Here is a 43,803-nt window from a genome sequence, read left to right as displayed (position 1 = left end):
TGTATTTACCGTATTCAAAAGATATTATGCTGTGCTAATATTTTATTGAAGTTTTCTCGCTTATCTAAAAGAACACATTTAACAATATAACATATTTATTTAAATTTCTCAACAATATTTCTGCCAAGTTTTTTTCACTAATTTTTTCTTTTTTTAGGTCATGCATGATCATAGTTTAAACAAGTACATAGCCACAATCCCACTTCCATTTTCATTAAATCGATTCCAAAAGAATTGAAAAACATTCATTGTCTGTAAGACTTTCCATAACCCCTATAATTTGCAGCCTTATCTCTGCCATGACTTCTCATTCCCTTGGCACGGTTCCGCTTGATCCTGAAGCAGCATTTTCTCTTGTAAGATGCAAAAAAGAATATCTTGACTTTTACTACTTCAAATATAAAGCGGTAAACAGGCATTAACACAAACATGTACTCATAGTAACTGCCCGTAAATTTGTGCGATTGGTTTTTGCACTGCTCAAATACAATCGTCTATATTGTCCGGCAAGATAAATTCGTCTACTTGCTGATCAGCTACGCCCTGCTTATTTTAAAAAAACATGGTCGACAGAGCTTAGGCAGGTACTTTTTATTTTCGTGAAACATAGCAGAAAATATGTGTTTTTATTATCCATTTTCATTTTACATCACACCACTGGACTATGATTATTCAACAAAATTCTATACTATTTTCATTATTATACATTTACAAATTGTTAAATACAAGAAAATATGATACTATGCAGACAAATAAACAGATGTTTTCAATCACGGAAATGCTATTTTATAGTTAAAAATAGAGTATTCTTTAAAAACATAAAGGAGATGAAAGACATATCATGAAAGATCCTATAACAATCTCTGACGCAAAACAAGAATTAAAAATAGCTGAAAGGCAAAATCCCGGACTATGGATTGCCCATTCTTATCATGTAGGAGCGGCAGCAAAGTATATTGCCGAAGCGTGCAAAACGCTAGATGTGGAAAAAGCTTATATTTGCGGCATTTTGCATGATATAGGACGAAGAAATGGCAAATCTGCTTTAAAGCATGCCATAGACGGATATGAATATGCTATGTCCAAAGGATGGAATAGTGTGGCAAGGATATGTCTTACTCACTCATTTCCGGTCAAAGACATCACAACAGATATATCGAAAGCAGATATCAATGAAAAACAATACCAATTTATGAAGCGCTATTTAGAAGAAACAGAGTATGACGATTATGACAAATTGATCATACTTTGTGATTCTCTTGCTGATGCACAAGGTTTTTGTATTTTGGAAAAAAGATTTGTAGATACGACATGTCGATATGGTATATATCCATTTACGATAGACCGTTGGAAGCAGACATACCAATATAAAGAATATTTTGAAAAAATGCTAGGAGCGTCTGTATATACACTTTTACCGGATATAGACAAATGTATTTATAGCTAAGATACCTTTAAGATGTATACCCATCCGTATATCTCGTGATACATTCCTTTCAGGCAGTGTAGCACGTCAAGGTATATTTTATAAAAAAAGAGGCACAAGCGATTGGGAAATACTTCCTCTGCATTCTCGTCTGTACCTCTTTTATCAAAATTATTTACTTAATAAAAAACTGAAGTTTATCTTTCAAAATTTCTGCCATTATGTCATACCCAAATACATTAGGATGAAGACCTTCCAAACTCAATTCTTTTCTTAGAGAATATCCATCTTCATTTAAAAAGGCCGGATAATAGTCTGCAAAAACAACACCATATTTCTGCGCCTTTTTTTTCAGTTCCTGGTTATACAAATATGCATATTTTTGTCTGTCACGTTCGTGGTTTGTCCATTCCATACAAGTAGGCAAAATAGAGCAAAGCACTGCAGATATTTGTTCTTCTACAGAAATCTTTAATATTTTTTCTATATTTATCAAAGCTTCTTGTAGAATATTTTCTAATCTTTTCCCTTCTTGCTGCTTCCAATAATCAAACTCCAAATCCCAAGAGTCATTAATTCCTGCCATTATAACTACTATTTTAGGTTTTAGTTGAACTACATCTGCCCTAAATCGATGAAGAAGAGATGAAGTTCTGTCGCCTCCAATTCCCCGGTTTATGATCCGAAGTGGGTACTCTTGGAAATAGGCGGATAATTCCCACATTTGTATAATAGAATCTCCAATAAACACCATGTCCACTTTACATTCTTTTTGTATAAGTGTTTGATTTTTACAATCAAATTCCATTCTTCTTTCATCAGCCCTCATAACTTGTGAAAGATACCCTGGCTTTATCCATGGTTTCATTTGTAATATATTTTTTTGAATGCTCATGCTCTATCTTTCCCATATAAACTTATTTCGGCAGATTCCCATGACAGGCATCCCATGATTTTTCTCGCATACCGTACTCATACCGCCAATTGTAAAATGTGCTTCTTCCGGAACATCCTCTGCCTGAAGTTTAATAAAAATTTGATTCCATCCTTTTACAAATTTTGTAACTTTATAATTTGACAAATCTCCCAAAGCGCCGCCATTTCCCAGATTTGCCCTAAGCGGTGTTTTCTGAGTTGTAGTGTGGATCCATTTCCCGTTTAAATATAGTTTCATATATCCATTGTTCGGAACTCCCAATACAACATCTTTCTCTTCTTCAGAGTAGATATGATGCAGGGCATAGATCACTCCCTTCTCTTTGAAGCGTGTTCCCAACTGTAAATCATTTCCTGTATTCCATTGTTCGGTAAAGCCACAAGGCGGTCTGACAAACCACTCTTCCTCATTTATACCACAATCATCTTCTATGTTTTTTCCTGGATAGAGTTCAGAAATCATCCATCGATTTCCACCTAATAAGACAATAGGAATTGCCGGGATAGCAGGTTCTTCCTCTATTTGCACTTTTAGCCAGCAAAGATTAGATTCTTGAATCTTCAAATTATCTGCCTGGATCTTACAACCGATTTCTTTTTTGCCTTCTGCTTTGATTTTAAATATTTCGTCCACCGGCTCATATAAGCTAAAACCATCTGGCACTTCTAAAGCTACATGCAATACTTTTTCAACTAAATGTGGATTTTCAAATTTTACACCTATTTCTGAAATCCGGTTTCCTAAAATTGCAGCATCATCCTTGTACTTCACTGTTATATTAATTGTTCCATATGAATAGGATATACTGTCTGCCTCGTATTCTTCCAGAAATGAAAGTTTTGGCATCGGAAGTTGTATATTAGAGCTCATATCATCATTATCCGAAAAAATAATTTTAGATCCCCAATACCGGAGCACTCGTTCTGCTTCTGCACAGACCTCTTCCGTCAGTTCATGTATATTAGTAGGGGCAGTCAAATTTCTGATTCCGCCGGTGGTCATATTTGTTGCGATATCATATCCCAATGGTTCTATCCATTTTTCTGGTAAAGAGGAGGCGCCTCCTATGATTCCAAGTATTGCTCCTAAAGTTGCAGCTGTACAATCTGTGTCCCATCCACAATTGACTGCCTTACATATAGAATCGCCAAAATCTTCTCCGTATAGCCAGCCTATAGTCTGAAATGCAAGATTTAAAGGAGAGTACTGCGCTACTGGATTATAAAATGTGTCTACCAGATTATTTCGATTATCTTCATACTTCATACCCGCATGATAATTTTCAATACATTTTTTTACACATTGATATGTTAAAGAAGAAGATGGAATTGCTGCCAATGCCATATCCAAAAGAGAAAACTTATTTCCATTTATAAAAGCATACGATTCTAACACTGCATTAAATATTTCTCCATAAACAGATTCTCCTCCTCCATGGTCTACGATGGCATCTTGATAGGCATACCACGCCGCCACTTCCGGACATCCCGGTGCAATACACGCCCACAATTCTGATCGAATAGGACTTCCCATACAATCTTTAAAGGAATTATTATGCCATCCGCATACAGGAGGCAGCAATCCTTTTTGCATATTTTCTTTACTAAGTCCATACTCATCAAAATTATAAGCAACACAGTCTTTCCAAGCTTCTGTCAAATCTATTGCTGTAATCCCCGGTCCTTTTTTCTGCAGCTGCTGCAGCCAGATTAACTGCAGCTCTAAATCGTCATTAGGGATCCCTCCTTCTGGAAGATACGGATACCAGTTTATATGAAACATCTTCTTTTCACCAAATTTTCCTTCCAAAGGTTCCCCTAATGTTCCACCTGCATTTTTGCCTAACCAGCATCCCATAACTTTATCCCGAAAACATTCCCGGTTAATTTTTATTTGTTTCATATGCCTTTCCTTCTTCCAACATTCTTTTTAATGCATTTGTATAGAATTCTACTCTTTCTGGATTTAACTGAGCATCAAAAGGATATTTTTCTATAAACGAAGTCTGTAAAAGCCCTTCCTTATATATTTCCATTTCACGTATTGTTTCACCTAAAAGTTGTGATGCTGTTTTTCCATCCAATAAAATGTCTTCTTCATTTCTTTCTGTCACGTATCTGCCAAAACAATACCCTCTTGCTGTAAGTCTAAACCCGCGTACATACCAACGCATAAATGCAAAGTGCTCTTTCATCTTCTCATAGGCGGTTTCTGTCAGCCCCATATTTTCTTTTTCAACCAGATCTGCCAACTTTTCACATGCCAGATATGCGTCTTCTTTATCAGATACAATTTTAGCAATATTTTCTTTTGTCATCTCTAATGCATCTTTTTTCTCCGGATCCCATTCACTTAAACTATGATGTGTACCTCCGATAAAGGTAAATTGCTCTGGTGTCAGATGCATACAACTATCGTTTGAAAATAAACATCCATTTACAAAATTGGTCTTTTCGACGATTGGCCATGTCTCATCCATAATTTCTTTAATTTTTTTGACACATTTCTTTACTTCTCCGGGATTTAATGTATCACTGATCAAATGCTCTCCTTGCAGCCACCGCAGATAAATTTCTTCTTCCTGAATATTTTCATTCTCCGCATATGCCGCAATTGCATACAAATTCACCATATTTAAATTATCAAAACATGTCCAGTCCTGAACACCTTCCCAGTCTGTTCTTGCCAAGAAGCCACTTACTTTATGTTCTTTTCCATATTTCAGCCTGCGTTTGATATCTGAAAGCATTGCCGATGGCTGTGCACCCCAGCCAAAAAACTGACCATTCACATCATACTCTGTAATCTGCGGATGATCACCTACCTTTCCCATTAATGGATTGTCCGGGAAAGTTGGATAAAAATCATGGGGTGTATTTTTTAAAGATAATACGATTTCTTCCGGCATATCGATAAATGCTTTCTGGAATCTGTCTTGTTCTGCCTTTGTATAGATAAAATCTCGGATAATTAATTTCTTTCCTGCTTCTTTAAAAGGTTTATACATTGCCATGATCATGTTTTTATACCATTCTACTGGATCCAGATTCCGGCATCTTTCACATCCACATGCAAACGTATTACTTATCGCAAGCCTCGCTTCACCTGTACCGATAGAACAAACGATACCCGCCAGATCCGGCAAAGCAAGAAAGAGCTCTTTATATTTATATGGTAAAAATTCTTCATACCAAAAGGGATTGCTTGGACAAATTGTTCCATCTTCTTGCATAAGTTCTTTTTTATATTTCAAAACAAAATCAGAAAACCATAACTCTTTATTTTCAAAATAAATATCCACACCTGCTTCTTTTGCTTCTCGAATTACATGATTTATATAATCTCTTCTATTTAAATTCAAATTTTCACGCAGTGCATGATTTAGAATAGGATGATCTACTTCTAAAAAAGCATCATAATAACTTTTTGGATTACCGCTTCCTCCCAAAAACTTTGCCGGAAAAACAATTTTATCTTCTATTCCAGGTTCGTGAAAAACCATTGCGTTCATATTGTTGCGCACCATAAAATCCAAGCGTTTTCTTATTTCATCTAAATTCCATATTTGTGTAAAATCATGAATCTCCATTGCGCGAAAAGTATAAGTTTCCATTTATTAATTTTCTCCTTTTTCTATATAATTTTTTTCTATATAATATACATTCAGCCTTTTAAACCAGAAGATGCAATCCCTTCTACAAAATATTTTTGCAGACAGAAGAACATGATCACCAGCGGGATGATCGAAACACATGCCATAGACATAATTTCATTCCAGTTTGTAGATGCCGCAACATCCAATCCCATTCTCAATGCCAGTGAAAGAGGATATTTTGATACACTGTTTATGTAAATCAATGGATTCATAAAATCATTCCATGTCCAGATTGTCTGAAAAATACAAATAGATATCATAGACGGCTTCAATATAGGAAGAAGGATCTTTGTCAATATTTGAAAAGAATTACATCCGTCAATCTTAGCTGCTTCATCCAACTCTTTGGGTATTCCTCTTAAAAATTGTACTTCCTGATAGATGAAAAATGGATAGCAGGCAAATAGTGCAGGCATCCAGAATGGCATATAACTGTCCAACCACCCAAAATCTCGAAACAGAAGATATCTTGGAATAATAAGAACCGCATTTGGAACCATTAAAGTGGATAACATAATTCCAAATAAAAGTTTATTTCCTTTAAAAGAGAATCTGGCAAAGCCATACGCAACCACTGTACACGAAATAACAGTAAATAAAACCGTAGGTACTACCAACAAAAATGTATTTATAAAAAAATCTGTAAATGTATATTGTCCGGAAGATTCCCAACCTTTTATAAAACCAGACCAATCAAAATGTTCCGGTAATAAATTCGTTGCAAGATTAATTTCTTCATTTGTTTTAAATGATGCGAAAAACATCCATACCAGCGGATAAATCATACATATTCCGATTACTGTTATCAGTATAAAGGAGAACCAACGCATATATTTTTTCTTTTTCATCTTATTTGCCTCCTTCATCACCATAAAATACCCAATATCTTGAAGTAAAGAAAATAAAACCACTTAAACAAAGCAGCAATATAAACAACAACCAAGATTCTGCACTTGCATATCCAAGATCTGATTTCACAAAAGCATCCTCATATATTTTCAGCGCCATAATATTTGTTGATTTCAAAGGTCCCCCACCTGTTACTACATATGCCGAGGTATAGTTTTGCAATGCATTGATTGTCTGCATCACAATATTAAACAACATGACAGGACTGATCATTGGAAGGGTTACTTTAAAAAATACTTTCACTTTTCCTGCCCCATCTATCTGTGCGGCTTCATATAATTCTCTTGGAACTTGTTTTAATGCCGCAAAGAATAAAACCATAGAAGAGCCAAACTGCCAAATATCGATCAACCCGATTGTAAATAAAGCATATTTGGGGTCTCCCAGCCAATTAATATCTGTTCCCAACAGATTATTAATAATGCCGGTTTTCATAAACATAACTCGCCACAGGGCTGAAATTGCTACGCTTCCGCCAAGTATGGAAGGAAGATAATACATAGTCCTAAAGATCCGTATTCCTTTTATCTTCATACTCAATATCATAGCTACAATCAAAGCAAATATTAATTTTGCAGGAACTACCATTAGGATATATTTAACTGTGACCCACAGAGAATTAAATAAATCTACATCTGCGGTAAACATTCTTATGTAATTTTCAATTCCTATAAATTGGTATTCCCCTCCTAATTTAATATCAGTCAGGGAATATCGAAAAGAATTTACCAGAGGAATTAATTGAAACATAAAAAAACCTATCACCCATGGACATATATACAAGTATCCTTTTACCTCTCCAAGTTTCTTTCTTTTCATATCTTCCCACTTTCCAGAGGGTTGACAAGTACGTCAACCCTCCTAGTTACTTTTATTATTTTTGTAAACGTTCTAATGTTTCTTCGAGAAGACTCATTGTATCATTTGTTATACTTTCTACGTCTCCCTGTCCATATGCAATTTTTTCTACACCATCCTGCAAAATCTCTACAACTTCTGTCGGCGTATAAAGATTCTGATGTATTGTTCCTGTTTCTCCAGCTTTTTCAATTGCTGATACTAATACCGGATCTGCATACCCTTCTTCTTCGCAAATCTGCCGTCCTTTTTCTGTAGCAGGCAGAGAACGACATGTCTTTAATGTCTTGATCGCTGTCTCATTATTATAAAAATAATTCAAAAAGTCTGCCGCTACTTCCGGATGTTCACATTTTGAAGAAATTGCTAACATCTGCGGAGGTACATATAAAATCCCAGATTCTTTAGCATCTTCAAATTCCGGCATATCTAAAGCTATTGCCGTATCCTGAAAGTCATAATACCCATCAAATATGTTAGATGTTGCACCATAAACTAATGCCAATTCGTGATTAATCCATTTTGGATTTGTATTCAATTTTAACGCATACGGAGCGCTGTCTGCCGCCGGTTCTATGACATTATTTCTATACATATCGTCGATCAATGAAAATGCCTTTTTAAGATCCTCTTTCGTAAAATTCATTTTCATTGTATCTTTATTAATTAAATCTTCTCCTGTGATCTGTGCCATGATAGAACCTAATAGTTCTTTTCCAAGTGTTTCAATATCAATATTGAATAAATAGTAGTTTTCATTTGTTTCATGAAGTGTTTTTCCCGCTTCAATAAAATCATCCCATGTTTTAATAGTTTCTGCATCCATTCCTGCTTCATCAAGAAGTTGTGTATTTGTCAGCCAGATTCCACCATTAATTCCTGTTGGAAGGGCGATCATTTTACCATCATAATAGGAAAAATTTTGGATAAACTCTTGATTAAAATCCGATGTATCCAAAATATCTGCATAATCTTCCAAGTTTACAAATACATCACCAATTTCCATTAGATCCGAAACTGTATTTGCATTATATTGAATGATATCTGCAGCAGTTTCTCCTGAAAGCTGTGTTGTCAGTTTTTCAAAATAGCCATCATATCCCCCATACTCAGCTTCAATCTTTACATTCGGATGTTCTGTTTCATATTGTTCGATCACATCCAAAGTAGCCTGATGTCTTACGTCATCTCCCCACCACATAAAACGTAAGGTGATCTGCTCGTCCGAACTTTCTGTGTTTTGTCCAGCTGTTTTATTTTCCTGCTCTGTTTTTCCGCAGCCGGTAAAAACTGCTGCCGATGTAACAAACATAGCTGCTGATAATAAAACTGCTAAATACTTCTTTTTCATAAATCTGTTCCTCCTTTTTTTTATACTTTAAAATTAGCACACTCTTATTTTTTATCCTAGATACGTTTCTTGACTTTTATTCTGACATTATGATATGATTTTTTACATAAGTATCAATTATTAATATTTTCACTCTTTTTATAACCTAAAGTGAGGAACTCTTATGTTAAATTTAGTTATAGTAGAAGACGAATCCAATATCCGCGAATGTCTTATTCATCTATTTCCATGGGATTCTCTTGGAATACAGGTAACAGCCAGTTTCTCCAATGGGCAGGATGCTTTTCATTATTTATCTGTTGAGCATGCGGATATTCTTTTAACGGATATACGGCTTCCAAATATTTCCGGTCTGGACTTGATCCGTATGCTTCGCGAAAATAAAAATCCGATCGAAATTGTCATTCTTACAGGATATAAACATTTTGACTATGCGCAACAGGCCATTCGTTATCAAGTACATGATTTTCTGCTAAAACCTATCAAATATGAAGAACTGACAACAACAATGCTGCATATTAAAGAAATGCTGGAAAAATCATCTGATGCTATTCCTCAAAGCATACAAAATAATGATGACTCTTATCATAAAAAAATCATCTCTATGGCAAAAGATTATGTCCAGAAAAATTTAAATGAAGCTTCCCTCGAAAATACGGCTCTCCATGTCCATTTGAGTCCCGGATATTTTTCAAAATTGTTTCATAAGATAACCTTAGTAACCTTTTCTGATTATTTGATTCAGTGTAAAATGGAACGTGCTGCAGAATTATTGCAGAATATTGATTTTAAGATGTATGAGATTTCTTTGATGGTAGGATATGATAATCCCAAAAATTTTACTCGTGCTTTTAAACAATATTTTAACGTGACACCACGAGAATATAGAAATCACAATATCAAAGAATAAAGAGGTTTGTACTGCTTTATGAAACAAAAATATTTCATTCATAAATTTATTCGATATTTTTTTATTTTTTCTGTGCCTGTTATTATTATGGGAATTTTTCTTACTATCTATTCTTTTTTTCAGATCCGTCAGGATTCGAATACGCAGGCACAAAGTACCTTTCGAATAAGCAGTCAGCTCATGGAAGAAATTCTTACAAAAGGGGATGATGTAGCAGATTTAATGAACACAAATAGTTCTATCTCCATGTCTATGTATCGTATTCTTAACCAAAATTCTATGGATTATAAAGAAAATATTACAAAAAATATCATGTTTTATATTTTTGAAAATTTAAAATCCAGCTCTTCCTATGTAGATTCTGTATATGTATATTTTCCAAATGAAGAAGACTACTTTTTCCAGACAAATAGAAAATTAACCTCTATCAGTCATTCTGCCGATAAACAGTGGCTGGAAGATTTTAAAACACATACAAAAGAAGAAGATAAGTGGATTACTTTACGTACCGCTCAGAATTATCATTTTGAAGACGCTCATAAGGTCGTGACTATTTATAGGAGGATTCAATATTATGACGGCGTTTTAGTCATTAATTTAAATCCAGCTGTTTTGTCAAATCTTCTGTCTTCTCTTGAAAATTATCCTAATGAATCTGTCTTTGTAACGGATTCAAATGGAATGATTTTATTTTCTAATGAAAATGCAAAACAATTAAACTTTAAAGAAGATCAAGGACTTCATGAACAATTGTCTCTATCTTTATCCAATGAGGGCCATTATCTTTCTTCCGTTAAATATGATGATCATACTTATACTGCAACTGAATTTACCTATCCGGATTATAATCTTCACTTTTTATCACTTGTTCCTTCACACGACATTTATCGTCTTATGTATAATATTTTTTATTGTGTTATGGTCGGTATTATAATCGCTGCAATACTATGTCTGATACTAAGTCTTTACCTGACTCAAAAAAATTTTCATCAAATAGAACTTCTTATGGATATTTTGTGGAAAGCTGAAAAAGGAAAACTTCCGCTTGATGACAATGGTGGACTTATTGACGCAAAAAAACTAGATGAATATAATCTGATTCTAAATCGTGTAATTCTCACTTTTGTTAAAAATAACACATTAACAATGCAAGTAAAAGAATATCAGCTAAAGAAAACACTCAGTGAACTTAAAGCTCTGCAGCTTCAGATTAATCCTCACTTTTTCTTTAATACTTTGCAGTCAATCGATATGGAAATTATAAAAAACGAAGGCTATCAGGCATCAGCCAGCAAATTAATACATGCACTTTCAGATATACTGCGCTATGCACTGGAAGATTCCAGAACTCCTGTTTCTTTGAAAGATGAAATACAGTCCTGTAAAGAATATATAGAAATACAAAAATTTCATAATCCTGGACAAATTGTACTTTTATGGGACTATGATGAATCTTTATTGCAGTATTCTGTAATCCGTCTTCTATTTCAGCCTCTCCTTGAAAACAGTATACACTATAGTCTTCAATCTCCTCATGATACTTTAGTGATACGTATTAAAATTTATGATGCCGGAGATTCTTTAAGATTTCATATCTTAGACAATGGGATAGGTATTGAAAAAGAGCGCTTGGAACAGATCCGTATTTCTCTAGAGTCTTCAGAAGAACAAGAGCACCATATAGGAATCAAAAATACACATAAACGTTTAATTCTTACGTATCCTGATAATGCAGGATTATCCATCATCAGCCATATAGGACAAGGTACTTGTATTAGCTTTTCTATTCCTAAAAAGCAGAAATAAAATAGATAAAAGGGATATAAAATTATTGCAGGGATACATTAAAAATTAATGTATCCCTGCAGCCATATTGTACCTTTAAACCTTCTTCCTATTTCCGGTTCTCCCATCACCTCTGCGGCGGGTACACAAATATCAAACTGTAATTCATTTACATCTAGTTTCATCTGATATATTCTTTCTTTTGTCAGTATATTTTCACGTTCCCTTACAGCAAGTATTTCTCCCATTATAGAATATAGATCACATTCAACTCCATAGGGCATAAAATACGTATCTACAATCGAAAAAATATCTTCGCTTATCAACCTTTTTGACACTTTAGAATAAATATCCATATCATCCAATGTCAGAGTCTCTATAGCTGTCTGATCTCCACTTCTCGCTGCATTTAATAATTTTTTTCTGTTTTGTGATGCTTCTTGCTCATTTTTTATCTGCTTTTCATCTTTTCTGACAGGAAATAATATTTTTCCGGAAAGTGCCAGCCCTGCAAATGTAACGGAAGTTTCTAGACCGGACAGAAAACCAATCTGTTTCTCTTTCATATACTCTACACCATTTTGCAGAGTAAATATCAGGCTGATCCCAACTTTTGGATCCTCACATACTCCGATGTATTGCTCTCTTTCTATTCTCTTTTCTACAGCGATTTCTGCATAAGTTGTAACTCCGCTTCCTTCAAAATATGGAAAATAATAGCTCATGTCAAAATTTTCTTGTTCATCCAATTCTCCACAAAGTGTAATTCCCATATTCTGCCCATACTCTTTCTGATATTCACAGAAATCTTCTGAAGTATGATAGGAAACAATCATCTGATGTGTAAAATTTTCTTCTGCTTGTTTTAAAATTTCTTTTAATTCTTTTCTGGTCTGAAGATTTCCAAAACCGATTGCTTTTAAATATTGGTGCATTGTGTTCTCCAATTTAGACTATTTTTTTGGCACGATTTTTTCACAGCCTCCCATATATGGGCGGAGCGCTTCTGGTATTCTCACACTGCCATCAGCTTGAAGATTATTTTCCAAAAATGCGATCAACATTCTCGGAGGTGCTACTACTGTATTATTTAATGTATGCGCAAAATATTTTCCATTTTCTCCTTTTACTCTGATTCCCAGTCTTCTTGCCTGTGCATCTCCTAAATTTGAACAGCTGCCTACTTCAAAATATTTTTTCTGTCTTGGAGACCAGGCTTCTACATCCACAGATTTCACCTTCAAATCAGCCAGATCTCCTGAACAACATTCCAGAGTACGCACAGGAATGTCTAAAGAGCGGAAAAGATCTACTGTATTTTGCCATAATTTATCATACCACTGCATACTATCTTCCGGTTTACATACTACGATCATTTCCTGTTTTTCAAATTGATGGATCCTATATACGCCTCGTTCTTCTATACCGTGCGCGCCTTTTTCTTTTCTGAAACATGGAGAATAGCTCGTCAATGTCTGCGGAAGTTCCTCTTCTGTCAGCATAGTATCAATAAATTTTCCGATCATGGAATGTTCGCTTGTTCCGATCAGATATAGATCTTCTCCTTCGATTTTATACATCATGGCATCCATTTCTGCAAAACTCATGACGCCTGTCACAACATTACTGCGGATCATGAAAGGTGGCACACAATACGTAAAACCTCTGTTTATCATAAAATCTCTCGCATATGCTATGACTGAGGAATGCAGCCTTGCAATATCCCCCATCAGATAATAGAAACCATTTCCTGCAACTCTTCTTGCACTATCTAAATCAATTCCCTGAAAAGCTTCCATGATCTCTGTATGATAAGGGATTTCAAATTCAGGAACTACCGGTTCTCCAAATCTTTCCACTTCCACATTCTCACTATCATCTTTACCAATCGGAACAGATGGATCGATAATATTTGGAATCGTCATCATAATTTTCTTAATCTTTTCTTCTACTTCTTTTTCTTCTGCAGACAATTTTTCCATTCTGTCGGCATTTTCTGTAACTTGTTTTTTAAGTTCTTCTGCTTCTTCTTTTTTTCCCTGTGCCATCATAGCGCCGATACTTTTGGAGATTTTATTCTTTTCTGCTCGCAGAGATTCTACTTCCTGCTTTATTTCTCTATTTTTTTTGTCCAATTCTAAAACTTCATCTACTAATGGAAGTTTTTCATCCTGAAACTTATTTTTGATATTTTCTTTTACTCTATCCGGATTTGTTCTTACAAATTTAATATCTAACATATTCTTCTTTTCCTCTCCCTTTTTTTATTTCTTTAATCTCATCTTGTTATTTTTTACTTTACTGCTTGATTGTTTTATTTTTCCATGTCTTTAAGATCATATGCTTCCTGATAAATTGCTTTTTCGAGTGATTCTCTTTCTTCCTCTGCAAGTTCTATATAACTTTCCCCTTTTACAATTTCTTTAATATACGTATAACAGCCTCCCCTGCTATGCATAGCATTTAAGATCCATCCATTATTATTTTGATCCAACATTGTCAATGCAAAACTCAAATCTCCCCCCATTTCATGAAATGCATCATATTTTACAATACCGATCTTTTGATAATTGTTTTCTATCTTTTTATAAATATCTTTGATGTTGTCACGGTTTTCTTTCGCCATTTTTGAAATCTCTTCTAGCATATCAAATCTTTCAAATATACTATCTTCCAGATTTTTTCCGTCTTTTCCTTTCATAAAAGATGAATAACTTGCCTTTAGTCGATTATATTTCATATTGGCACTTATCAGTAATATAAACAATATAATTTGTATAAAAAATAATATTACAAAAATATAGAATGGATCAATGCCTATATTTTCTAAAATTTTGCTTTCCATATTCATCAGGTCTCCTTATTAATTTTCAATGTACGTAAATTCTTTTTATCTTATTCTCCCCGAAATTTTTATTTATTTTGGATCGTCATAATTAAATCGTAAATTCTTTCTAATTCTTCTTCTGAATAATATTCTATCTCTATTTTTCCTTTTCCATTTGCTTTTGGAGTCACGCTTACCTTTGTACCAATGACGTTTTTCATATGTTCTTCAATATTTTCATATACAAACGTATGTTCTTTTTTTTCTTTTTTTACTTCCTTTTTTGGATTTTTTATCTCTTTGACAAGTTTTTCTGTTTCCCTTACGCTTAACTTTTCATCAAATATTTTATTTGCGAGAATAAACTGCTGTTCTTCATCATCAATAGCAAGCAGTGCTCTTGCATGACCTGTACTTATCATATCATCGACGATCATTTGCTGTACTCGACTGCTTAATTTTAAAAGTCTCATGGAATTTGTAACTGCAGTTCTGCTTTTAGAAACTCTCTCCGCAACTTCATCTTGTTTCAGATTAAATTCTTCTAGAAGTTTCTTATATGCCATTGCTTCTTCTATTGGATTTAAGTTTTCTCTCTGTATATTCTCTATCAAAGAGATTTCAACTATTTCTTGTTCTGTATATTCTTTTATCAGGACAGGGACTTCTTTTAAACCAGCTAATTTTGCTGCTCTCCATCTTCTCTCTCCTGCAATGATCTCATAATAATCTTTCTTTTTCTGAACAAGTAATGGCTGTAAAACACCAAATTGTTTTATAGAATCAGCCAATTCTAAAAGCGCGTCTTCATCAAAATCTTTTCTTGGTTGATCTCGGTTCGGTTCTACTAAATTAATTTTAACCTTTACTTCTCCACTGCTATTTTCTTCCTTTGTATCATTGTTTTTATCAATGGATACGTTAGATTTATTTTTAATTTCTGTCTTTGAAGGTATAAGACTATCTAATCCTTTCCCAAGTCCGTTTCTCTTCACTGCCATTGTTTATTCCTCCCCTTTATGAATCACTTCCTCTGCGAGCATCATATAACTTTCAGCCCCTGTCGATTTTGCATCATATAGATTTATAGGCATTCCATAACTTGGTGCTTCTGCAAGTCTAATATTTCTTGGGATAATTGTTTTATAAATATTTTGTTCTAAATTATCTTTTACATTTTCTACAACTTGCAGTGATAAATTTGTTCTGGCATCATACATTGTAAATACCACTCCTTCTATTTTCAAAGAAGGATTTAATCTTTCCTGAACCAGTTCAATAGTATGTATAAGCTGGCTAAGTCCCTCCAACGCATAGTATTCACATTGTATAGGTACTAAAACCGAATCTGCTGTTGTCATTGCATTGATTGTAAGCATGCTCAATGCCGGAGGACAATCAATAATAACAAAGTCATAATTATCTCTTATTTTATCCACTTCTTTTTTAATTATAAACTCTTTGTTTTCTACACCAATCAATTCTATTTCAGCTGCTGATAAATCAATATTTGAAGGAAGTACATCTAGATTTTCTAAAACATCTTTACATACGCAATTTTCTACTCCGACATTTCCTATAATCAAATCATATATACTATTTTCAACTTCATTTTTATCTACACTTAATCCACTTGTCATATTTCCTTGTGGATCCATATCAAGTGCTAAAACTTTTTTTCCTAAGCTTGCCAAAGAAGCGGAAAGATTAATTGCTGTTGTTGTTTTTCCTACACCGCCTTTTTGATTGGCTATTGCAATAATTCTGCTCATTTTTGTACTCCTTTCTGATGAATACTTTATTATTATATCACCTTTTAATTTTATTATCTATAATAATGTTTCACGTGAAACATCTTTTTTGAAACTATTATTAAATACGAGTTTCGATTTGCATATTTTCACTAATTATTATAACATATAAAATCATTTATTTAATGTTTCACGTGAAACATTTATTTTCAATAATTAAATACAATCAAAACCAACTATTTCTAAAAAAGTACCAAAACATATTACAATTATTTCTATTAATATATTTTCTTAATTTCAAATTTTATTTACTAATACCAGGCATAAATTTAAAATAATTTAGGGTTTATTTGCAAGAAAGAGTGTAGTATAATTAAAAATATAATTGAAAGCAGGTGATACATTGAATTTTAAAAAGAAGGTAGCTGTTTTTACAGCATTAACAGGCAGCACTTTAGGAATCATGCATATAATAAATAGACTAGTGTATTATATTTCTACTGTAGATAATTTGTTAGATTCTGATAAATACAACTATTATGATTGGCGTTTTGGAAAAATAGCTTACAAAAATCAAGGAACAGGATCTCCTATTCTATTAATACATGATTTAACCGTAGGAAGTTCTTCTTATGAATGGTCTAAAATAACAGAAACACTTTCAAAAACAAATACAGTTTATACCATTGATCTACTTGGATGTGGTTGTTCAGATAAACCAAATTTAACTTATACTAATTTTCTTTATGTACAAATGATAAATGATTTTATCAAACATGTCATTGGAGAAAAAACAGATGTAGTAGTATCTGGCCTTTCAAGTTCATTTGTAATTATGGCATGTGCAAATGATCCTACTAATATAAACCGTGTTATATCAGTAAATCCAGAAAATCTTGTCTCCCTTGCCAAAATCCCAACTAAGCGGACAAAACTTATGAAACATTTAATATCTGCTCCTATACTTGGAACTTTTATTTATAATATTGCTGTAAACAAAAAGACGATTGGACAAGATTTCTATTCTTCATACTATTATAACCAAAATTTAATTGATGAAAAAAGTATTATGACCTATTTTGAATCTTCTCATAAAAAGAATACCCATTCAAAATATCTCTATGCCAGTCAAAAAGGCAGATACACTAACTCTAATATACTTTATTGTTTACACAAACTTACTAATAGTATTTTTATTATTATAGGAAATTCTAATCCTGAATATGGATTAATAGCTAATCAATACCAGAACCAATTACCTTCCATAGAAATTATAGGAATCAACAAAACAAAACATCTTCCTCATATGGAAAGACCAGATGAATTTATAGAACAAATAAAAATATTATTTTCAGAAGAAAAGTAAAATAGAAATTTACCGAAGCAACAAGCAGTACAAAAAGAACAGTCTACACCCTGTGTCATGTTTGCATGTAAACAGGGTGTGAGCTGTTCCTTTTCATTCAGCGATAGCCGATAGCGAAATGAAGCGTAAGCAGAATTGAACTAACACTGCGGAAGAACATAAGCTTATATTCAAAACAGAAAAAACTATAGAAGGTACACAAAGAAACACTGTGTCAGAACACAGGGCAGGCCCGCTTATCTGACACAGTGTTTCTTTGTTGTCTCTTTCAATCAGAAGTTTCGCTCCACTATCAGAAGGAAATAAATACTTCTGTTTGGAAATCCGCAGCAGCGTGAAGTCATATTTACAATGGTTCTTTTGTTGGTAATCCTGCTTTTCTTGGATACTTTTTAGGTGTATTTTTATTTTTTTGTATTTTAATAAAAGATCTCCCAATTTCTGATTCCGGTATCTGAAATTTTATACTATCACATATTTTTCCGCCTAAAATGTGTACAGCCTTTTCTGCCTGTTTTATCTCTTCATCAGCAGTACTGCTTTTGTAAGAAATAAATATACCCCCCACCCGTATGAATGGTATACAATATTCACTTAATGTAGATAAATTTGCAACTGCACGTGAAACACATAGATCAAACTTCTCTCTATATACTTCCTGTTTCGCAAAGTCTTCTGCTCTGCCATGTATAGCAGTAATATTCTTTAATTCCAATTTCTTTATGACTTCATTTAAGAATTTTACTCTCTTATTTAAGGAATCCAAAAGAACCACCTGCATATCCGGAAAAGCTATTTTTAACGGAATTCCCGGAAAACCGGCGCCTGTTCCTATATCAATCAGGGATGTATATTTTGTCATGTCGAGAACCTTCACTACTGCAAGACTGTCAATAAAATGCTTTTCATACACTTCCTCATATTCTGTAATGCCTGTCAGGTTCATAATCTTATTCCATTCTACAAGCAATTCATAATAATCTCGGAACTGTTTTCTCTGCGTATCATCTAAATCTATTTTTAAATGTTTTAATTGTATATCAAATTTTTCTGCCATATAATTTATCATCCTATTTATCTGTTTTGTTATATATACCTTCCAGATATACTAAAAGAACAGAAATATCTGCCGGTGAGACACCAGATATTCTTGATGCCTGCCCTATTGATTCCGGACGAAGCTGGCTTAATTTCTGCTTTGCTTCAATACGAAGGCTCTGGATCATATCATAATTTATATCTTGCGGTATTTTCTTTTTTTCCAATTTTTTAAATTGTTCAACCTGTCTTTTTTGTCTCTTTATATATCCGTCATACTTAATATTAATTTCAACTTGCTCTGTTACATCCGCCGGAAGTTCTTTTCTTTCTTTATCTATAGGTTTAAGACTTTCATAAGATAGCTCCGGACGTCTTATCAAATCTGCCAGTGTAGTACCAGAAGTAAGAAATGTGCTTCCATAAGAAGAAAGTAAATTTTGCACCTCTCCAGATGTTCCAATATTTGTATGCTCTGCCCTTTTTATTTCTTCTTCTATCAACTGCTCTTTTTTTAATAAATTTTGATAGCGTGTTTCATCAATCAAACCTATTTCGTATCCCCTTTTTGTCAAACGAAGATCGGCATTATCTTGTCTCAACAAAAGACGGTATTCTGCCCTGGATGTCATCATCCTATAGGGTTCATGACTTTCCTTTGTAACCAAATCATCTATGAGGACTCCTATATATCCTTCTGAACGATCGATCACGATTCCTTCTTTTCCCTGCAGCTTTCTTGCCGCATTGATACCTGCGATCAGTCCCTGTGCCGCTGCCTCCTCATATCCTGAACTTCCATTAAACTGTCCGCCGCTGAAAAGACCTTCTACCTCTTTAAATTCCAGTGTACTTTTTAATTGTCTTGCATCAATACAATCATATTCTATCGCATAGGCATTTCTTACGATTTTAACATTCTCAAGCCCCGGAACACTTCTATACATAGCATATTGCACATCTTCTGGCAATGAACTAGACATTCCTCCTACGTACATTTCTGTTGTATTTAATCCCTCCGGTTCTATAAATACCTGATGTCTGTTTTTATCAGCAAATTTTACAACCTTATCTTCAATAGACGGACAGTATCTTGGTCCTGTTCCTTCTATCATTCCAGAAAATAAAGGGGATCTGTCCAGATTTTCCCTTATGATCTCATGCGTTTTTTCATTTGTATAAGTCAGCCAGCAGGAAACTTGTTCAATCTGCACATCATCTGCATTTGTTGTAAATGAAAAGGGAACAATCCTTTCGTCGCCTTTTTGTTCTTCCATTTTGCTGAAATCAATTGTATTCCTATCGATCCTTGCAGGTGTTCCTGTTTTAAAACGATACATTTTAATCCCAAGTGATTTCAAACTATCTGTCAGATAATTTGCGCTTTGCAGTCCATTTGGGCCTGTAGGAGTGCTTACCTCTCCATATATACATCTCGCTTTTAAATAAGTTCCTGTACAAAGTATTACCGCAGAACAACGGTAAATAGCTCCTGAATAGGTCTGTATCCCTGTTATTTTTCCATTCTCAGTTAAAATATCTGTTACTTCCATTTGTTTAATATCCAGATTTTTCTGATTTTGCAGAACTTTTCTCATTTCTTTTGTATATTCTGCCTTATCTGCCTGTGCACGAAGTGAATGGACTGCCGGACCCTTTGAGCGATTTAACATTTTAGACTGGATAAATGTCCGGTCGATCACCTTTCCCATTTCTCCTCCTAGTGCATCTATTTCTCTGACAAGATGTCCTTTGGAACTTCCTCCGATATTGGGATTACAAGGCATTAAGGCAATACTGTCTACACTGACAGTAAACATGATCGTCTTAAAACCAAGTCTTGCTGTGGCAAGCGCAGCTTCACATCCCGCATGTCCTGCTCCTACTACAACTACATCATACACATCTTTATTTTCCCATACAGAATTTACTGAATATTTCATTGACCAAATCTTCTCCTATTGTTTCTCCTGTAATACTTCCTAATATCTCATATGCATCCATTAAATCTATAGAATAGAAATCCTCCGGCATTTGATTATTTATACTCTCTGTCACCTTTTCCAGACTGTTTACCGCTTCTTTTAAAGCCTCCTTTTGCCTTAGATTTGTTATATAGATTTCATCATTAAAAGAAATATTTCCCCTTAAAAACATTCTTTTTAAAGTTTCTTCAAATTCTCTGATACCTTGTTCTTTTTTTGCAGATATGTCGATCATAGGAATGTTATTTTCTTTCTTTTTCTCATCTGTTTTATAAACAGATGAAACTTCTTCTATTTTTTGTTCTATATCCTCTTTTGTAATAACAGTATCTAAATCTGACTTATTTAACAAAATAATTGCTTTTTTATTATACACAAGATTTAATATCTTTTCATCATTTTCATCCAGATTTCTAGAAGCATCTACTACATAAATAATAAGATCTGCAGCTTTTATATATTCCTTTGCCTTTTCTACACCCATTTTTTCAATGATATCTTCTGTTTCTCTAATCCCTGCAGTATCGATCATATTCAAATTTAATCCCTGCAAGTGTATCTGTTCCTCTAAAATATCTCTTGTCGTACCTTCTATATCTGTTACGATAGCACGTTCTCTTCCTGACAGTACATTTAAAAGAGAGGATTTTCCTGCATTTGGTTTTCCTACAATTACAGTTTGTATTCCTTCTTTCAGGATTCTTCCATCATCTGCGGAAGAAATTAGTTTTTTTAGTTCTTTTTTTATTTTCTCTATTGTATTTTGTAATTTTTCACCATACCCATCCACGCTGATATGTTCCGGATCGTCTAAGGCGGTCTCTATAAAAGCTGTATGGTATAAGATTTCTTTCCTGATTTCTTCTATCTTTCTTCTTACACTTCCTTTTAGCTGACTAACAGAACTTTTCAGGGCATACTCATTTTGAGACTGTATCACATCGATAACTGCCTCCGCCTGGGATAGATCTATTTTTCCATTTAAAAAGGCTCTTTTTGTAAATTCTCCAGGCTCTGCTGCTCTTGCCCCATTTTCTAATACAGTTTCCAGAACTTTTTGTAGAACAAAAGTACCTCCGTGACAATTAATCTCTACTATATCTTCTCCTGTAAATGTTTTTGGAGCTTTCATAACGCTGACAAGAACTTCATCCACATTTTCATTGTCTTTTTGGATAAACCCATAGTGGATCGTATGACTGTCTGCTTCTGATAATATTTCTTTTCCTTTATAAATTCTATCTATCACTTCAAATGCTTCATTTCCACTAATCCTGACGATTCCGATTCCCGCATTCGTCATTCCTGTAGATATTGCGGCAATTGTATCTTTCTTCATCTTTCACCTCAATAACAAAAAGAGACGCTTTTTATCTTCACGAAAGTTTCCGTGAAGCGTAAAACGTCTCTTTCGCTTCTATAATCTTCCTATTTCTTTAATGTAACAACTACTTTTCTGTAAGGTTCTTCCCCTTCACTATGTGTCGTAACATATGGATCTGCCTGTAAAGCAGCGTGGATGATTCTTCTTTCATATGGATTCATAGGTTCGAGAGATACTGCTCTGCGTGTTCTTTTCACCTTATGCGCAATATTCTTTGCCAGATTCTTCAGAGTTTCTTCTCTTCTTGCACGATAATTTTCTGTATCTAATTTAACACGCACATATCCTTCCTGATGTTTATTTGCCACACGATTTGCAAGATATTGCAGCGCATCCAATGTCTGTCCTCTTTTGCCGATCAAAATTCCCATGTGTTTTCCATTCATCTCAATGCTTAAAGCACCGTCTTCATCTACTTTAGAAGTGATTTCTACTTCCATATCCATAGCAGACAAAGTATCCTTTAAGAAATCTTCTACGGCTTTGATTGCTTCATCCGTTACTTCAGCAAGATCCTCTTTTTGTTTTACAGAAGTTTCTTCCTGTTTTTCAACAACTTTTTCTTCTGTTTTTTCTGCAGGTGCAATTTTTTCAGCCTGTTTTGGCTTTTCCTTTTTTATCTCGGGTTTCTTAACAGGTTCTTCTTTTATGATCTCTGGTTTTGGTTCTGGCTTTCTTCTTGCTTCAATTACTGCCTGTTTCATTCCAATTCCCAGAAAACCGGCGCTTCCCTTTTCAATCACTTCATATTCCAGTCGGTCACTTGTTACACCCAACTGAATCAATGCTTCTGTTATTGCATCATCGACAGTCTTTGCTGATACTCTGATACTCCCGTTCATCCCTGCTCCTTCCCGCGATAACTATTTATCACTATCTTCTTTCTTCGTTTTTTCTTTGCTTATGCCGTCATTGCCATTATATCTGCTTACCAGATTTGCCTTAGCTGCAAGACTTCCCGGTTTTGCATTCTTACTATATTCTGCGGCTTTTTTTAACTTTTCTTCTTTTTCGGAATCAGACATATTTGATTTTTTCTTCGCTGTCACGTTTCTTGTACTTTGTGTTGCCATTCGATTTATTTCCTGAGCAGAAGTACCTTTTTTCTCACGCTTCTTAGCTGCCTTTTTCTGATTCTCTTCAATCAATTCTTCCACTGTTTTCTTGCTTAAATACTTATTAATCGCAAGCTGCTGTACACATCTTACCAGAGCACTTGCTGCCCAATACAAACCAAGACCTGCAGGAAGAGTAAATCCAAATACAACAGAAATCAGCGGCATTGTATAGATCATTGTTTTCATAGAACCCGCCATCGGATTATCTCCATTATCCTGCATTGCCGGCTGCGGCTGTAATTTTACACTGATAAACTGTGTAAGTCCTGCCATCAAAGGAATGATAACAGCCATAATGATCCCTATGATAGAAAAATCATGGAATGCTGACATTAACATAGTCAAAGGCTGCTCTCCAATATTGATCCCAAGGAAAGTATTTAAATGACCTACCTGACTGACCGTATCATTTACGATCTCACTTAGAGAAGGCATTTTATCAACTAATGTATTCCATGTAGAATCCTGAAATTTATAAAGCGCATTGACAATGGTATCCACTTTCGAATAATCATAAGATTTTGGACTCATAAGAACCGGACTTGCTTCTCCTATTTTTTCCATGATCTTCTGGAAACCATCTGTCGCCATAATCTGATTTACAACAGGCATATAAACATCTTTTACGCCTTGTACATATTTTGGTATATTAGAAACTACCGGGTACAAAGCAAACAAGATCGGCATCTGTATTAACATCGGAAGACATCCTCCTGTTGGAGAAGTTCCGTATTTTTCATATATGATCTGCATTTCTTCCTGCTGTTTTAACATGGAAGCCTGATCTCTTTTTCCTGCATATTTTTTTTGTATTTTTCTTATATCAGGCTGCATAACAGCAGACATCTTAGACCATTTCTGTTGTTTGATCGTAAGAGGAATCATTAATGTGTAAATAATGATCGTAAATATAATGATACAAATACCGATATTTTGAATACCAATCGCATTCATCACATTATAGATTCCATTCATCAGTTTACCCAACAGCCAGGCAATCTGCTTGATAATCGGCCAGTCTCCGTAACCGACAGCTAAAATCCCATACATCTTTTATCCTCCTTAAGGTACCGGGTCATACCCTCCTTTTGCAAATGGATTGCAGCGCAGTATTCTCCAAACAGTCAAAGCGCCCCCTTTGATTGCTCCGTATTTCTCGATTGCTTCAATCCCATACTGTGAACAAGTTGGTATATAAATACAATGATACTGCCTTTTTAATCCGGATAAATACTTTTGATAAAACCGGATCAACGCGATCAAAATCCGTTTCATCTTCTACTGCACTCCTTTATGTTTGTCCGATCAGACATATATCTCATGAAGTTTTCCAAGGTGGATCAGTGCACTCAAAATTTCCTGATATGTTCTTTCTTTTGCACTTACTCTGGCTATAATGACAATATCATATCCACTTTGGAAATGTTCTTCCGATAGTCTATAACTTTCTCTGATCAATCTTGTGATATGATGTCTTATGACACTATTTCCTACTTTCTTGCTGACAGAAATTCCTACTCTATTTTTTCCAGTTTCACTTTTTAAAATATACATAACAAGATATTTATTCGCATAAGATTTTCCTTGTCTGTAAACTGTCTGGAAATCTTTATTCTTCTTTAAAGATTCGGAAAATTTCATTTATCTCCTCATTCCATCTGCATTTTAAATAAATAGAAGAAAAGGCCACATATATGCGGCCTACGCTGACAACTGTTTTCTTCCTTTTGCTCTTCTGGCAGCTAAAACTTTTCTTCCGCCTGGTGTGCTCATTCTCGCTCTAAAACCGTGAACTTTAGCTCTTGATCTTTTCTTAGGCTGAAATGTCATTTTCATTATCCATACACCTCCCTTTACTTGATATACTTTATAATAAAGTATCAACAATATTATCTCATTATACAAAAAGACACTGCTCTTAATTATAGAAAAAAAACAGCCATAAGTCAAGCAATTCGGAATATTTTTTTATCCACTTTATCCACACAATGTGAATAACTTGTGGATAACCACAAAATAATCTGTAGATAACTTTTCTTTTTATCCCAAACATGTCTCAATTCTCTGTATATTCTATGTTCATAAACTTATACACATAGATTTTCCGTTGCTTATACCTCTTTTTTGATGTAAAATGTAATAGAGAGATTCTGCCTTTATATCTCTCTATTATATTGATTAGGAGTTATTATCCATGAATATTGTAGAAAAAAATTGGGAGCAGATCCTGAATAAAATGAAATTAGAATATTGCTCTTCAAATATTTCATATAATACCTGGATTGCCCCGCTTACTGTATATGAAGTAACAGAAGATACAGTCTACATACTGGTAAAATTAAGAGCAAGTCTGGAACATATAGAAGATAAATACAGACTTCCTTTCCGCGTGTGTATCGGTGAAGTAACAGGAATTGAATATGAAGTTGCTTTTGTCACAGAAGATGAAACTGTCATCAGAGAAAAAAAACAATCCTCTGTAAAGAAACAAAAATCAAATGCTATTTTTGAACAGGCAAATTTAAATCCCAAATACACATTCGATACGTTTGTTGTCGGAAGCAATAATAATTTTGCTCATGCAGCTTCTTTAGCTGTCGCAGAATCGCCAGGCGAAATTTACAATCCACTTTTTATATATGGAGGAGTAGGGCTTGGAAAAACCCATCTAATGCACTCTATTGCTCATTTTATATTAGAAAATGATTCTTCTAAAAAGGTTCTTTATGTAACAAGTGAAACATTTACAAATGAGCTGATCGATGCTTTAAAAATTGGAAAAAACGGAAACGAGTTGGCAATGACCACATTTCGTGAAAAATATAGAAATAATGACGTACTTCTGATCGATGATATTCAATTTATCATAGGAAAAGAAAGTACACAGGAAGAATTTTTTCATACCTTTAATCATCTTCATGTATCAGGAAAACAGATCATCATTTCCAGCGACAAGCCTCCAAAAGATATCGAGACACTGGAAGCACGTCTTAGGACAAGATTTGAATGGGGACTGATCGCAGATATCTCCTCTCCTGATTATGAAACAAGAATGGCCATCTTAAGAAAAAAAGAAGAATTAGATGGACTGGAGCGTTATCATATTCCCGATGAAGTCATGCAATATATAGCAAATAATATCAAATCTAATATCAGGGAACTTGAAGGTTCTTTAAATAAACTGATAGCTCTTGCTAATCTTGAAAACCGAGCTATTGATATTCCACTTGCTGCAGAAGCATTAAAGGATATTATTTCTCCGGACAGAAATCGGGTCGTTACTCCGGAACTGATCATTGACATTGTATCTGACCATTTTAATATTCCTGTTTCTGAACTAAAAGGAAAAAAACGAAATGCAGAAATCGTCCTTCCCAGACAGATCATCATGTATCTATGCCGTAAAATGACGGAGACTCCCTTAAAGTCCATTGGGATCATCCTTGGCGGCAGAGATCATGCTTCTATCAGTCATGGAGTAGATAAAATTGAAGCCGCTCTTAAGAACGATGAAGCTCTTAATAATACAGTCAATATTATAAAGAAAAAAATCAATCCAATATAAGCAAAATACATCCTTGTGAATAACTATGTAAAAAACATGTGGATGAATGTGTGAAAAACATTTTTTATTTTTTTTAACGATTTTTTATTCTCATTTTATCCAACCCTTATACATTGTCTTTCTACATAGTTATCAAAATGGACAACCCTTTATTTTTTAAGGCTTTGAAGCACTTATTAACATATTCACAGTCCCTATTAAGAAGAATACGGAATTGATATATATATTTATATCTAAAAAAGAACCTGGATTTTTATCCCCACACTTACTTTATAGACAGATAAACTTTTCTTAGATATATAAAAGCATGGAAGTCGAAAGGAGTTATGTATATGAAAATTGTTTGTACAAAATCAAATTTGGTAAAAGGAGTCAGCATTGTATCTAAAGCAGTGCCTTCAAAAACTACAATGCCTATTCTGGAATGTATTTTAATAGATGCATCCACAGAAGAAATTAAATTAACAGCAAATGATATGGAATTGGGCATCGAAACTAGAATTGAAGGTGAGATCATTGAAAGAGGGATCATAGCATTAAATGCAAAAATTTTCTCTGAAATTGTAAGAAAACTTCCAGATAATGATGTTGTGATCGAGACAGAATCAGATAGTCAGGCTTTGATCACATGTGAAAAAGCAAAATTTAACATTGCAGCACAATCGGGAGATGATTTTTCCTATCTTCCTGTTATTGAAAAAGATGATTTTATTACAGTTACAGAATTTACACTCAAAGAAGTTATCCGGCAGACGATTTTTTCTATTGCTGATAATGATACAAATAAAATGATGACAGGAGAGCTTTTTGAGATTGAGGACAATATGCTGAAAGTAGTGTCTCTTGACGGGCACAGAATCTCTATTCGTAAAATTGAACTAAAAGATTCTTATGCTTCTAAAAAAGTGATCGTACCTGGAAAAACTTTGCAGGAGATCAGTAAAATTATTGGTGGAGAAGCAGAGGCAGAGGTAGATATTTCATTTACGAAGAATCACATTGTGTTTGAATTTGATAAAACAGTGGTGGTTTCCCGCCTTATCGAGGGAGAATATTTCAAGATCGATCAGATGCTTTCTAGTGATTACGAGACAAAAGTAAAGATCAATAAACGTGAATTATTGGATTGTATCGACAGAGCTACGCTTTTGATCAAAGAAGGGGATAAGAAGCCGATCATCATAGACATCAGAGAGGAGTCTATGGAACTGAAAATAAAATCACAGATAGGTTCTATGGATGAAGAAATTTTTATAACAAAAGAAGGAAAGGATTTGTTGATCGGATTTAATCCTAAATTTTTGATAGATGCATTAAGAGTCATAGAAGATGAAGAAGTGGAATTGTATTTTATGAATGCAAAAGCTCCGTGTTTTATAAAAGATGAGGCACAGAGTTATATTTATTTGATACTTCCTGTAAATTTCAGTGCAGTAGCATAAATGAAACCATTTATAAAAACACAACGAAATGTTGTGTATATGAGAAGATTTGGAGAAAGAAGAAAGTGGATAGTATAAAATTACGTCAAAATGATGAATTTATCAAGTTAGGTCAGGCTTTGAAGGCGGCAGGTCTGGTTGGATCTGGTGTGGAAGCAAAAGAAGTGATTCAGGATGGTCTGGTAACAGTCAATCAGGAAGTAGAGATGAGGCGTGGAAGAAAGCTCTATGATGGAGATATTGCTGCTTTTGACGGCAAGGAAATAAAAATTGAAAAATAGGGTAAAAAAGTGTAAAATAGGTAAGTAATAATGGAGAAAGTATGGTAATCAAATCTTTAAAGCTGAAAAATTATAGGAATTATGATTTATTAGATTTGACCTTTGATCCAAAGACGAACATTTTGTATGGAGATAATGCACAGGGAAAAACAAATATTCTGGAAGGCCTTTATTTGACTGGAACAACCAAATCTCACAGAGGAACAAAAGACAGAGATCTTATAAGATTTGGAGAAGAAGAGTCCCATCTTGAGACTATCGTCAACAAGCATGGGACTGATTTTCAGATAGATATGCATTTGAAAAAGAATAGTCCAAAAGGAATTGCTATTAATAAAATTCCAATCAGAAGGGCAAGTGAATTATTTGGAATCATACATTTTGTATTTTTTTCTCCTGAAGATTTGAATATCATTAAAGAAGGTCCTTCTGGCAGACGAAGATTTATGGATCTGGAATTGTCACAGCTTGACAAATTATATCTGAGTAACCTGTCTAATTATAATCGGATCATCAATCAAAGAAATTCCTTATTGAAAGAATTATATAAACAGGAAAGTTTGATGGAAACTTTGGATATCTGGGATCTTCAGTTAGTGGAATACGGAAACAAAATAATAGAGAGACGAGAAAAATTTATACAACAGGTAAATAAAATTATTTCGGATATTCATTTTAAATTGACAGGCGGGAAGGAAAAAATTTTCATTACATATGAAAAGAGTATTGGAAATCTTTCCTTGGAGCAGTCGCTTAAAAAGAACAGGGAAAGAGATATACGAATGAAAAGTACATCTTCCGGACCACACAGAGATGATCTGTGTTTTACGGCAGGAGATATTGACATAAGAAAATTCGGGTCTCAGGGACAACAGAGAACGGCAGCTCTCTCTTTAAAACTTTCAGAAATAGAGCTTGTAAAAAAGTTGATCAATGATACACCGATTTTATTATTAGATGATGTATTGTCTGAGTTGGACAAACATAGGCAAAACTATCTATTGGATAGTATCCATGATATACAGACAGTCATTACATGTACTGGATTGGATGAATTTGTGAATCATCGTTTTTCAATTAATAAAATATTTCATGTGAAAAATGGAAAAGTAGCGAATGAAAATTAGGAGGTTTTTAAATGGGTGCAACAGGTACAGAATTTGATGCTGAATATGGAGCAGATCAGATTCAGATATTAGAAGGATTAGAAGCGGTAAGGAAAAGACCGGGTATGTACATCGGAAGCACTTCTTCGAGAGGTCTCCATCATCTGGTATATGAAATTGTAGATAATGCGGTAGATGAGGCTTTAGCAGGATATTGTGATACTATAGTTGTCAGTATCAATGCGGATAATTCCATTACAGTTATAGATAATGGGCGTGGAATTCCGGTAGGAATCAATCATAAAGCAGGACTTCCAGCAGTAGAAGTTGTATTTACGATCCTCCATGCAGGTGGAAAATTTGGCGGCGGGGGATATAAGGTTTCGGGAGGGCTCCATGGAGTTGGAGCATCTGTCGTAAACGCGCTTTCTGAATGGTTGGAAGTAGAAATCTGCAATGAAGGAAAAATATATAAACAACGTTATGAACGAGGCAAAGTAGCCTTTAAATTAAAAGTAGTCGGCGATTGCGAAGCAGAAAAAACAGGAACGAAAGTAACATTTCTGCCGGATAAGGAAATTTTTGAAGAAACAATCTTTGATTATGACATATTAAAGCAGCGCTTTAGAGAAATGGCTTTCTTAACAAAAGGATTAAAAATTGTTTTAAGAGATGAAAGAGAAGAAGATCCAAAGGAAAAAACATTCCATTATGAAGGCGGCATCAAAGAATTTGTTACTTATCTAAACAAAAGCAAAACGCCTCTTTATGAGCAGATCATCTACTGTGAAGGGATGAAAGATAATGTATTTGTAGAAGTTGCTATGCAGCATAATGATTCTTACAGCGATAACACATATGGTTTTGTAAATAATATTACAACACCGGAGGGGGGAACCCATATTGTAGGATTTAGAAATGCATTGACAAAGACTTTTAATGATTACGCCAGAAAAAATAAACTTTTAAAGGATAATGAACCGAATCTTTCAGGTGAAGATATAAGAGAAGGCCTGACTGCGATCATCAGTGTTAAAATTGAAGATCCACAGTTTGAAGGGCAGACAAAACAGAAACTTGGAAATAGCGAGGCAAGAGGAGCTGTAGATAATATTGTAAGTACCCAGCTTGAAATTTTTCTTGAACAAAATCCAAGTGTAGCAAAGCTGACGATTGAAAAATCTGTAATGGCACAAAGAGCCAGAGAAGCGGCAAGAAAAGCAAGAGATCTGACAAGAAGAAAATCTGCTTTAGAAGGTATGTCGCTTCCGGGAAAACTGGCAGATTGTTCAGACAAAGACCCTGTAAATTGTGAAATTTATATTGTCGAGGGAGATTCTGCGGGCGGTTCTGCTAAAACAGCAAGAGATCGGGCGACACAGGCAATCCTTCCGCTGCGTGGAAAAATTTTAAATGTAGAAAAAGCACGTTTAGATAAGATTTATGCAAATGCCGAGATTAAAGCAATGATCACCGCCTTTGGTACAGGGATCCATGAAGATTTTGATATTTCAAAATTAAGATATCATAAAATTATCATCATGACAGATGCCGATGTGGATGGGGCTCATATCAGTACTTTATTATTAACCTTTTTATATCGGTTTATGCCTGATCTTATCAAAGAAGGGTATGTATATCTGGCACAGCCGCCTCTTTATAAATTAGAAAAAAATAAAAAGGTTTGGTATGCATATAGTGATGAAGAATTAAACAAGATTCTGACAGAAGTGGGAAGAGACGGAAATAATAAAATTCAGAGATATAAAGGTCTGGGTGAGATGGATGCAGAGCAGCTTTGGGATACGACAATGGATCCGGAACATAGAATACTGCTTCGTGTAACAATGGATGAAGAAACATCTTCCGAACTTGATTTGACTTTTACTACCTTAATGGGAGATAAAGTAGAACCAAGAAGAGAATTCATAGAAGAAAATGCAAAATACGTCCAGAATCTGGATATATAGCAGATTTTAGGAGTCGGTAGTATGCAAAAGTAAGTGATAAAGGAGAAAAAAATGGAAGATAATATTTTTGACAAGGTTCATGAAGTCGATTTAAAAAAGACAATGGAGACTTCTTATATCGACTATGCCATGAGTGTAATTGCTGCTCGTGCGCTTCCCGATGTCAGAGATGGATTAAAACCGGTACAGAGAAGAATTTTGTATTCAATGATAGAGTTGAATAATGGTCCTGATAAACCGCATCGTAAATGTGCTCGTATTGTCGGTGATACAATGGGTAAATATCACCCACATGGGGATAGCTCTATTTATGGTGCTTTGGTTAATCTTGCGCAGGAGTGGTCCACTAGGTATCCACTTGTAGACGGACATGGAAATTTTGGCTCTGTGGATGGAGACGGAGCTGCGGCAATGCGTTATACAGAGGCAAGGCTTAGCAAAATATCTATGGAAATGACTGCGGATATTAATAAAGATACAGTAGATTTTGCGCCTAACTTTGATGAAACAGAAAAAGAACCTGTCGTTCTTCCATCAAGATTTCCAAATCTTCTTGTAAATGGAACATCAGGAATAGCAGTAGGAATGGCAACGAATATTCCTCCTCATAATCTGCGGGAGGTGATAGCCGCAGTAGTAAAGATCATTGATGATCAGATAGATGAAAATGGGGAGACTACGATTGAGGATATATTAAAAATTGTAAAAGGACCTGATTTCCCTACAGGAGCAGAGATATTAGGAACAAGAGGAATTGAAGAGGCATATCGCACAGGAAGAGGAAAAATAAGAGTACGCGCTGTCACGAATATTGAACCAATGAAAAATGGAAAAAACAGGATCATTGTGACAGAATTGCCATATATGGTAAATAAAGCGAGATTGATTGAAAAAATTGCTGAATTAGTCAGAGATAAGAGAATAGATGGAATTACAGATCTAAGTGATCAGTCAAGTCGTGAGGGTATGCGTATTTGTATTGAACTGCGAAGAGATGTAAATCCAAATGTTATATTAAATCAGTTGTATAAGCATACACAGCTTCAGGATACATTTGGCGTGATCATGCTGGCTTTGGTAAATAATGAACCAAGGATCATGAATATCCTGGATATGCTGAAATATTATCTGGAACATCAGGAAAATGTTGTTACCAGAAGAACGAAATATGAACTGAATAAAGCTGAAGAAAGAGCTCATATTTTACAGGGATTATTAATTGCTTTAGATCATATTGACGAAGTTATAAAGATCATCAGAGGATCTAAAACCGTTCAAATTGCAAAAGAAGAATTAATGGAAAGATTCGAACTGACAGATGTACAGGCACAGGCGATTGTAGATATGCGTTTGCGTGCGCTGACAGGTTTAGAACGGGAAAAGCTGGAAGCAGAATATGAAGAATTGATGAAAAAAATCGGAGAATTGAAAGCAATTCTTGCAGACAGAAAGATACTTCTTGGCGTCATCAAAAAGGAAATTTTGATTATTTCTGAAAAATATGGAGATGAAAGAAGAACTCATATAGGATATGATGAATTTGATATTTCCATGGAAGATCTCATTCCTAGAGAGAATGTAGTCATTACAATGACAAAATTGGGATATATCAAAAGAATGACGATGGATACCTTTAAGAGCCAGAATAGAGGCGGAAAAGGAATCAAAGGTATGCAGACTCTGGAGGATGATTATATCGAAGAGCTGTTTATAACAACAAGTCATCATTATATTATGTTCTTTACAAACACAGGAAGAGTTTACAGACTGAAGGCATATGAGATACCGGAAGCCGGCAGGACTGCAAGAGGAACAGCGATTATCAATCTGCTTCAGTTGATGCCGGATGAAAAGATCACAGCTGTTATTCCTATTTCAGAATATGAAGATGGAAAGTATTTGTTTATGGCAACAGAAAAAGGTCTTGTAAAGAAAACACCTATTATTGACTATGCAAATGTCAGAAAAACCGGTCTTGCGGCTATCACATTACGTGAAGATGACAAGTTGATAGAAGTAAAAGTAACAGATAACGAACAAGATATTATACTTGTTACAAAATATGGTCAGTGTATCCGCTTTAATGAACAGGACGTACGTTCTACAGGAAGAACATCTATGGGTGTGCGTGGAATGAATTTATCTGACAATGATGTTGTTATCGGCATGCAGATGAGCAGTCAGGGAAAATACCTCCTTATCATTTCTGAAAAGGGTATGGGAAAACGTACGGATATAGATGAATTTACAAGACAAAACCGTGGTGGAAAAGGTGTGAAATGTTATAAGATCACTGAGAAGACCGGAAATGTGATCGGTATGAAGGCGGTAGATGAAGATAATGAAATTATGATCATCAATACGGAAGGTATTATAATAAGAATGAAGTGTTCTGATATTTCTGTATATGGAAGAATAACTTCAGGAGTGAAATTAATTAATTTACCAGAAAATGAAACAGTTGCAAGTACAGCAAAAGTAAGGAAAGCTTCTGCAGAAATAGATGGTGAACAAGTAGAAATCTCTGGAGAAGATGAAGAAAAATAAAATTTATTAAGAAATAAAAAAGAGTACTAGATTATTTTTAAATTTAATCTAGTACTCTTTTTTATGGAAATCTTTCCATTTCTTATAAAATAAAGGTTTAAGAATATAGCTTTTTATACATTTTATTCATATATAGTCTTTTCTCTTTATAAAGAGAAGCATTCATTTTGTCAGGGACATAAAGGACAGATTTTTCTTCTTTTTTTACAGCGTTAAGAGCAGATTGATAATCAGTATAATATCCTAGTCCAACTAAGGCATTGATCAGTCCGCCAAGAGAAGTTTGTTCAGGATTTTTACTTTTTATTAATTCTTTTTGATATACATCTGCCTGTATTTGATTAAAAGCTGAAAAATTAGTCAGTCCTCCGCTTATATGTATTTTATTTGTATATCCTACATAATTTTCCAGAACATCAATATTATTTGCAGTTTCCATAGCAATAGATTCTAATATAGATCTTGCCATGTCTTGTCGGGTAGTTCTCAATGTCAGATTAAGAAAACAACCTGAAGCATCTGCATTCCAATCGGGCGTACCGCGGCCCTGGAAATAAGGAAGAACAGTACAGCCGTTGGAGCCTGGGACAGATTGCAATATATCCTGGTTAATGAGATCATAATCAGTGGTATCCACATAAAATTGATTTTTAAACCAGTCATATAAAGAACAACAAGAAAGAATACTGGATTCCAGTACATATTTTCCTTTTTCTGCATGAGCGCCGCATATTACATTATCTTCTAAATTATCGGGTACCTTATCACTATAAGCAAGAAGAAATGCTCCAGTGCCTGTTGTAAGTTCCATATCACCTGTTTTTATGATGCCGAGTCCGAGTGCGGCACATTGCTGATCCCCTCCCGCGCTTATGAGTGGAGTTCCCTGCATAATTCCGGTTGCATGAAAGAAGTCTTCAGTAGTAGTACCTAATACTTCACCGGGAGAAATCAAATCGCATAACTTGCCCTTTTCGATTTCAAAAAGTTTAAGAAGCTCATCATCCCATTGTCTTGTTCTTATATTCATCAAAGAAGAACGGCTTCCATATGTGTGATCCGTTTTGAATTCACCAGTCATCAGTAAAGCAAAATAGTCCGCGACAGTAAGAATTTTATAAGCAGATGCATATATTTCAGGTTGGTTTCGTTTTATCCAGGTCATTTTACTACCTGAAAATACATCATTGATCCGGGCTCCTGTTTTTTCAGAAATTAATTTTTCTGCATGTTTTAATTCATTTCCAATGGAAGTATTTCTCTTATCCATCCACATAATTGCCTGTGACAGAGGAACGGCATTTTTGTCAACAGGAATAACAGTGGAACGTTGACTCGTAAGGGAAAGTCCATCTATATGTATATGATGTTCATTTGTCCATTCAGAAAGATTCTTTCCAATTGCATAGAGATCACATTTCCATTCTTTAGGATCCTTTTCAGCAAAGGTTTCATTGATATACTGCACTTGATAGCGAATTTGGTGCATATGTAAGATTTTTCCACTGTTATTATAGAGAATACCTCTTATACTGGATGTTCCTACATCGATAACGGCTATATTCATGATGTTCCTCCTAAATTATATCTTTAAGATAATGATGAGATAAGTAGTTTTGTGAAAAAGTAAAAAGTTATTTTAACTTATTATTAATTTATCATATTTGTTCATAAAAAAACAATAATAATCGTAAAATAATATTTATTTTAGGGATAATAAATATTTTAATGTAAAAAAATTATATATAATGCACAAAAAATGAAAAATATATGATTGAATTAGAACATATAATATATATTTTAATAGATGAAATATAGCATTTAGAAGAAAATAAGTTTTGATATAATTTGGAATATAATTTTTTGAATTATAGGATAATTGTACAATTTGTAATTTGTTTTTTTGTATGGTTTAACTAAAATAAAATTTGTTATTGATTTTTTTAGACACGTAGTATAACATAGTGCTCAGAAAGAAATTTATATAAAATGTTTTAAGGATTGTAACTCTCTGAGGCATTACCTTTTAGTAAAGGATATGCAGAGGGTTTTTTTATTTATAAAGGAGAATAGTATGTTTAAATTTTTAAAAAAGAAAAAGACTCAAATCGTATCTCCAGTATGTGGAAAATGTATTCCAATCACAGAGGTACCTGATGCAGTTTTTTCTGAAAAAATATTAGGAGATGGATTTGCAGTAATTCCATCGGGAGACATAATTGTATCTCCGGCGGATGGAGAAATTATTACTCTGGCGGATACAAAACATGCAGTAGGAATTAAAACAAAAGATGATATAAATATACTTTTGCATGTAGGGCTAGACACAGTAAAATTAAAAGGAACAGGTTTTCATTGTTTTGTGAAACAAGGAGAAAAAGTGAAGGCGGGAACGCCTCTTATACATGTAGATCATGCAGAAATAGAAAAAAGAAATATAAATCTTACGACAGTTGTCGTATTTACAGAAGGTTATGACGGTGCAGTAAAATTAAACTGCTGTGAAAAAAAAGTAAAAGCCGGAGAAGTATTAATTTCCTGAGAAGGAGGAGTTTCATGAGAATTACAAAAAAGATTAACAATAATGTAGCAGTTGGTCTTGACAGTAATGGAAATGAAATAGTGGTGTTTGGCAAAGGAATTGGATTTCCTGAAATGCCGTATGAATTAAAAGATCTTTCAAAGATAGACAGAACTTATTATAATATCGATCACAAATATTATAAACTTTTAAATGAAGTTTCTGAAGAAGTATTTTTCTTTGTTAATAAATTGTTGGATATAGCAAAGAAAGAAATAGATGGAGATTTAAATCCAAATCTTGTTTTTGTTCTTTCAGATCATATTAATTTTGCAATTATCAGAAACAGAAAAAATATGGATATACCTCTTCCATATTCATACGAATTAGAATATGAATATCCTAAGCTGACAAAAATAGCAGCCTGGTTTGTAAAAAAAATAAATGAAAGAATGCATACAACTTTGGAAAAGGGAGAGATAACTAGTATTACCATGCATTTTTTAAATGCATTGGAAGGAGAAAGAATAAAAGAAAATATTCGAGCTGAATCTGATTATATTGCCAGTATTATCAAGAATATTACTAGTATTATAGAAAATTTTTATGATATGAATATAGATAAACGAAGTTTTTATTATTTTCGTTTTAAGAACCATATAAAATTTTTTGTACAAAGGCAGAGAATAGAAGAAAATATTCTGGATGGAGGAGATGAATTATTCGAAGAAATAAAACGAACTTATCCAAAGGTATTTGAATGTGTAATGAAAGTGGATACATATCTGGCAGAAGAATTTAGGAAACATTGCTCGAAAAAGGAATTGTTATATTTAATGCTTCATATTCAACAATTATATACAAAAGAGGATTGTAACCGAAAGGGCATTACCCCGAAAAAATAGCTTGGCTGTTTTTTTGGGGTTTTCTGTTAAAATGAAACATGCTTGCGCGCGGCATGGTTTATATAAAAAGCAAAAAGAAAAGGAGGAAGGGGAATGAATAAAGAGAAAAGGATTGCTGAACAAGTATTGAAACTTGTCGGAGGAAAAGAAAATATAAGTCATGTTTTTCATTGTATGACAAGACTGAGGTTTAATTTAAAAGATAATGGGCTGGCCAACTTAGAAAAAATAAAAGAAGTAGAAGGTGTTTATGGGGTACAGATAGCAGAGGGAGAGATACAAGTTATTATTGGAGCAGGCGTAAATTCTGTATATAATGCTGTTTTAGATCTGACTGGTCTGGAAGAAACCGAAAGTATAAATGAAAATTTAGACAGCATATTGATAGAGAATAAACAAAAGAAAAATATAAAATGGTTCATTAATGGTATCTTTAGTATATTTTCTTCTTGTTTGTCGCCGCTTGTGCCATTATTTGTTGTAATAGGCATTTTTAATATGATCGCTGTATTGATTGGTCCTCAGTTTTTAAATTTGGTAGGGGAAGAATCAGATATCTATAGAAATTTCTATTGGGTCGGACAGACAATTCTTTATTTTTTGCCTGTATTGGTTGGATATACGGCATCGCGAAAATTTGGCTCTAATACATTAATTACAATGGTGATTGCCTGTATGTTGATATATCCAAATTTTGTAAGCCTTGTTGGCGAAGGAGCTTCCTATACGGTTTATGGAATTCCTGCCGCTGCAATAGAATATAGTAGTTCATTGATTCCTATAATTTTGATTGCATGGATACAAAAATATATTGAAAAGTTTCTTAATAAACATATACCTGATGTAATAAAAGTTATCTTAATTCCATGTGGAACGATCGCGATCATGCTGCCTTTAAGTTTTTGTATTTTAGGGCCAATAGGGAATTATTTGGGAGTAGGTCTTGGAAATTTGATTTTCGGATTATATGATATAGCAGGTCCTTTGGAAACAATGCTATTTGGTGCGTTTTGTGTGATTTTGACGGGAACAGGTATCGCACGGCCCATTTTCTTTATTGCAATGACAACACTATTTGCGGCGGGGCAGGAAAGTGCAGTTATGCCGATTGCAATGGTAGTAAATAATTTTATTGTAATGGGACTTGATTTAGGATACATAATCAAAACAAAATCTGCGAAAAAGAAACAATTTGGTATTACGTGTTTTATTTCCTCTATCTTGGGAGGTGTAAGTGAACCATCGATTTTTGGAATTATTTTCAACAACAAAAGAGCGATGCTTACAACCATTATTTCGGGGGCAGTATCAGGTCTTTATCTTGGCATTATGAATGTAACTTATTATTCATTTGGTCCAAGTAATATTTTAGGAGTAGTTGGTTTCTTTGGAGGAACACAGATGAATTTTATTCATGGATGCATTGCTGCCGGGATTGGTTTCATTGCGGCTCTTATAGTAATGTTGTTAATTTATCGTGATGAAAAAAGTGAATAAATAAAAAATATATGGAGGTATGAAAAATGAAAGAGAGAAATATGATTTTAGCAAATATTGGTTCAGGATCTTCTTATCTGCCAGATATAGCAGAAATGCTGATTGAAAGAAGAGATAAAATGCCAATAAAGGAATGGAGATTAATGGATATTGATGAATATCGACTTAACTGCACAGGTAAGTATGTACAGAAAATGTTTGAAGATGCAAATATGCCAACAAAGATAGTATTGACAAATAATTTAGAAGAAGCTGTACAAAACTGTGATTTTGTTATTTGTACAATTCGTCCTGGAAAATCAGATGCTAGGAACTTGGATGAGACAATCCCTTTTAAACACGGACTGATAGGGCAAGAAACAACAGCTCCCGGTGGAATGATAATGGGATTTAAGAGTATTCCGCCTATTTTGGAAATTGCTAGAGCAATTGAAGAGTATGCAAAAAAATCGTGTTATCTGATAAATCTTGCGAATCCGTCTGGTATGATTGCAGAGGCGTTAAATCGTTATTCTAATATTAAATATGCTGGATTATGTAATGGGCCTACTGTTATTCGTACAGCAATGAAAGAAATTTATGGACAGGAAAATTCGGAGGATGTATTTGTAGAGGTTATAGGATTAAACCATTTGATCTGGTGTAAAGTTTTTGTGAAAGGAGAAGATGTAACAGATGAAGCATTTGAAAAACTGTTAGAATGGTCGGCAGAAAATATTCCCGCACTACGAAAGGAATTTGTAGAACCTGCATTAGAAAAATTTATTGGCTATATTCCAATGGGACCATATCTTGAATTTTATTATGATTTTCCAAACAGTTTTAAAGACTTGCAGGATTATTCGGGAAATCATTGGGCATCCATGCTGGCACATGTACAAAAACATGTAGGCAATGTGCTGGATGATTTAGTAATGCCTGAGCATGCGACCAGAGCAGAGTGTGTAAAAATTGTAGAAAAACGTACATTTGAATTATATGAGAAATTAGATCCCAGAGCTTATCCGTTAGCTGCAAATACCCGAGGAGGAAAAGGATATGGAGAAGCTGGAATTACATTGATCAATGCTATTTGGAACAATACAAATGAAATATTCAGCCCGGATGTGGCAAGTATGGGATGTATTCAGGAATTTGATCCAAACTGCGTATGCACGACAACTTCTTTAGTAAATGCCGCCGGAATTCATCCTATATGTTTTCCAAAACTTCCAGGCCATATGATGAGTAAAATATATGCTGCTAAAGAGTATGAAAAATTGGCGGTAGAAGCGGCAGTTACAGGAAGTTACCATGCAGCTTTGGAAGCTTTGGTTGCAAATCCTCTGGTAAATTCTTACTATAATGCAAAAAGTGCATTAAATGAATTGCTTATTTTAGAAAAGGAATATCTTCCGCAGTTTAAAGATGTAATTGAAGCATTAGAAAAAGGACAAGAGCCATTAAATTAGTTTTTAAAATATAGAGCATAATGAAGACAGACATGGAATAAGATATATTATAAATTTGAAAAGAGGTTATCATAAATGGAAAACAGACTTATTTCTGCTGTAGTAAATTTCCTTGTACGTGCAGTGATTGGCATGGCATTGATTTTTTTCATTAATCAGTTTGTTCTTCCGGATGAAAATTCAATGAATGTAGGATTGAATACACTCTCTTTTTTGACAACTGGAAGCCTTGGTATTCCTGGTGTCTGTCTTCTTTATGGTATTTTATTTTATCAGACTTTGTAAGTATTTCACAAAATCCTGCAAATTTTAATTTACGTCTGGACAAAGAAAAAATAGACGTTTATAATTCGATTTACACACCAGAGATCAATCTGGTTTTCCATTTACTTAATAGTTTATTGTAAATGGTCTGCGGAATGGATATATACATATCTGTTCGTCATATATTCTATTCAAGCTGCAGGTTCGCAGCAAATTTTTCAGTTTTTATTTATACAGAGGGGATAAAACTAAATAAGAAAGGAGGATGGCGGTGTATTCAGGTCATTTTGTAATATGTGACCCTGACAAAGAGTATTCTGAAAATCTGATGAAGTTTATATCTGAAATGGAAAAAATAGATCTGCAATTTCAGATTTTTCATGAAGAAGAAAGCCTTATGTCTTTTTCTAAACGCAAGCCTATTGATATTCTTTTGATAGCAGAGGAGTATGATCAAGACGGCAAATTTGAAAAAATTACAGAAAATAAATTTGTGCTGACTAAAAATGAGCAGGATAAGAGAAACGATCAAAAAAGAATCTATAGATATCAGTCTGCGGAGAACATCATAAAAATTTTATTTGAAGATGCAGAACAAGATAAAAAGGATAACAAAGATATTTTATCAATAAGGAAAAAACAAGATACAGACAGAATAATAAGGAGAAAAGGTCTGATAGGTATCTACTCGCCTGTGCACAGAATCGGGAAAACGAAGTTTGCGATCCAGCTGGGGATAAAATCAGCAAAGTATGTTCCAACGCTTTATTTAAATCTAGAAGAGTATCCTGCAAGTGGATTGTATTATCCAGATCAAAAAGAGAAAAATATCGGTGATTTATTATTTTATGCAGGACAGAATACAGAAAATTTAGGGTTTCGCATTAATACGATTGCAGGACAAATAGAAAATTTAGATTATATTATGCCAATACCGATCCTACAAGATTTAAGACAAGTAAAAGTCGATGAATGGCTAAATCTGTTTGAACAGATATTAAAAAAATGTATTTATGAAACAATTATATTAGATTTGAGTGATAGTGTGGATGGATTATATACAATTCTACAAAATTGTTCTGTCATATATACACATTATGCAGAGGAACCAACTTCAGAGGAAAAAGTAAGACAGTATGAACAAAATATCAAACGTATGGGGATGGAAGCAATATTAGAACATACGATACGCAAAAAGGTTACAAGAAGGAATAAAAATCTTACAACAGACAGAAAAGAAGGCATGAAAAATGATTAACACGGAATGGATATATGCAAAAATGATGCTTCAGATGGATATGTCGAAAGAGATACAGGATGAAGAACTGGAACGGATGATTCAAGAGGTATTGGAAGAGGTTGGGAAACAAGAATATATTCCGCTTAATGAAAAAATACAGATCAGCCGTGAATTATTTAATGCATTTCGCAGACTGGATATTTTACAGGAATTAATTGAAGATGACACAATCACAGAAATCATGGTAAATGGCACAGAAAATATATTTTTTGAAAAAGAAGGAAAGATATTTCGTTCGGATAAAAGATTTTTTTCTTTAGAAAAACTGCAGGATGTCATTCAGCAGATCGTATCTGGAACAAACCGTTATGTAAATGAATCTTCCCCTATCGTAGATACAAGACTGGAGGATGGATCGCGTGTCAATGTAGTATTAAAACCGGTAGCTTTGAATGGACCGATCATGACGATCCGGAAATTTCCGAAAGAGGCGATAACCATAAAACAGCTGATACAATTTGGAAGTATTACAAAAGAAGCTGCTGAATTTTTAAAGATACTTGTAGAAGCAAAATATAATATTTTTGTCAGTGGAGGTACTGGTGCGGGAAAAACGACATTTTTAAATGCTTTATCAGATTTTATACCAAAAGAAGAACGAATCATCACAATCGAGGATAATGCAGAACTCCAGATAAAAGGAGTGGATAATCTAGTACGCTTAGAGGCGAGAAATGCAAATTTGGAAGGTGATGGAGCAGTTACGATCCGTGATTTGATCAAATCTGCTCTTAGAATGAGGCCGGATAGAATTATCGTAGGTGAAGTTAGAGGAGAAGAAACAGTAGATATGATCTCATCAGCAATGTTAAACGGACACAGTGGTTCTATGTCAACAGGACATGCCAATAATCCTGCGGATATGTTGAAACGTTTGGAGACAATGATGCTGATGGGGATCGAATTGCCCTTTGTGGCAATTCAAAGACAGATTGCTTCTGCGTTGGATATTATCATTCATTTGGGAAGATTGCGGGACAAAAGCAGAAAAGTATTGGAGATAGCAGAAGTGATGGAATACGAGCAAGGAGATATTAAACTAAGAACATTATATGAATTTCAAGAGGAGGGAATGAAAAATGGGAAAATTCAAGGCAGGCTTATGAAGGCAGAGGAACTTAAATATACAGAAAAACTGCTGGCTGCAGGATATAAAAGGAATTGAGTATGCTGCTGGGATCGGAAAAGGAATCCTCATTTTTTCAGGAATTTCTTATGCATTTTATGAATCATGGAAAGCTTTTTTTCTTTTACTGCCTATTTTTATATTTTATATGAAAGATTGGACAGAGTCATACATTCATAAAAAAGAATTAGAATTTAGAAATCAGTTCAAAGACAGTATACAAATAATGGCGGCGACATTAAAAGCCGGATATTCTGTAGAAAATGCAATCCGTGAGACGTATGAAGATTTAAAAGTTCTATATAAAAAAGACAGTCGTATTTTAAAAGAATATGAACAGATGATATATAAATTAAATATAAATAGAACAGCTGAACAAGTATTAGAAGAATTTTCTGAAAATGTAAAACAGGAGGATGTTCGGAATTTTATTACCGTATTTTCCGCGGCAAAAAGAAGCGGAGGCGATAGTATATCCATTATATACAATTCCATAAAAATAATCAGTGAAAAAATAGAAACAGAAAA

Annotated in this window: 38 protein-coding genes (1 of these 38 cut by a window edge); 18 read left to right on the top strand and 20 right to left on the bottom strand. The window is 34.1% G+C overall.

Annotation, left to right across the window (positions count from 1 at the left end; translation table 11 throughout):
- Nucleotides 1–841: 841 nt before the first annotated feature.
- A complete protein-coding gene (locus WKT01_RS08610; protein ID WP_117974744.1) occupies nucleotides 842–1,447 on the top strand; it encodes an HD domain-containing protein in 606 nt (201 codons plus the stop codon).
- A gap of 154 nt (nucleotides 1,448–1,601) precedes the next feature.
- Here the strand turns inward: WKT01_RS08610 and WKT01_RS08605 are convergent, their stop codons facing one another.
- From WKT01_RS08605 to WKT01_RS08580, 6 genes are read right to left on the bottom strand one after another with little or no spacing between them, the layout of a single operon-like run.
- Nucleotides 1,602–2,321, bottom strand: a complete 720-nt coding sequence (locus WKT01_RS08605) for a GDSL-type esterase/lipase family protein (protein ID WP_117974742.1) — start codon at nucleotides 2,319–2,321, stop codon at nucleotides 1,602–1,604.
- A 3-nt stretch (nucleotides 2,322–2,324) separates the two neighbouring features.
- The gene (locus tag WKT01_RS08600) at nucleotides 2,325–4,265 is read right to left on the bottom strand and encodes an ADP-ribosylglycohydrolase family protein (RefSeq protein ID WP_117974740.1); all 1,941 of its coding nucleotides are present in this window, start codon (nucleotides 4,263–4,265) and stop codon (nucleotides 2,325–2,327) included.
- A complete protein-coding gene (locus WKT01_RS08595; RefSeq protein ID WP_117974738.1) occupies nucleotides 4,246–5,976 on the bottom strand; it encodes a hypothetical protein in 1,731 nt (576 codons plus the stop codon). Before WKT01_RS08595 ends, WKT01_RS08600 begins: the two co-directional genes overlap by 20 nt.
- Nucleotides 5,977–6,026: 50 nt before the next feature.
- The gene (locus WKT01_RS08590; protein WP_059067065.1) at nucleotides 6,027–6,866 is read right to left on the bottom strand and encodes a carbohydrate ABC transporter permease; all 840 of its coding nucleotides are present in this window, start codon (nucleotides 6,864–6,866) and stop codon (nucleotides 6,027–6,029) included.
- 1 nt (nucleotide 6,867) lies between these two features.
- Nucleotides 6,868–7,746, bottom strand: a complete 879-nt coding sequence (locus WKT01_RS08585; RefSeq protein WP_117974736.1) for a carbohydrate ABC transporter permease — start codon at nucleotides 7,744–7,746, stop codon at nucleotides 6,868–6,870.
- Between the two features lie 55 nt (nucleotides 7,747–7,801).
- On the bottom strand, nucleotides 7,802–9,136 hold the full coding sequence (locus WKT01_RS08580; RefSeq protein ID WP_117974734.1) for an ABC transporter substrate-binding protein: 1,335 nt from the start codon (nucleotides 9,134–9,136) through the stop codon (nucleotides 7,802–7,804).
- A 163-nt stretch (nucleotides 9,137–9,299) separates the two neighbouring features.
- On the opposite strand from WKT01_RS08580, the gene WKT01_RS08575 reads away from it, so the two are divergent.
- Both WKT01_RS08575 and WKT01_RS08570 read left to right on the top strand, forming a co-directional pair.
- The gene (locus WKT01_RS08575; RefSeq protein ID WP_117974732.1) at nucleotides 9,300–10,046 is read left to right on the top strand and encodes a response regulator transcription factor; all 747 of its coding nucleotides are present in this window, start codon (nucleotides 9,300–9,302) and stop codon (nucleotides 10,044–10,046) included.
- A gap of 18 nt (nucleotides 10,047–10,064) precedes the next feature.
- Nucleotides 10,065–11,852: a cache domain-containing sensor histidine kinase gene (locus WKT01_RS08570; protein ID WP_117974730.1), complete on the top strand. Its 1,788-nt coding sequence runs from the start codon at nucleotides 10,065–10,067 to the stop codon at nucleotides 11,850–11,852.
- A 38-nt stretch (nucleotides 11,853–11,890) separates the two neighbouring features.
- Here WKT01_RS08570 and WKT01_RS08565 read toward each other — a convergent pair whose 3' ends face one another.
- From WKT01_RS08565 to WKT01_RS08545, 5 genes are all read right to left on the bottom strand, one after another.
- Nucleotides 11,891–12,766, bottom strand: a complete 876-nt coding sequence (locus WKT01_RS08565; RefSeq protein ID WP_059067074.1) for a DUF3881 family protein — start codon at nucleotides 12,764–12,766, stop codon at nucleotides 11,891–11,893.
- Nucleotides 12,767–12,784: 18 nt separating this feature from the next.
- Nucleotides 12,785–14,071: a serine--tRNA ligase gene (gene serS, locus WKT01_RS08560; RefSeq protein WP_117974728.1), complete on the bottom strand. Its 1,287-nt coding sequence runs from the start codon at nucleotides 14,069–14,071 to the stop codon at nucleotides 12,785–12,787.
- A 74-nt stretch (nucleotides 14,072–14,145) separates the two neighbouring features.
- Entirely contained in the window at nucleotides 14,146–14,676 is a 531-nt protein-coding gene (locus WKT01_RS08555) for a DUF4446 family protein (RefSeq protein ID WP_059070286.1), read from the bottom strand.
- 68 nt (nucleotides 14,677–14,744) lie between these two features.
- The gene (locus WKT01_RS08550; RefSeq protein ID WP_117974727.1) at nucleotides 14,745–15,659 is read right to left on the bottom strand and encodes a ParB/RepB/Spo0J family partition protein; all 915 of its coding nucleotides are present in this window, start codon (nucleotides 15,657–15,659) and stop codon (nucleotides 14,745–14,747) included.
- A gap of 3 nt (nucleotides 15,660–15,662) precedes the next feature.
- On the bottom strand, nucleotides 15,663–16,430 hold the full coding sequence (locus tag WKT01_RS08545) for a ParA family protein (RefSeq protein ID WP_117974725.1): 768 nt from the start codon (nucleotides 16,428–16,430) through the stop codon (nucleotides 15,663–15,665).
- A 382-nt stretch (nucleotides 16,431–16,812) separates the two neighbouring features.
- On the opposite strand from WKT01_RS08545, the gene WKT01_RS08540 reads away from it, so the two are divergent.
- Nucleotides 16,813–17,775 carry an alpha/beta fold hydrolase gene (locus WKT01_RS08540; RefSeq protein WP_340312036.1) on the top strand — a complete coding sequence of 321 codons (963 nt, stop codon included), beginning with the start codon at nucleotides 16,813–16,815 and terminating at the stop codon, nucleotides 17,773–17,775.
- A gap of 346 nt (nucleotides 17,776–18,121) precedes the next feature.
- Here WKT01_RS08540 and rsmG read toward each other — a convergent pair whose 3' ends face one another.
- The 8 genes from rsmG to rpmH all read right to left on the bottom strand — a co-directional run bounded on the left by rsmG (nucleotide 18,122) and on the right by rpmH (nucleotide 25,136).
- A complete protein-coding gene (gene rsmG, locus WKT01_RS08535) occupies nucleotides 18,122–18,832 on the bottom strand; it encodes a 16S rRNA (guanine(527)-N(7))-methyltransferase RsmG (RefSeq protein WP_117974723.1) in 711 nt (236 codons plus the stop codon).
- A gap of 13 nt (nucleotides 18,833–18,845) precedes the next feature.
- Nucleotides 18,846–20,756 (bottom strand): tRNA uridine-5-carboxymethylaminomethyl(34) synthesis enzyme MnmG, encoded by a 1,911-nt coding sequence (mnmG, locus tag WKT01_RS08530; RefSeq protein ID WP_117974721.1) that lies wholly within the window; start codon nucleotides 20,754–20,756, stop codon nucleotides 18,846–18,848.
- Nucleotides 20,722–22,137: a tRNA uridine-5-carboxymethylaminomethyl(34) synthesis GTPase MnmE gene (gene mnmE / locus WKT01_RS08525; protein WP_059067087.1), complete on the bottom strand. Its 1,416-nt coding sequence runs from the start codon at nucleotides 22,135–22,137 to the stop codon at nucleotides 20,722–20,724. Before mnmE ends, mnmG begins: the two co-directional genes overlap by 35 nt.
- Before the next feature lie 89 nt (nucleotides 22,138–22,226).
- Nucleotides 22,227–23,024, bottom strand: a complete 798-nt coding sequence (gene jag, locus WKT01_RS08520; protein ID WP_059067089.1) for an RNA-binding cell elongation regulator Jag/EloR — start codon at nucleotides 23,022–23,024, stop codon at nucleotides 22,227–22,229.
- A gap of 21 nt (nucleotides 23,025–23,045) precedes the next feature.
- Entirely contained in the window at nucleotides 23,046–24,350 is a 1,305-nt protein-coding gene (locus WKT01_RS08515; protein ID WP_059067091.1) for a YidC/Oxa1 family membrane protein insertase, read from the bottom strand.
- A 12-nt stretch (nucleotides 24,351–24,362) separates the two neighbouring features.
- The gene (gene yidD / locus WKT01_RS08510) at nucleotides 24,363–24,575 is read right to left on the bottom strand and encodes a membrane protein insertion efficiency factor YidD (RefSeq protein ID WP_059067092.1); all 213 of its coding nucleotides are present in this window, start codon (nucleotides 24,573–24,575) and stop codon (nucleotides 24,363–24,365) included.
- Nucleotides 24,576–24,605: 30 nt separating this feature from the next.
- Complete coding sequence (gene rnpA / locus WKT01_RS08505; RefSeq protein WP_059067094.1) at nucleotides 24,606–24,941, bottom strand: ribonuclease P protein component; 336 nt, start codon at nucleotides 24,939–24,941, stop codon at nucleotides 24,606–24,608.
- A gap of 60 nt (nucleotides 24,942–25,001) precedes the next feature.
- Entirely contained in the window at nucleotides 25,002–25,136 is a 135-nt protein-coding gene (gene rpmH, locus WKT01_RS08500) for a 50S ribosomal protein L34 (protein ID WP_004841272.1), read from the bottom strand.
- Between the two features lie 358 nt (nucleotides 25,137–25,494).
- Here rpmH and dnaA point away from each other — a divergent pair, with 358 nt between their 5' ends.
- The 6 genes from dnaA (at nucleotide 25,495) to gyrA (ending at nucleotide 34,211) form a co-directional block, all read left to right on the top strand.
- Nucleotides 25,495–26,865, top strand: a complete 1,371-nt coding sequence (gene dnaA / locus WKT01_RS08495; RefSeq protein WP_059067096.1) for a chromosomal replication initiator protein DnaA — start codon at nucleotides 25,495–25,497, stop codon at nucleotides 26,863–26,865.
- A gap of 332 nt (nucleotides 26,866–27,197) precedes the next feature.
- Nucleotides 27,198–28,307: a DNA polymerase III subunit beta gene (dnaN, locus tag WKT01_RS08490; protein WP_117974719.1), complete on the top strand. Its 1,110-nt coding sequence runs from the start codon at nucleotides 27,198–27,200 to the stop codon at nucleotides 28,305–28,307.
- A gap of 65 nt (nucleotides 28,308–28,372) precedes the next feature.
- Nucleotides 28,373–28,588, top strand: a complete 216-nt coding sequence (locus tag WKT01_RS08485) for an RNA-binding S4 domain-containing protein (RefSeq protein ID WP_059067100.1) — start codon at nucleotides 28,373–28,375, stop codon at nucleotides 28,586–28,588.
- A 41-nt stretch (nucleotides 28,589–28,629) separates the two neighbouring features.
- Nucleotides 28,630–29,715 carry a DNA replication/repair protein RecF gene (gene recF, locus WKT01_RS08480; RefSeq protein WP_059067103.1) on the top strand — a complete coding sequence of 362 codons (1,086 nt, stop codon included), beginning with the start codon at nucleotides 28,630–28,632 and terminating at the stop codon, nucleotides 29,713–29,715.
- 11 nt (nucleotides 29,716–29,726) lie between these two features.
- Nucleotides 29,727–31,664: a DNA topoisomerase (ATP-hydrolyzing) subunit B gene (gene gyrB, locus WKT01_RS08475; protein WP_117974717.1), complete on the top strand. Its 1,938-nt coding sequence runs from the start codon at nucleotides 29,727–29,729 to the stop codon at nucleotides 31,662–31,664.
- A gap of 51 nt (nucleotides 31,665–31,715) precedes the next feature.
- Nucleotides 31,716–34,211 carry a DNA gyrase subunit A gene (gene gyrA, locus WKT01_RS08470; RefSeq protein WP_117974716.1) on the top strand — a complete coding sequence of 832 codons (2,496 nt, stop codon included), beginning with the start codon at nucleotides 31,716–31,718 and terminating at the stop codon, nucleotides 34,209–34,211.
- Between the two features lie 97 nt (nucleotides 34,212–34,308).
- Here gyrA and WKT01_RS08465 read toward each other — a convergent pair whose 3' ends face one another.
- Complete coding sequence (locus tag WKT01_RS08465; protein ID WP_117974714.1) at nucleotides 34,309–35,778, bottom strand: FGGY-family carbohydrate kinase; 1,470 nt, start codon at nucleotides 35,776–35,778, stop codon at nucleotides 34,309–34,311.
- 507 nt (nucleotides 35,779–36,285) lie between these two features.
- Here WKT01_RS08465 and WKT01_RS08460 point away from each other — a divergent pair.
- The 8 genes from WKT01_RS08460 to WKT01_RS08425 form a co-directional block, all read left to right on the top strand.
- Nucleotides 36,286–36,753: a PTS sugar transporter subunit IIA gene (locus WKT01_RS08460; protein WP_270395931.1), complete on the top strand. Its 468-nt coding sequence runs from the start codon at nucleotides 36,286–36,288 to the stop codon at nucleotides 36,751–36,753.
- A 14-nt stretch (nucleotides 36,754–36,767) separates the two neighbouring features.
- The gene (locus tag WKT01_RS08455; RefSeq protein WP_117974709.1) at nucleotides 36,768–37,637 is read left to right on the top strand and encodes a PRD domain-containing protein; all 870 of its coding nucleotides are present in this window, start codon (nucleotides 36,768–36,770) and stop codon (nucleotides 37,635–37,637) included.
- A 93-nt stretch (nucleotides 37,638–37,730) separates the two neighbouring features.
- On the top strand, nucleotides 37,731–39,134 hold the full coding sequence (locus WKT01_RS08450; RefSeq protein WP_117974708.1) for a PTS transporter subunit EIIC: 1,404 nt from the start codon (nucleotides 37,731–37,733) through the stop codon (nucleotides 39,132–39,134).
- 26 nt (nucleotides 39,135–39,160) lie between these two features.
- On the top strand, nucleotides 39,161–40,585 hold the full coding sequence (locus WKT01_RS08445) for a family 4 glycosyl hydrolase (protein ID WP_117974706.1): 1,425 nt from the start codon (nucleotides 39,161–39,163) through the stop codon (nucleotides 40,583–40,585).
- 75 nt (nucleotides 40,586–40,660) lie between these two features.
- Entirely contained in the window at nucleotides 40,661–40,870 is a 210-nt protein-coding gene (locus WKT01_RS08440; protein WP_059067118.1) for a pro-sigmaK processing inhibitor BofA family protein, read from the top strand.
- Between the two features lie 244 nt (nucleotides 40,871–41,114).
- Nucleotides 41,115–42,107 (top strand): hypothetical protein, encoded by a 993-nt coding sequence (locus tag WKT01_RS08435; RefSeq protein ID WP_117974703.1) that lies wholly within the window; start codon nucleotides 41,115–41,117, stop codon nucleotides 42,105–42,107.
- Nucleotides 42,100–43,314 (top strand): CpaF family protein, encoded by a 1,215-nt coding sequence (locus WKT01_RS08430; RefSeq protein WP_059067123.1) that lies wholly within the window; start codon nucleotides 42,100–42,102, stop codon nucleotides 43,312–43,314. The genes WKT01_RS08435 and WKT01_RS08430 overlap by 8 nt, the downstream gene beginning before the upstream one ends.
- Before the next feature lie 187 nt (nucleotides 43,315–43,501).
- Nucleotides 43,502–43,803, top strand: the 5' portion of a protein-coding gene (locus tag WKT01_RS08425) for a type II secretion system F family protein (RefSeq protein WP_317246562.1). 214 nt of this gene lie beyond the right edge of the window; only the first 302 of its 516 coding nucleotides appear in the window; the start codon lies at nucleotides 43,502–43,504; the stop codon falls past the right edge of the window.

Origin of the sequence: Mediterraneibacter sp. ICN-202921 (assembly GCF_037890075.1) — a bacterium.
Taxonomy (GTDB): Bacteria; Bacillota; Clostridia; order Lachnospirales; family Lachnospiraceae; genus Mediterraneibacter; species Mediterraneibacter massiliensis.
The sequence above is the reverse complement of the archived record's forward strand: the minus strand, read 5'-3'. Positions and strand labels throughout refer to the sequence as shown.

Coding starts and splice junctions, on each gene's coding strand:
- WKT01_RS08610 (WP_117974744.1), top strand. CDS start 842: ATGAAAGATCCTATAACAATCTCTGACGCAAAACAAGAATTAAAAATA.
- WKT01_RS08605 (WP_117974742.1), bottom strand. CDS start 2,321: ATGAGCATTCAAAAAAATATATTACAAATGAAACCATGGATAAAGCCA.
- WKT01_RS08600 (WP_117974740.1), bottom strand. CDS start 4,265: ATGAAACAAATAAAAATTAACCGGGAATGTTTTCGGGATAAAGTTATG.
- WKT01_RS08595 (WP_117974738.1), bottom strand. CDS start 5,976: ATGGAAACTTATACTTTTCGCGCAATGGAGATTCATGATTTTACACAA.
- WKT01_RS08590 (WP_059067065.1), bottom strand. CDS start 6,866: ATGAAAAAGAAAAAATATATGCGTTGGTTCTCCTTTATACTGATAACA.
- WKT01_RS08585 (WP_117974736.1), bottom strand. CDS start 7,746: ATGAAAAGAAAGAAACTTGGAGAGGTAAAAGGATACTTGTATATATGT.
- WKT01_RS08580 (WP_117974734.1), bottom strand. CDS start 9,136: ATGAAAAAGAAGTATTTAGCAGTTTTATTATCAGCAGCTATGTTTGTT.
- WKT01_RS08575 (WP_117974732.1), top strand. CDS start 9,300: ATGTTAAATTTAGTTATAGTAGAAGACGAATCCAATATCCGCGAATGT.
- WKT01_RS08570 (WP_117974730.1), top strand. CDS start 10,065: ATGAAACAAAAATATTTCATTCATAAATTTATTCGATATTTTTTTATT.
- WKT01_RS08565 (WP_059067074.1), bottom strand. CDS start 12,766: ATGCACCAATATTTAAAAGCAATCGGTTTTGGAAATCTTCAGACCAGA.
- serS (WP_117974728.1), bottom strand. CDS start 14,071: ATGTTAGATATTAAATTTGTAAGAACAAATCCGGATAGAGTAAAAGAA.
- WKT01_RS08555 (WP_059070286.1), bottom strand. CDS start 14,676: ATGGAAAGCAAAATTTTAGAAAATATAGGCATTGATCCATTCTATATT.
- WKT01_RS08550 (WP_117974727.1), bottom strand. CDS start 15,659: ATGGCAGTGAAGAGAAACGGACTTGGGAAAGGATTAGATAGTCTTATA.
- WKT01_RS08545 (WP_117974725.1), bottom strand. CDS start 16,430: ATGAGCAGAATTATTGCAATAGCCAATCAAAAAGGCGGTGTAGGAAAA.
- rsmG (WP_117974723.1), bottom strand. CDS start 18,832: ATGGCAGAAAAATTTGATATACAATTAAAACATTTAAAAATAGATTTA.
- mnmG (WP_117974721.1), bottom strand. CDS start 20,756: ATGAAATATTCAGTAAATTCTGTATGGGAAAATAAAGATGTGTATGAT.
- mnmE (WP_059067087.1), bottom strand. CDS start 22,137: ATGAAGAAAGATACAATTGCCGCAATATCTACAGGAATGACGAATGCG.
- jag (WP_059067089.1), bottom strand. CDS start 23,024: ATGAACGGGAGTATCAGAGTATCAGCAAAGACTGTCGATGATGCAATA.
- WKT01_RS08515 (WP_059067091.1), bottom strand. CDS start 24,350: ATGTATGGGATTTTAGCTGTCGGTTACGGAGACTGGCCGATTATCAAG.
- yidD (WP_059067092.1), bottom strand. CDS start 24,575: ATGAAACGGATTTTGATCGCGTTGATCCGGTTTTATCAAAAGTATTTA.
- rnpA (WP_059067094.1), bottom strand. CDS start 24,941: ATGAAATTTTCCGAATCTTTAAAGAAGAATAAAGATTTCCAGACAGTT.
- rpmH (WP_004841272.1), bottom strand. CDS start 25,136: ATGAAAATGACATTTCAGCCTAAGAAAAGATCAAGAGCTAAAGTTCAC.
- dnaA (WP_059067096.1), top strand. CDS start 25,495: ATGAATATTGTAGAAAAAAATTGGGAGCAGATCCTGAATAAAATGAAA.
- dnaN (WP_117974719.1), top strand. CDS start 27,198: ATGAAAATTGTTTGTACAAAATCAAATTTGGTAAAAGGAGTCAGCATT.
- recF (WP_059067103.1), top strand. CDS start 28,630: ATGGTAATCAAATCTTTAAAGCTGAAAAATTATAGGAATTATGATTTA.
- gyrB (WP_117974717.1), top strand. CDS start 29,727: ATGGGTGCAACAGGTACAGAATTTGATGCTGAATATGGAGCAGATCAG.
- gyrA (WP_117974716.1), top strand. CDS start 31,716: ATGGAAGATAATATTTTTGACAAGGTTCATGAAGTCGATTTAAAAAAG.
- WKT01_RS08465 (WP_117974714.1), bottom strand. CDS start 35,778: ATGAATATAGCCGTTATCGATGTAGGAACATCCAGTATAAGAGGTATT.
- WKT01_RS08460 (WP_270395931.1), top strand. CDS start 36,286: ATGTTTAAATTTTTAAAAAAGAAAAAGACTCAAATCGTATCTCCAGTA.
- WKT01_RS08455 (WP_117974709.1), top strand. CDS start 36,768: ATGAGAATTACAAAAAAGATTAACAATAATGTAGCAGTTGGTCTTGAC.
- WKT01_RS08450 (WP_117974708.1), top strand. CDS start 37,731: ATGAATAAAGAGAAAAGGATTGCTGAACAAGTATTGAAACTTGTCGGA.
- WKT01_RS08445 (WP_117974706.1), top strand. CDS start 39,161: ATGAAAGAGAGAAATATGATTTTAGCAAATATTGGTTCAGGATCTTCT.
- WKT01_RS08440 (WP_059067118.1), top strand. CDS start 40,661: ATGGAAAACAGACTTATTTCTGCTGTAGTAAATTTCCTTGTACGTGCA.
- WKT01_RS08435 (WP_117974703.1), top strand. CDS start 41,115: ATGGCGGTGTATTCAGGTCATTTTGTAATATGTGACCCTGACAAAGAG.
- WKT01_RS08430 (WP_059067123.1), top strand. CDS start 42,100: ATGATTAACACGGAATGGATATATGCAAAAATGATGCTTCAGATGGAT.